The organism is Candidatus Nomurabacteria bacterium, from assembly GCA_023898565.1.
GTDB lineage: Bacteria > Patescibacteriota > Minisyncoccia > Phycocordibacterales > UBA918 > OLB19.
In genome coordinates this window covers 569,790-627,460 of sequence record CP060228.1, presented here as the reverse complement: position 1 = coordinate 627,460, position 57,671 = coordinate 569,790, and the positions used below count along the sequence as shown (strand labels likewise).

At 48.0% G+C, this 57,671-nt stretch carries 58 protein-coding genes and 4 tRNA genes (2 of these 62 cut by a window edge); 26 read left to right on the top strand and 36 right to left on the bottom strand.

Annotation, left to right across the window (positions count from 1 at the left end; translation table 11 throughout):
• The 6 genes from ftsZ to H6780_03300 form a co-directional block, all read left to right on the top strand.
• Positions 1 to 144, top strand: partial view of a cell division protein FtsZ gene (gene ftsZ / locus H6780_03325; GenBank protein ID USN88498.1) — the final stretch only. 1,107 nt of this gene lie to the left of the window's left edge; the window shows 144 of its 1,251 coding nt (coding positions 1,108–1,251); its start codon lies beyond the left edge, outside the window; its stop codon occupies positions 142 to 144.
• Between the two features lie 115 nt (positions 145 to 259).
• Entirely contained in the window at positions 260 to 1,183 is a 924-nt protein-coding gene (locus H6780_03320; GenBank protein USN88497.1) for an FAD-dependent oxidoreductase, read from the top strand.
• A 557-nt stretch (positions 1,184 to 1,740) separates the two neighbouring features.
• Positions 1,741 to 2,163 carry a hypothetical protein gene (locus H6780_03315; protein ID USN88496.1) on the top strand — a complete coding sequence of 141 codons (423 nt, stop codon included), beginning with the start codon at positions 1,741 to 1,743 and terminating at the stop codon, positions 2,161 to 2,163.
• Between the two features lie 116 nt (positions 2,164 to 2,279).
• A tRNA-Glu gene (locus tag H6780_03310) sits at positions 2,280 to 2,351 on the top strand.
• Between the two features lie 278 nt (positions 2,352 to 2,629).
• Positions 2,630 to 3,889 (top strand): Nramp family divalent metal transporter, encoded by a 1,260-nt coding sequence (locus H6780_03305; protein ID USN88495.1) that lies wholly within the window; start codon positions 2,630 to 2,632, stop codon positions 3,887 to 3,889.
• Between the two features lie 112 nt (positions 3,890 to 4,001).
• Complete coding sequence (locus H6780_03300; protein USN88494.1) at positions 4,002 to 4,550, top strand: DUF1697 domain-containing protein; 549 nt, start codon at positions 4,002 to 4,004, stop codon at positions 4,548 to 4,550.
• 32 nt (positions 4,551 to 4,582) lie between these two features.
• Here H6780_03300 and H6780_03295 read toward each other — a convergent pair whose 3' ends face one another.
• From H6780_03295 to glmS, 4 genes are all read right to left on the bottom strand, one after another.
• The gene (locus H6780_03295) at positions 4,583 to 4,840 is read right to left on the bottom strand and encodes a hypothetical protein (GenBank protein ID USN88493.1); all 258 of its coding nucleotides are present in this window, start codon (positions 4,838 to 4,840) and stop codon (positions 4,583 to 4,585) included.
• Between the two features lie 93 nt (positions 4,841 to 4,933).
• Entirely contained in the window at positions 4,934 to 5,263 is a 330-nt protein-coding gene (locus H6780_03290; protein ID USN88492.1) for a DUF3135 domain-containing protein, read from the bottom strand.
• Between the two features lie 100 nt (positions 5,264 to 5,363).
• Positions 5,364 to 5,648 (bottom strand): hypothetical protein, encoded by a 285-nt coding sequence (locus H6780_03285; GenBank protein USN88491.1) that lies wholly within the window; start codon positions 5,646 to 5,648, stop codon positions 5,364 to 5,366.
• 70 nt (positions 5,649 to 5,718) lie between these two features.
• Complete coding sequence (gene glmS / locus H6780_03280) at positions 5,719 to 7,533, bottom strand: glutamine--fructose-6-phosphate transaminase (isomerizing) (GenBank protein USN88490.1); 1,815 nt, start codon at positions 7,531 to 7,533, stop codon at positions 5,719 to 5,721.
• A gap of 81 nt (positions 7,534 to 7,614) precedes the next feature.
• Here glmS and H6780_03275 point away from each other — a divergent pair, with 81 nt between their 5' ends.
• Complete coding sequence (locus H6780_03275; GenBank protein USN88489.1) at positions 7,615 to 8,790, top strand: hypothetical protein; 1,176 nt, start codon at positions 7,615 to 7,617, stop codon at positions 8,788 to 8,790.
• Positions 8,791 to 8,842: 52 nt separating this feature from the next.
• Here the strand turns inward: H6780_03275 and H6780_03270 are convergent, their stop codons facing one another.
• The gene (locus H6780_03270) at positions 8,843 to 10,582 is read right to left on the bottom strand and encodes an ABC transporter ATP-binding protein (GenBank protein ID USN88488.1); all 1,740 of its coding nucleotides are present in this window, start codon (positions 10,580 to 10,582) and stop codon (positions 8,843 to 8,845) included.
• 106 nt (positions 10,583 to 10,688) lie between these two features.
• On the opposite strand from H6780_03270, the gene H6780_03265 reads away from it, so the two are divergent.
• From H6780_03265 to H6780_03255, 3 genes are all read left to right on the top strand, one after another.
• Positions 10,689 to 11,540: a phosphotransferase gene (locus H6780_03265; protein USN88487.1), complete on the top strand. Its 852-nt coding sequence runs from the start codon at positions 10,689 to 10,691 to the stop codon at positions 11,538 to 11,540.
• A 40-nt stretch (positions 11,541 to 11,580) separates the two neighbouring features.
• Positions 11,581 to 11,763 (top strand): hypothetical protein, encoded by a 183-nt coding sequence (locus H6780_03260; protein ID USN88486.1) that lies wholly within the window; start codon positions 11,581 to 11,583, stop codon positions 11,761 to 11,763.
• A 71-nt stretch (positions 11,764 to 11,834) separates the two neighbouring features.
• A tRNA-Val gene (locus H6780_03255) sits at positions 11,835 to 11,907 on the top strand.
• Positions 11,908 to 12,081: 174 nt separating this feature from the next.
• Here the strand turns inward: H6780_03255 and H6780_03250 are convergent.
• The gene (locus tag H6780_03250; GenBank protein ID USN88485.1) at positions 12,082 to 12,963 is read right to left on the bottom strand and encodes an MYG1 family protein; all 882 of its coding nucleotides are present in this window, start codon (positions 12,961 to 12,963) and stop codon (positions 12,082 to 12,084) included.
• Positions 12,964 to 13,018: 55 nt separating this feature from the next.
• Between H6780_03250 and tsaD the strand changes: the two genes are divergently transcribed.
• The 5 genes from tsaD (at position 13,019) to H6780_03225 (ending at position 20,326) form a co-directional block, all read left to right on the top strand.
• Positions 13,019 to 14,215 (top strand): tRNA (adenosine(37)-N6)-threonylcarbamoyltransferase complex transferase subunit TsaD, encoded by a 1,197-nt coding sequence (gene tsaD, locus H6780_03245; GenBank protein USN88484.1) that lies wholly within the window; start codon positions 13,019 to 13,021, stop codon positions 14,213 to 14,215.
• 654 nt (positions 14,216 to 14,869) lie between these two features.
• On the top strand, positions 14,870 to 15,607 hold the full coding sequence (locus tag H6780_03240) for a hypothetical protein (GenBank protein ID USN88483.1): 738 nt from the start codon (positions 14,870 to 14,872) through the stop codon (positions 15,605 to 15,607).
• A 134-nt stretch (positions 15,608 to 15,741) separates the two neighbouring features.
• Positions 15,742 to 16,914, top strand: a complete 1,173-nt coding sequence (locus H6780_03235; protein ID USN88482.1) for a hypothetical protein — start codon at positions 15,742 to 15,744, stop codon at positions 16,912 to 16,914.
• 81 nt (positions 16,915 to 16,995) lie between these two features.
• Positions 16,996 to 17,409 (top strand): hypothetical protein, encoded by a 414-nt coding sequence (locus tag H6780_03230; protein ID USN88481.1) that lies wholly within the window; start codon positions 16,996 to 16,998, stop codon positions 17,407 to 17,409.
• Positions 17,390 to 20,326, top strand: coding sequence for a peptidoglycan-binding protein (locus tag H6780_03225; protein ID USN88480.1), 2,937 nt, complete (start codon positions 17,390 to 17,392; stop codon positions 20,324 to 20,326). Before H6780_03230 ends, H6780_03225 begins: the two co-directional genes overlap by 20 nt.
• A 10-nt stretch (positions 20,327 to 20,336) precedes the next feature.
• Here the strand turns inward: H6780_03225 and H6780_03220 are convergent, their stop codons facing one another.
• Positions 20,337 to 20,936 carry a threonylcarbamoyl-AMP synthase gene (locus tag H6780_03220; protein ID USN88479.1) on the bottom strand — a complete coding sequence of 200 codons (600 nt, stop codon included), beginning with the start codon at positions 20,934 to 20,936 and terminating at the stop codon, positions 20,337 to 20,339.
• Between the two features lie 48 nt (positions 20,937 to 20,984).
• Here H6780_03220 and H6780_03215 point away from each other — a divergent pair, with 48 nt between their 5' ends.
• The 3 genes from H6780_03215 (at position 20,985) to H6780_03205 (ending at position 24,412) form a co-directional block, all read left to right on the top strand.
• Complete coding sequence (locus H6780_03215) at positions 20,985 to 23,138, top strand: valine--tRNA ligase (protein ID USN88478.1); 2,154 nt, start codon at positions 20,985 to 20,987, stop codon at positions 23,136 to 23,138.
• Positions 23,139 to 23,201: 63 nt separating this feature from the next.
• Complete coding sequence (locus H6780_03210) at positions 23,202 to 23,903, top strand: PrsW family intramembrane metalloprotease (protein ID USN88477.1); 702 nt, start codon at positions 23,202 to 23,204, stop codon at positions 23,901 to 23,903.
• Positions 23,900 to 24,412, top strand: a complete 513-nt coding sequence (locus H6780_03205; protein USN88476.1) for an Hsp20/alpha crystallin family protein — start codon at positions 23,900 to 23,902, stop codon at positions 24,410 to 24,412. The genes H6780_03210 and H6780_03205 overlap by 4 nt, the downstream gene beginning before the upstream one ends.
• A 72-nt stretch (positions 24,413 to 24,484) precedes the next feature.
• Here H6780_03205 and H6780_03200 read toward each other — a convergent pair whose 3' ends face one another.
• The 3 genes from H6780_03200 to H6780_03190 all read right to left on the bottom strand — a co-directional run bounded on the left by H6780_03200 (position 24,485) and on the right by H6780_03190 (position 25,386).
• Positions 24,485 to 24,649, bottom strand: coding sequence for a hypothetical protein (locus tag H6780_03200; protein ID USN88475.1), 165 nt, complete (start codon positions 24,647 to 24,649; stop codon positions 24,485 to 24,487).
• A 310-nt stretch (positions 24,650 to 24,959) separates the two neighbouring features.
• Positions 24,960 to 25,032: transfer RNA gene (locus tag H6780_03195), tRNA-Phe, on the bottom strand.
• 60 nt (positions 25,033 to 25,092) lie between these two features.
• Positions 25,093 to 25,386: a hypothetical protein gene (locus H6780_03190; GenBank protein USN88474.1), complete on the bottom strand. Its 294-nt coding sequence runs from the start codon at positions 25,384 to 25,386 to the stop codon at positions 25,093 to 25,095.
• Positions 25,387 to 25,447: 61 nt separating this feature from the next.
• Here H6780_03190 and H6780_03185 point away from each other — a divergent pair.
• A tRNA-Arg gene (locus H6780_03185) sits at positions 25,448 to 25,519 on the top strand.
• A 41-nt stretch (positions 25,520 to 25,560) separates the two neighbouring features.
• On the opposite strand, the gene H6780_03180 is transcribed toward H6780_03185, so the two are convergent.
• Positions 25,561 to 25,923 (bottom strand): transcriptional repressor, encoded by a 363-nt coding sequence (locus H6780_03180; protein ID USN88473.1) that lies wholly within the window; start codon positions 25,921 to 25,923, stop codon positions 25,561 to 25,563.
• Between the two features lie 89 nt (positions 25,924 to 26,012).
• Between H6780_03180 and H6780_03175 the strand changes: the two genes are divergently transcribed.
• Genes H6780_03175 through H6780_03165 form a run of 3 tightly spaced genes read left to right on the top strand, consistent with a single transcriptional unit; the run spans position 26,013 to position 28,550 of the window.
• On the top strand, positions 26,013 to 27,014 hold the full coding sequence (locus H6780_03175; GenBank protein USN88472.1) for a zinc ABC transporter substrate-binding protein: 1,002 nt from the start codon (positions 26,013 to 26,015) through the stop codon (positions 27,012 to 27,014).
• Positions 27,007 to 27,744 (top strand): metal ABC transporter ATP-binding protein, encoded by a 738-nt coding sequence (locus tag H6780_03170; GenBank protein USN88471.1) that lies wholly within the window; start codon positions 27,007 to 27,009, stop codon positions 27,742 to 27,744. The genes H6780_03175 and H6780_03170 overlap by 8 nt, the downstream gene beginning before the upstream one ends.
• A 5-nt stretch (positions 27,745 to 27,749) precedes the next feature.
• A complete protein-coding gene (locus H6780_03165; protein USN88470.1) occupies positions 27,750 to 28,550 on the top strand; it encodes a metal ABC transporter permease in 801 nt (266 codons plus the stop codon).
• Here H6780_03165 and H6780_03160 read toward each other — a convergent pair.
• Complete coding sequence (locus H6780_03160) at positions 28,543 to 29,412, bottom strand: CPBP family intramembrane metalloprotease (protein USN88469.1); 870 nt, start codon at positions 29,410 to 29,412, stop codon at positions 28,543 to 28,545. The genes H6780_03165 and H6780_03160 overlap by 8 nt on opposite strands.
• 49 nt (positions 29,413 to 29,461) lie before the next feature.
• Here H6780_03160 and H6780_03155 point away from each other — a divergent pair, with 49 nt between their 5' ends.
• Positions 29,462 to 30,166: a hypothetical protein gene (locus H6780_03155; protein USN88468.1), complete on the top strand. Its 705-nt coding sequence runs from the start codon at positions 29,462 to 29,464 to the stop codon at positions 30,164 to 30,166.
• On the opposite strand, the gene H6780_03150 is transcribed toward H6780_03155, so the two are convergent.
• The 15 genes from H6780_03150 to H6780_03080 all read right to left on the bottom strand — a co-directional run bounded on the left by H6780_03150 (position 30,158) and on the right by H6780_03080 (position 47,687).
• Complete coding sequence (locus H6780_03150) at positions 30,158 to 30,397, bottom strand: glutaredoxin family protein (protein USN88467.1); 240 nt, start codon at positions 30,395 to 30,397, stop codon at positions 30,158 to 30,160. The two genes, H6780_03155 and H6780_03150, sit on opposite strands and share 9 nt — an antisense overlap.
• Positions 30,398 to 30,444: 47 nt before the next feature.
• Positions 30,445 to 30,834, bottom strand: a complete 390-nt coding sequence (locus tag H6780_03145) for a septum formation initiator family protein (protein USN88466.1) — start codon at positions 30,832 to 30,834, stop codon at positions 30,445 to 30,447.
• A gap of 241 nt (positions 30,835 to 31,075) precedes the next feature.
• On the bottom strand, positions 31,076 to 32,860 hold the full coding sequence (gene lepA, locus H6780_03140) for an elongation factor 4 (protein ID USN88465.1): 1,785 nt from the start codon (positions 32,858 to 32,860) through the stop codon (positions 31,076 to 31,078).
• 37 nt (positions 32,861 to 32,897) lie between these two features.
• Positions 32,898 to 34,580 carry a hypothetical protein gene (locus H6780_03135; GenBank protein ID USN88464.1) on the bottom strand — a complete coding sequence of 561 codons (1,683 nt, stop codon included), beginning with the start codon at positions 34,578 to 34,580 and terminating at the stop codon, positions 32,898 to 32,900.
• A gap of 8 nt (positions 34,581 to 34,588) precedes the next feature.
• The gene (locus H6780_03130; GenBank protein USN88463.1) at positions 34,589 to 37,150 is read right to left on the bottom strand and encodes a tetratricopeptide repeat protein; all 2,562 of its coding nucleotides are present in this window, start codon (positions 37,148 to 37,150) and stop codon (positions 34,589 to 34,591) included.
• 474 nt (positions 37,151 to 37,624) lie between these two features.
• Positions 37,625 to 38,173, bottom strand: a complete 549-nt coding sequence (locus H6780_03125) for a DUF192 domain-containing protein (GenBank protein USN88462.1) — start codon at positions 38,171 to 38,173, stop codon at positions 37,625 to 37,627.
• Positions 38,174 to 38,194: 21 nt separating this feature from the next.
• A complete protein-coding gene (locus H6780_03120) occupies positions 38,195 to 39,454 on the bottom strand; it encodes a magnesium transporter (GenBank protein ID USN88461.1) in 1,260 nt (419 codons plus the stop codon).
• Between the two features lie 89 nt (positions 39,455 to 39,543).
• The gene (locus H6780_03115; GenBank protein USN88460.1) at positions 39,544 to 40,728 is read right to left on the bottom strand and encodes a hypothetical protein; all 1,185 of its coding nucleotides are present in this window, start codon (positions 40,726 to 40,728) and stop codon (positions 39,544 to 39,546) included.
• A 5-nt stretch (positions 40,729 to 40,733) separates the two neighbouring features.
• Positions 40,734 to 40,958: a type II toxin-antitoxin system HicA family toxin gene (locus tag H6780_03110; protein ID USN88459.1), complete on the bottom strand. Its 225-nt coding sequence runs from the start codon at positions 40,956 to 40,958 to the stop codon at positions 40,734 to 40,736.
• A 3-nt stretch (positions 40,959 to 40,961) separates the two neighbouring features.
• Positions 40,962 to 41,180, bottom strand: coding sequence for a DUF1902 domain-containing protein (locus H6780_03105; GenBank protein USN88458.1), 219 nt, complete (start codon positions 41,178 to 41,180; stop codon positions 40,962 to 40,964).
• A gap of 507 nt (positions 41,181 to 41,687) precedes the next feature.
• Complete coding sequence (locus H6780_03100; GenBank protein ID USN88457.1) at positions 41,688 to 42,038, bottom strand: four helix bundle protein; 351 nt, start codon at positions 42,036 to 42,038, stop codon at positions 41,688 to 41,690.
• Positions 42,039 to 42,113: 75 nt separating this feature from the next.
• A complete protein-coding gene (locus tag H6780_03095; GenBank protein ID USN88456.1) occupies positions 42,114 to 44,264 on the bottom strand; it encodes a hypothetical protein in 2,151 nt (716 codons plus the stop codon).
• 78 nt (positions 44,265 to 44,342) lie between these two features.
• Entirely contained in the window at positions 44,343 to 45,167 is an 825-nt protein-coding gene (locus H6780_03090) for a SurA N-terminal domain-containing protein (protein ID USN88455.1), read from the bottom strand.
• 87 nt (positions 45,168 to 45,254) lie between these two features.
• Positions 45,255 to 46,004: a 23S rRNA (guanosine(2251)-2'-O)-methyltransferase RlmB gene (gene rlmB / locus H6780_03085; GenBank protein ID USN88454.1), complete on the bottom strand. Its 750-nt coding sequence runs from the start codon at positions 46,002 to 46,004 to the stop codon at positions 45,255 to 45,257.
• 297 nt (positions 46,005 to 46,301) lie between these two features.
• A complete protein-coding gene (locus H6780_03080; protein USN88453.1) occupies positions 46,302 to 47,687 on the bottom strand; it encodes a hypothetical protein in 1,386 nt (461 codons plus the stop codon).
• A gap of 544 nt (positions 47,688 to 48,231) precedes the next feature.
• On the opposite strand from H6780_03080, the gene H6780_03075 reads away from it, so the two are divergent.
• Positions 48,232 to 49,524 carry a DEAD/DEAH box helicase gene (locus H6780_03075; protein USN88452.1) on the top strand — a complete coding sequence of 431 codons (1,293 nt, stop codon included), beginning with the start codon at positions 48,232 to 48,234 and terminating at the stop codon, positions 49,522 to 49,524.
• Positions 49,525 to 49,629: 105 nt separating this feature from the next.
• Here H6780_03075 and msrA read toward each other — a convergent pair whose 3' ends face one another.
• From msrA to H6780_03035, 8 genes are all read right to left on the bottom strand, one after another.
• Positions 49,630 to 50,118, bottom strand: a complete 489-nt coding sequence (msrA, locus tag H6780_03070; GenBank protein ID USN88451.1) for a peptide-methionine (S)-S-oxide reductase MsrA — start codon at positions 50,116 to 50,118, stop codon at positions 49,630 to 49,632.
• A gap of 1 nt (position 50,119) precedes the next feature.
• Positions 50,120 to 50,398: a hypothetical protein gene (locus H6780_03065; protein ID USN88450.1), complete on the bottom strand. Its 279-nt coding sequence runs from the start codon at positions 50,396 to 50,398 to the stop codon at positions 50,120 to 50,122.
• Positions 50,399 to 50,444: 46 nt separating this feature from the next.
• Positions 50,445 to 51,419, bottom strand: coding sequence for a D-glycerate dehydrogenase (locus H6780_03060; protein ID USN88449.1), 975 nt, complete (start codon positions 51,417 to 51,419; stop codon positions 50,445 to 50,447).
• Between the two features lie 52 nt (positions 51,420 to 51,471).
• Entirely contained in the window at positions 51,472 to 52,398 is a 927-nt protein-coding gene (locus H6780_03055) for a L,D-transpeptidase family protein (protein USN88448.1), read from the bottom strand.
• 201 nt (positions 52,399 to 52,599) lie between these two features.
• Positions 52,600 to 52,800 carry a hypothetical protein gene (locus H6780_03050; GenBank protein USN88447.1) on the bottom strand — a complete coding sequence of 67 codons (201 nt, stop codon included), beginning with the start codon at positions 52,798 to 52,800 and terminating at the stop codon, positions 52,600 to 52,602.
• 67 nt (positions 52,801 to 52,867) lie between these two features.
• Positions 52,868 to 54,790, bottom strand: coding sequence for a cadmium-translocating P-type ATPase (gene cadA, locus H6780_03045; GenBank protein USN88446.1), 1,923 nt, complete (start codon positions 54,788 to 54,790; stop codon positions 52,868 to 52,870).
• Between the two features lie 79 nt (positions 54,791 to 54,869).
• Positions 54,870 to 55,262 (bottom strand): hypothetical protein, encoded by a 393-nt coding sequence (locus H6780_03040; protein ID USN88445.1) that lies wholly within the window; start codon positions 55,260 to 55,262, stop codon positions 54,870 to 54,872.
• A gap of 20 nt (positions 55,263 to 55,282) precedes the next feature.
• The gene (locus H6780_03035) at positions 55,283 to 55,738 is read right to left on the bottom strand and encodes a GtrA family protein (protein USN88444.1); all 456 of its coding nucleotides are present in this window, start codon (positions 55,736 to 55,738) and stop codon (positions 55,283 to 55,285) included.
• A 52-nt stretch (positions 55,739 to 55,790) separates the two neighbouring features.
• Between H6780_03035 and H6780_03030 the strand changes: the two genes are divergently transcribed.
• Together H6780_03030 and H6780_03025 are read left to right on the top strand one after the other, a co-directional pair.
• Positions 55,791 to 56,699 (top strand): radical SAM protein, encoded by a 909-nt coding sequence (locus H6780_03030; GenBank protein USN88443.1) that lies wholly within the window; start codon positions 55,791 to 55,793, stop codon positions 56,697 to 56,699.
• 158 nt (positions 56,700 to 56,857) lie between these two features.
• Positions 56,858 to 57,076 (top strand): hypothetical protein, encoded by a 219-nt coding sequence (locus H6780_03025; GenBank protein ID USN88442.1) that lies wholly within the window; start codon positions 56,858 to 56,860, stop codon positions 57,074 to 57,076.
• 20 nt (positions 57,077 to 57,096) lie between these two features.
• Here H6780_03025 and H6780_03020 read toward each other — a convergent pair whose 3' ends face one another.
• Positions 57,097 to 57,671 carry the 3' portion of a hypothetical protein gene (locus H6780_03020; protein USN88441.1) on the bottom strand. The gene runs 22 nt beyond the window's last position, so 575 of the gene's 597 nt are visible here — the last part of the coding sequence; its start codon lies off the right edge, out of view; the stop codon is at positions 57,097 to 57,099.

The following is a 57,671-nucleotide window of genomic DNA, read 5'->3' as shown; positions in this document are numbered from 1 at the left end:
GACGTTGCTCCTACACCCGCAACCAAAGCAGAGCCTACTCCTGCTCCAAAACGAGATCCAAAGCCAATTGATGCAGCAGACGATGACGATGACGATGACTGGGGTGCAGTACCAGCTTTCCTTCGCCGTTCAAAACTTAAATAAGCGAGTTTATTCACGAAACCACCCTACTCTCGAAAAAGCGCCTACGGCGCTTTTTCGTTTTGCCATCACTTCGTGGTATCCTACGTGAGCAATTTGTAAATTGATTAATCTGAATATGTACGACTTACTCATCATTGGTGGAGGACCAGCTGGAACCGCAGCCGGTGTCTATGCTTCTCGTAAGCAACTTAAGACGCTTTTTGTTACTAAAGAATGGGGTGGCCAAAGCACCGTCTCAACTGATATCCAAAACTGGATTGGTACGCCCTCTATAAGCGGTAACGACCTCGCTAAAAATCTAAAGACTCACCTTGAAACCTACGCGGGCGAACACGTGAGCATTATTGGTGATCAAACAGTAAGTGGGCTCACCAAAACAGACGGTGGTTATGAAGCAACCCTCAGCGACGGCAGCACACATCACACGAAAGCAGTTTTGATTTGTGCCGGTTCACAACGGCGCAAACTTGGAGTGCCTGGTGCCGACACCTTTGAGCATAAAGGACTCACCTACTGTGCCAGCTGTGACGGCCCAGTATTTGCCGGACAAGATGTGGTAGTCATTGGTGGTGGCAACGCTGGCTTTGAAACAGCCGCACAACTCCTTGCCTACACCAAAAGTGTCACGCTCCTGCAGTACAGCGACGCGTTCAAGGCTGATCCGGTTACGGTAGAAAAAGTACTGGCACATGAGAACATGACAGGAATTCTTAACGCAGAAACAGTATCAGTAGACGGTGATACGTTTGTGAACGGCATCACTTACAAAAACACCAAGACCGGCGAAGAAAAAACTATTCCAGTCACGGGTATTTTTGTTGAAATCGGCATGGTACCAAACACAGCCTTCGCTTCTGGACTTGTTGAACTCGACAACTACAAACGCATCGTGATTGATCCGTGGACACAGAAAACATCAGCTCCAAATATCTGGGCGGCTGGCGACTGCACTAATGTGCATTATCACCAAAACAACATCGCGGCTGGCGATGCTGTACGTGCTCTCGAAGACATCTACGTGACACTGAAAGCTAAATAGAAATGAACAAACGAGCGTAAGCGACTATTGTGAATTTCCCCCAGCAATTTTTTCCTTTCCTAGAAAAAATTGTCGGCGCACAACCACACATAAAACACCGGCGGCCCTTCGGGCCGCCGGTGTTTTATATCAATACGTAAAAGCGCCCCCTCCAGGGCGCTTTTACTTTGTACAACGTAGAGCTTCGGCTTGCGGGCTTTGCTCGTAGCCTCGAGCATAAGTATTAAGATACTTCACCACCCCGCAAACCTACATATAGGTTCTCACACCAGGGAAATTAGTCAATACTACACAAAAAACCTTATTTCAAGGTACTTCTGTGTATAAACTGTGCACAAGTGTGTATATAAGTCGTGCAAAACTGGGTGTAAAAACCAGTGCAAAACAGCGTTTTCTATCTCTTGACAACTTTTGCAGTCGGTATAGCATAAAACTAGTCGTATAGCGAACCGTCACCAGACTGCACGCAGTAGCTTCCCCAGAATTTCACGATTCTTCATACGCAAGACAACGTTGAGCGAATTATCAGCGTTAATCGCGCACAGCGCCCAATGCCTATGATTCGTTTCTATTCTCTTTTCGTCACTGACGATAACCTCCTCGCGAGCCCCTACGTTCGCCGCTTCAACTTCTTCCACGATTTAACTCTACATCGCGGAACGAGCGAAACTGTAAACTTCCTCCTGCAGTATCCGCTCACCGAAAATCAAATTAAACATCTCAACATTATCTACGATCCCCACACACTAAACATCGAACACATCGATGTAAAGTCATACAGCCATCAAAGTCTCTTGACGATTACCTTAACCCCAAAAGAGCTTGGCTCAATCAGAATTGGCTTCGCCATGCCACAAGACGAGTTCCTACATCGCACTGCCGTGCGACACATCAAATCTCCAATGATGGCCGTCCCATTCAGTGAGTTGGTCGAAAAGGAACGCGCCAGGCCAAACCAAACCGTAAAGCTCAATGCGTAGATTCTTGTTTAAGAAACGGCCGGCCCCTTCGGGGCCGGCCGTTTCTTTCGTACAACCACCACCCAAGGACTAGCATTTTTTCAATAGTTTGGTATTATGTGCGGCACATAGATTTTGGTCCCATCGTCTAACGGCTAGGACACCAGGTTTTCATTCTGGTAATCGGAGTTCGATTCTCCGTGGGATCACAGTATAAAAAGTCCGAGTTTATCTCGGACTTTTTTGTACCGACTTGTTTGTTTAATCGTACATAACATAACAGCTGTGACAAACATCCCTTGACGCAACCGATACAATCTGACAACATGGGCGTGTTGTTTTCGGCTCACCGAGCCATCTCCTACCAAAACAAAAGTCCTGACAGTTTTGTGTGTCATCTTTTAACACTTTCGACAAGACACTCGGACACTTTTCTTACAGAAACAAATTGGATACCAACTTATTAACTTATTAACTTTACTATTACATGAAACGTCTACTTCATTCTTGGAATTTTCTTACTAATCGGCAACTCTGGATGTTTGCCGGCTCTGGTCTCATAGTGAGCGTTGCCTACATTGACCCAGGCAATTGGGGGACCAATATCGGCGCTGGCTCCACATTTAACTACGACCTGCTTTGGGTAATCTGGATGGCTAGCGGCATGGCCATGCTCTTTCAATACCTCTCTGGTAAACTTGGCATCGCTGGACACTCGCTTCCCGACCTAGTACGAAACAAGCTACAGAAAAAATGGCAAATCATCAGCTACTGGATACTGGCAGAACTAGCTATCTTGGCAACAGACCTAGCTGAATTCCTCGGCATTGTAGTTGCACTACAGTTACTTTTTGATATTCCAATGATTTACGGCACATTCATCGCGATTGCGGATGTGCTAATCTTCTTTTTCTTTTTCGGAGAAAATCTGCGACGATTCGAGCGAGCATTTGTATTCTTTGTTGGGCTGATTGGCTTCTCTTTCCTGTATGAAGTAATCGTAGCCGCGCCAGACATGACTGAGATCATAAAGCACTCGGTACAACCAATTCTGAATAAGGAGACTATTATTCTAATAGTGGGGATTATTGGTGCTACAGTTATGCCACATGCTTTGTTTGTACATTCATGGCTCATCAAAAAGAAGATGGAGCGCTTCCTGCACTTAAGCATCAGACAAGCTTCACGGTATCACCTTTTTGACAACATACTGTTCCTGTTCTTGGCTGGCATTATCAACGCGGCCATGCTTATTATGGCAGCCGCAGCTTTCTTTGGCCTTGACACCCCAGTAGCTACGCTAGAAGGAGCTTACGCAACCCTTACTCCACTATTTGGCCCAATGGCATCCACCGTTTTCGGAGCAGCACTTCTTTCTGCGGGCATTGCCTCATCGATTACTGGAACATTGGCAGGTCAGGCAATCATGGATAGTCTCACAGACTTTAAGCTTAGCCTCTTCGTACGACGAGTCATCACCCGAGTCATCAATGTTATTCCACTCACCGTGGCGATTCTACTTGGCTGGGATCCATTAAACCTTCTGGTATATAGTCAGGTTGTACTCAGCTTGCTCATTCCACTACCTCTGATACCAATCATCTACTTTTCATCAAAGCGAGACGTCTTGGGTGAAATTACTAACAAAAAAGTCACGACCAACATTGCCTGGCTGTGCGGACTGGCCATTATTTGTCTAAATATCTACCTACTATACGCTTTCTTTATCCTAGGAGAATCACTCTAGTAAAGTACGTGCGAATAAGATGAAGTGCAGCCAACTCAATCACAAATGACCTCTCGCTGTGAAGTTGGTTTTTGATATATACTAACTAGCGCATGAGTAAACTGCACACACGATGAAATATCTTGCACTACTACGAGGCATAAATGTCGGCGGGAACAATATAATAAAAATGACGGATCTTAAACTATGTTTTGAACAGTCAGGCTACGATAATGTTCTAACGTATATTCAAAGCGGAAATGTGCTATTCACAACTCCTCGCACGAACATCGTAGAACTTGAGAATACTATAGAAGCAATGCTCAAGCGCCGTTTTGGATACTCCGGTGTCGTCGTAATTATGAGCACATCTGAATTGGCAACCATTGTCAGAGAAGCACCATCTGGTTTTGGAGATAACGTAGATATGTTTCGATACGATGTGTACTTTCTGAAGCGACCGCTTGCTCCACAAGCAGCCGCCGCCAACTTCCCGCTCCACCCTGAAGTAGACACGCTATATGTCGGCACCAAAGCGCTCTACACCTCCAGACTTATAGCCAGAAGTGGTAGCAGTAAATTATCAAAAATAATAGCACTGCCTCAATACAAACACATAACCATTCGCAACTGGAATACCACCACTACACTAGCCACACTTGCCAACGCCACGCTAAAGTAAAATTCACCCAGCCAAAAAGCTGGGTGAATATTTTAACGAGGAAATCTAACGATTCCATAGCTGTGACCGGCACAAAAACCAACTACTCCGCAGATTAGAGCGATGCCGAAAATGGGAAGCTTGGCTGTTGAAAAAACAGCTACCACCAAGATGAAACCGATTGCGAGCAGCACCAGAAGCGTGGTTAGTCTCTGAAATGAAAAATGATACGAGAGCCCGGCCAACATTCCTAAAAATAACTCGATTGTAAAGATCCACCACGATGTAGCAAGAAAAGTCTCGAGTTCCATTGCAAGCTCCTCACTTTTACACATCTATGTAGTAAAGTACTGCAAACAAAAAATATGTCAAAGCAAAGGCCGCGTGCTACGCACGCGGCCTATTTACTTCACCGAACGAAGTCCCTCTGGACTTGAAGACAAAAGCCCTTCCAGCTCACGCAACTCACCACCAAGACAGCGTAGTGAGGCAAACATCTCGTCTTGCAACACCTGCGCCGAAGCCAGCGGACACTTTCCATACTTGGCACGAAGACCATTCACACGAAACTGCAGCTGCTCAAGTCGAAGACGATACTGCTCTGGCACTGAAGCGATGTACTCGGCAGTCACCTCCAAGCGTTTCAGCGCAAACAAATCTGGACTAGACTTTGCGAGTTTCGCCCACTCATCAAACGTGAGGCCACCAAACTCAGGATTGAGTTTTTCTGACATGATGTTCTCCTGTGCATGTACCTACACAAACCGTACGCCGACCGCATCAGAAAGTCAATATAAAAACACCCGGCCGAAGCAGGGTGTTTAAAGATGAGAATCACTCGTGGTCAGGATGCCCTACATCAAACTTTTCGACCAGAAGGTAAGCCCCCATCCCGAGCAAAAAGCTCACGAACGAAATGCCAACCACCTGGAGAAAGCTGAAATGTTGCAGAGTGATGATGGCCACGAACACGGCAGCGCCGAGCCAGAAGCGACCATAGTTAACATTGTTTTCTTCACTCGTAAACTTTGCAGCCATGAATCCGAGCGCACCTTGCACCGCAACGAGTACAAAGCCCATCAACAATGCCGTGAAGGTATAGCCAACAGCGTAATCCATTTTTGTCTCCTCTCGGAAATTACTAACTTTTTTTATGATAGCATAAAAAGTATGTATTGTCAATTTATACTTACTCCACCGTCACGCTCTTTGCCAAATTGCGCGGTCGATCAACATTAAGTCCCTTCTCTACCCCAACATAATACGCAAGTAACTGTAACGGTATAGTGGACACTATCGGCTGCAAAATTGGGTGGACTTTGGGCACGAAAAGCACATCGTCTGCCAGCGCATCAATCTGTCGGTCGCCCTCGGTGGCAATGGCCAAGACCGGCGCTTTTCGTGCCCGCACCTCTTCAATATTAGAAATCATTTTTTCATACACATCATCTTCTGGCACAAGAGCAACCACAGGGAAATGTTCATCAAGAAGCGCAATCGAGCCATGCTTCAACTCGCCGCCAGCATATGCTTCAGCATGAGTGTATGTTACCTCCTTCAGCTTAAGCGCCCCCTCGTACGCAATGGGAGTATGCAACTTGCGACCGATAAACATAGCATTCGAATACCTTGCATACCGTGTTGCCACCGCTTTAATATGACTTGTATCAGCCAACATGTCACGTAAGACGCCAGGCAGCTCAATGAGTCCACGCGCAATTTTTTGACCTTCTGCCAGACTAAGTCCACGCTCTCGCCCAAGGAGTAAGGTCATGAGAGTCAAGACAGTAAGCTGAGAAATAAACGCTTTTGTGGATGCGACTGCGATTTCTGGACCAGCGTGATTATACACTCCCACATCAGTTTCGCGCGCGATTGTCGAACCAACGGTATTCACCACACCAATCGTCAGAAGACCCAGTCTCTTCGCTTCGCGCACAGACGCCAAAGTGTCTGCTGTCTCGCCAGACTGAGTAATCGCAAGCACCGCATTCCTTTTATCGGGCAGATTCTTCTTATACCGATACTCACTCCCCAACTCTACCTCTGTTGGCAAATTGGCATACTCTTCAAAAAGATAGCGGCCAATCTGGCCAGCATAATACGCTGACCCACAACCAACAATCGTTACACGATTAAGGCCAACCAATGTATTCAGTTTACTTTCAAGACCACCTAGTTTTGCTCGTCCTTTCTCAACCAACAGTCGACCTCTAATGGTGTTCTCAATCACTTCGGGGGCTTCATAAATTTCCTTGAGCATGAAGTGTTCATATCCTTGCTTCTGCACTGACTCTACATCCCACTCGACTTTTTCGGGTAGCTTGTTCAGCTTCTTGCCTTCAATGGTCAGCACTTGATACGAGCCTTTCCTTACTACCGCACACTCCCCGTCATTCAGAAAAATAACATCTTTGGTGTGTGCAAGGAGCGCAGAAGGGTCAGACGCAACTAGGTTTTCGTCAATACCAAGGCCAAGCACAATCGGACTGCCCATGCGTGCGACAATAATCTCGTCTGGATTCTTAGCATGCATAACGGCTATTCCGTATGTGCCACGCACCACCCTAAGCGCTTCACGCACTGCCTGAAGTAAATCTCCTCTATACATCGTGCCAATTAGCTTCGCCAGAACCTCAGAATCAGTATCGGAATTAAAGATAATGCCCTGTGTTACCAACCCCTCTCGTAGCTCACGATAGTTTTCGATGATGCCATTGTGCACCAGCGCAATGGCATCAGACATGTCGAGGTGTGGATGTGCATTTGCTTCAGTCGGAGCACCGTGTGTCGCCCAGCGAGTGTGGGCGATTCCAGAGGTGCCAGAAATTGCAGCAGGGACTTTTTTAGCGAGATTATCAATCGGACCAACCGACCGCACAGGCTCATTCCCCGGCACAAATATTCCGGCTGAGTCATACCCTCTGTACTCGAGCGTACGCAAGCCATCCAGAAGCACTGGTGCAGCAGTCTTACTTCCCACATACCCAAAGATTCCACACATGATACTTTTTACTTATAGCGTATATGCTATATAGTACTACTTTTATTTCATTGAAGTTATGCGGGTGTATACTACTGGCGTATGAAACTGTTACGAATGAAGTTCCAAGAGCGAGTTCGACTTATTGATAACAACACCCGATTACACCTCATCTTTACTATCGCAATTATTGGCGCACTCGCGAGCCTGATTATGACTGTGGACGCATGGTCGAGTCTACGCAACTATGCATTAAGTCCGATCATTCCCTTCACTACTTCCGCAGCAACACAACATATTCTATATGCCACCCTTGTCTGTGGACTAGCAGCGAGTTTATGTACTAAAAAATACCGCGGGCATTTAGTATCAGCTGCACTCATCGCGTTGCTTCTGCTTGTCGCGCAAGACATTACCCGCCTGCAACCATGGATTATTCACTACACGGCTATCTTGCTGCTTTTTAGTTTTGCAATTCCCAAAAAATATGCACAAGGCGTATACATGCTTGATGCTGCCCGCCTCGTTGTTGGCGGCATGTATTTCTGGGCGGGAGTGCAAAAGTTTAATATTCGGTTTTTTACTGAGGTCTTTCCGTGGTTTACTGAATCACTCTGGCGGCCCTTTGGCGAAACCGGCGCAACCATTGCCATTATAATCGGACTCTGTATTCCCGTGATTGAGGCTGGTTTTGCGCTTGGCTTTTTTACACGACGCTTTCGACATCTCTCGCTTCTGGGCGCTACCAGCATGATTATCGTGGTGCTCACCTGTCTTGGACCACTTGGTCACAGCTGGAACAGCTCCGTCTGGCCATGGAACTTCGGCATCTACGGCATGGCTGTCGCACTCTTTCTTGGTCTCCAAACCTCTCTACCTGAGTTTATAAAGCGACAACGACACAATGCACTAGCTTGGATTGCGTTTGCCTTCTTCTGGATTATGCCTATCGGCAACTACTTTGGCGTCACCGACCACTACTTGTCTTGGTCATTATATTCCGGCCACGTACCTGAGGCTACTCTAATTGGCAATCAAGCCACACTCTTTACCCTTTCTGAAAAAGCTGCCGCTGGTCACTTAAAATTTGCTCATTGGTCGCAAACCGAGCTCAACATGGTACCGTATCCGGAAATTCGCGTCTTCGAAGACGTGTTTCAAGGACTCTGTGCAGACAAGCAATACCAAAATATTCACATGGAAATTATGGTGCCAAGATTATTTGCTAGTCAAAAGCACGAAACACTACAGTACCGCTGTGATGCGGTTGGGCGGTAGACGCAGAATACAAAACGGCCGGAAGCGAAGCTTCCGGCCGTTTTGTATCAACCTACTCCTTCAAAAAACCACCTGCCTGATGCTTCCAGAGTCGCTCATATACACCACCTGCCTGGCTCAACTCTACATGAGTACCATCTTCAACTATCACCCCTGCTTTGAGCACAATAATTCTATCCATCTTACGAAGCGTCGACAGGCGATGTGCGATAGCAATCACCGTGCGCCCTTCCATCAGTGTTTCAAGTGCTTTTTGAATCGCTACTTCGCTCTCACTATCAAGCGCTGAAGTAGCTTCATCGAGCACGAGAATTGGCGCATCCTTAAGCATGGCGCGCGCGATCGCAACCCGCTGCTTCTGTCCACCTGAAAGCTTTACACCACGCTCACCCACCAACGTATTGTAGCCATCTGGCAGCGCCATGATGAAATCATGCGCTTGCGCTCGCTTTGCAGCCTCAATAACCTCAGCTTCAGACGCATCTGGCTTGCCGTAGAGAATATTGTCACGAATTGACCGATGAAACAGCGCCGGCTCCTGCGGCACGAGCGCTATCGCTTGACGCAAGGAATCTTGAGTAACCTTGGCAATACTTTGTCCATCAATTGAAATTTCACCACCACCAATTTCATGCTGACGCAAAAGCAAAGAAACGAAAGTGGATTTTCCGGCTCCCGAATGGCCGACTAAGCCCAGTCGCTGCCCGGGCGCAATATCAAGGCTAAAGTCTTTGAAGATGGTTTGGTTTTCGAAATCAAAACGCACTTGCTGCCATGAAATACCAGCTCCCGATACGGCAAGCGCTTCTGCGTCAGGAGTATCCACAATCTCGTGTGGCACCAAGAGTTCAGAAAGACCTTCACGCATTTCACCGACAGTTCTGGCGGTCGCATTGAATGCTCGACCAATAAATATCAACAAGCCAGTAATCTGGGCATAGAGCGCGATGACCAACACCATGTCTCCCGTAGAAATCTCACCCGCCTGCCAGCCGTGAACAAGCACCCAAAACATGGCCAATGAAAAAACAAAAAGAATCATTCCATTCCAGAAAAGCATCATTTCGGTATACATCCAACTTTTAAGGTTTGCGGCACGATAACGATCAATTAAATCAAATGTTCTCCGCTTCTCCTCACTGTGTTGCACGTACTGGCGCACTGCTTGTACATTGCTAAAAGTATCAACAATGCTCCCTCGCAAATCTGTTCCTGCCTGCGAAGACGCCTCTGCGATAGCGGCTTTCGTTTTCGCGAGTGAGCGATTGTACGAAATAAGCACAATCAAAAGCATAACAAAAATGCCGCCTGCAACTGGATCGACTAAAAACAAGAAAGACATAGTTACAATCAGTGATACAGATGCGTTGATATGCGTCCACAATACTTCAGGAATCAGCCTATCTATCGCGCCTGCCACATTGCTAATTTTACTGAGGAGTGAACCAGAAAAGCGATTGGTGAAATATCCATGACTATGGCCGAGCGCGTAGTTTGATAGAACTTCATATGTGTATGAAGATGAGCTCGTTGCCCACCGAGCACCAGCGTAACCACTCACCCGAAAGAATAGCTGAATACTCAAAACCAAAACAGGATAGAACAGCGCGTATTGCAAAGTAGCATGATAATCTCCTTGTTCAACTGAATCTACGATAAGCTTAAAGATATAGGCCGAGCCTTGCTCAAGCGCCGACCCGCAAACCACTGCCAAAGCAGCAATAATAGCCCACTTACGGTATGGTTTTGAAACGTAGAAGAAGAAGCCAGATGGAGTATTGGGTATCTCCATAGCTGTATTCGAATGCTTTGTTTCTTTTGGCATTTGAATTATGACGAAAAATAGACGTATTTCTTACAAATTTTGGAAATATGGCAGAGGATGCTAAAGTTTTCACATGGAATCATCTGAGACCAATCCGGAAATTCTTGAAACAGATTTCTACAGACAAGTAGAATCTCTACCTGAACAAATCGCCAGTGTTTGGATCACTCGATATGAAGAACTAGATGAACCCGATGATGATCTTACTATTTTTTACCAAGAGTTTAAGGATTTTTTACTAAAACGAAAAATGGCACTCTCAGGTTCGCTTGAAGTACACACTGAAGTCAATGAGGAAATTCGTAAAGAAATCCTTTCCGTGCATGAAGCCATTAAAAACGGCTTTGGTAATCCTGAACTATTCCTTGGCAATGGATGGACTGCCGAAACCTACACCCTTTCGATCGCTCCACATCTATGCGTAAAATACATCACCGACCAAAATGCATACAACGAAAACAATCATATGCGCACTGAATATGAATACCTTGATGAACTACATCATTTTGAAGTAAATAATATCAGAACCCCACATCCGTACTTCTTAAGGATTCACCCAAGCGAGGGACATTCTTATGGCATGGAACGAATCATGGGAGAAAACCTGTCCAGAATTCTAGAGTGGCCTAAAAAAAATCTTGAACTCATTAAGCTTGCAAAAACCCTCGATCGAGTTGCAGTTGAGCAAAACTTACTGTTATACATCACACAAATGCATGAACAGTTTGGCATTACACACAATGATTTGTTTAGAAGAAACATCATGCTCTCTGAAGACGGATTGTTTTACATTATTGATTTTGGAAAAGCGAAACACGAGCAAGTCGGAGAAGACCACGAGCAATTTAGAAAATCAGACCTTGCATTAATTAGCTCTGAAATTAAAAAGTTTTTCAGAGATATTGACAATTTAGATATAGAATGATATAGTTAAAAAAGACCCTCAACAGAAACTGAGTAAACTTATGAAAATCTCAAGGCACATCATTGAGAATGCAAAAGAAATTTTGAAAACGGGCAGCACTTTGCCGACTCGAATCGATAAAGCTCCGCATTTCTACATTGCAAAAGCGGATGACACTTCAGTTCGTGCATTCTCAACCATCGAACACGAGGGGGTGACGTATAAAATCGGCACCAAAATGTAACCCAACAGCCCACTTTCCAAAAGATGGGCTGTTTTAATTTTTTAAAATTTGTTATAGTGCTCAACATTCACGACCGATTAGCTCAGCTGGTAGAGCGCTACATTGACATTGTAGAGGCCACAAGTTCAAGTCTTGTATCGGTCACCGAAATTTTTATACCCGCCGTCTTCATTGTAGAGGCCACAAGTTGACCTAGAAATTAGGGAGAATTTTATTCGACCATAATTTCGGAAATACTCTTGTGGTGCAAGTCTTGTATCGGTCACTAGCAAAACAGCGGGCGGGCCCTTTGGGCCCGCCCGCTGTTTTACACCCTCCCTAGTCTCTTTCAAGCGCAATCTTGGCTGCCGTAATCGCCGACTCCTTACTCGCTGCAACAAAAAGAAATACGCCCTTATGACAAAAGATTGCATCAGCTATACCTGTCTTCTCAGCAAGCTCATCGTCTCGTAAACCGCTCCAGTCTTTAGGAAAATCAACGCGCGACTCAAATGCTTTCTCACCGGTTGGCACCGTGGAGGCTTTCCATTTTTGCTTACTCACATCAGATGGGTACACGACCATTTTCACATCTGGATACCGCACAAACATATGCCGGTCAACCGGATCATCAAACACCAACAATTCTTTATCATCGGCAGCTTGATATCCAGCTTCTGCCACCTGCCGCACAGCCTGAGCACGTTGCGCATGAGCGATAATCTTTTCGAGAAGCATCTTGGCGAAATCAACTGCTTCAACAAATGCCGTGTCGTTTTCGTGTTCATTTCCCCACACCGGACGAAAAGCACTAAATACACTGAATAGCTCATACGGCTTAACTTCGTACTCATTTACGTCATAGAGACCTACCCCATTGTCGCCAGCATCGATGGGCTGCACGATAAGCTGGTCGATATCGGCCGCAATTTCTGCTGAGCCGCAAATTTGCGCACCAAATTCTTTCCAGACCAAGCCAAATGCGGCGTACGGAATCTTGTTCTCACGCACTTCTAGACCATTTTGATGATGATCAAACCGCTGTGTAGCTGAGTCATACACATTACCTACATCTACTACCCAATCAGCACTGGCAATAACCTCATCTTCACGAGTTCGAATAATAGTAGTCGGTTCATCACCGAGCAAAATCTTAATAGTAGCGACAGCTAAGATGTCGTCGGGATGGAAGCTTCCATCATGCGTTACGATTGTCTGCATGGGAAATACTATACCGCACATAGACTAATTTGTATCTTTTTCGTATAGTTTGGCCATGTTGATACTATCAATTGAAACTTCGTGTGATGAAACCGCCGTCAGCCTCGTACAGGCCACTGGCACTTTCCCGCACGCCACGTATGAAGTACTCGGAAACGGCCTCTGGTCACAGATTGATATTCATCGCGAATACGGCGGTGTCTTTCCGGCACTCGCCAAGCGCGAGCACGCAGCGACAATTGTAGCCATGCTCGAAAAAGCTTGGACCGAAAGCGGCTTAGAAAAACCTGATTTCACCCCACACATTGAGCAAGAAACTGAAGCTGCTGTTCGAGAAATCTTAAACCGCGAACACGGACTCGCTGACCAACTCCTCACCTTCCACCAAGAACACGGCGCGCTGCCAGTGGATTTGATTGCAGTGACGAGCGGTCCTGGCCTCGAACCTGCACTGTGGGTGGGGGTAAATTTTGCACGAGCATTAGCGCTCTTGTGGGATGCACCAGTAGTACCAACCAACCACATGGAAGGTCATATCCTCGCTAGCATTTTTGATGCCGACCGCGACAACCAACTCTCTGATATTTCATTCCCTGCCATTTCACTACTCATTTCTGGTGGCCACACTGAGCTGATTCTCATGCGTGACTGGGGAACGTATGAAAAAATTGGCCAAACTAGAGACGATGCCGTCGGAGAAGCGTTTGATAAGGTCGCACGCTTAATGGGCATTCCGTATCCAGGTGGACCGGAGATTTCCAAGCGAGCGGCAGAGGCCCGAAAACGAAAACTACCAACTTTTACTGAGCTGCCGACGCCAATGCTGCACTCAGGCGATTTAGACTTTTCGTTTTCGGGCCTGAAGACCGCCGTCCGTTACGCCGTCCAAAACAACATAAACAGCTCTAAGCAAGACACCCTTTCGGACGATGAAATCGCTGCCGTTGCGCGCGACTTCGAAGACGCCGTCACTACCGTACTGGTCAAGAAAACCATCGATGCCATTGAAACCCATGGCGCCACCACATTGATTGTAGGCGGCGGTGTTAGTGCCAACCGCCACATCAAACAAGTCATGGAAGCCAAGCTGCTCACCGAGCACCCTGAAGTAACAGCGTACTTCCCACCACCGGGACTCTCCACCGACAACAGCATCATGATCGCGCTCGCTGGTCATGCTCGCAAAGATGGCGCACTCGCACCCGCAGGCACAAGCGTGATGCGTGCCGACGGCAATAAAAGCCTGGCCTGAACCTAGCAACACAAGACCACTTGCAGCGCCCTTGAAACGAGTATATAACAAGACAGAACTGTACTACAGTGTTTTTCTGTCTGCTCTCTTCAACGGACTGCCCAGAGTGGATCAGCGAACCTTCACCCGGACAATACAATACCGGGTGCTTTTCCCAGGTTCGCTGATCCACTCTGGGCGGTAATACAACCAACACTCAACCACGTACTTTTCTGTACGCAAAACAGGTAAAAGTTTTCCACATCTACTACTTGACTATGGTAGATAAGTGTACTTGATTACCGAAATACGATTGACAGTTTCAGAGGCAGGTTTATCATTGATTGATACTTGGAGGGGAAACCGAGTTGATTGGTTTCGTATGACTTACCTCAACGTAACAACTCAACAGACCTCCACCGCTAGCTTGCTTATACTGTAGCTACTTATTCCTGCGTATTCACGCAGGTTTTTACATTCTTACCGCACCGCTACGACCGACTTCCCTCTTTAAAAGTCTCCGTAGTACCGCCCACGGACCAGGACGGACCTCCACCTGTCCCCGTCTGTGAACAGTACAGCCTGTACCGTTCACCGATCGACCTATTTCCTCACTCTATTTTTACTATCGAAGAAATTGGCCGAGTTATTTATCGGGCATAACAACATATTTTTATGACGACTACATATACACGAGTGGTGAGCGGCGCACTTGCTGCCGCAGCACTCATGGTTGCAGCTTTCTTTGCAACCCAAGTTGCGTACGCGAATGAAGAAGGCTATCACAATTTTCATTCTGGCGTAGAAATCTCTATCGCTAGCCACGCCATGGTCATGAACCACGTCGAGGCAAAAGCCGACACTGGAGACAACTCGGCTGATGGTAGTTACGCCGGTGACGGCGGTAACGGTGGTGATATTGAGAATGAGTATGGTGAGCAAGATGTTGAAGGGGCTACCACTGGTAACGGTGGTACCGGTGGTAACAGTGGCTTTGGTGGTGCGGTGCAGACGGGTGATGCGACTGCTGAAAGCACCGTCGGCAACGACGTAAATTCGGCTACGGTTACTGTAGATAACTGTGGCTGCGACGCCACTTCGAGCCTCAATCGAATTCGCGTCCATCTTCGCGACTCCGCCTTCCTCATGAACAGTATCCGCACCAAGGCCGACACTGGCGACAACTACGCTGATGGTAGCTACGCCGGAAGCGGTGGTAACGGTGGTGATATTGAGAATGAAGGAGGTGACGGCGATGATAACGCCGATCAAGAGGTAGATGACGCTACCACTGGTAGTGGTGGTAACGGTGGTACGAGTTCGGATGGTGGCTCAGTGCTCACTGGAGCTGCTACCTCACGCACCAATCTCGTCAACTTGGTAAACAGCCGACTCGTTCGCGTTCGCGGCTAATTGATTAGTGCTAAGTAGGGTGTGAAGAGACACTTCTCTTCCCCTTACTTAAGATCTGGTCACCACAGTCGATGACAAGGTCTTAATAAAGGGTTCTATATATCTTTATTAACCAGTTTAAATCATCATTACATATGACGTACGCATCAATTTTACAACGAATTAGCTTGCTCGCACTGATCCTCTCTTTGTTCTTTGTGAGCGCAACCCTTGCGTTTGCTGCTACCGATAACGCGAGTAGCAATGAGTCCTTCAGCCAAGGACTTCAAAAAAACGGGGCTGTGGTTGCCCCCGCTCGCTCTGATCCAAGCGCCGCTCTTGGCGTCGCTGACGGATCGTTTGTGTCGCTCGGCTACGGCGGTGAACTCGTCGTCGGCTTTGCACAGAACATGAGCGGGAATCTCCTTCTCACCGTGCAGGAAGTGACCGGCGGTGTCTATCCACTCGAAACTGCTGACGTCTATGTCAGCACCAACCCGGCTGGACCGTGGACCTTCGTTGGTGAGGCCACCAACGAAGAAGGTGACGGTGACGGCGCGTCAGAGCTCCGTGTTGAAGAGTGCTATCAGTATGTGCGTGTTGTAGACACCACAGACTCTAGCTTACACAACGATACCTCTGACGGTTTCGATGTTGACTCCTTTACCGCTGATTACGATGAGACCTGCCCAGAACCAAAACCACAAAAACCGACTAGTGTCCACATCTCACTCCACGGTGACGCCATGGTCATGAACCACGTCGAGACCAAAGCCGACACTGGAGACAACTCGGCTGATGGTAGTTACGCCGGTGACGGCGGTAACGGTGGTGATATTGAGAATGAGTATGGTGAGCAAGATGTTGAAGGGGCTACCACTGGTAACGGTGGTACCGGTGGTAACAGTGGCTTTGGTGGTGCGGTGCAGACGGGTGATGCGACTGCTGAAAGCACCGTCGGCAACGACGTAAATTCGGCTACGGTTACTGTAGATAACTGTGGCTGCGACGCCACTTCGAGCCTCAATCGAATTCGCGTCCATCTTCGCGACTCCGCCTTCCTCATGAACAGTATCCGCACCAAGGCCGACACTGGTGATAACTACGCTGATGGTAGCTACGCCGGAAGCGGTGGTAACGGTGGTGATATTGAGAATGAAGGAGGTGACGGCGATGATAACGCCGATCAAGAGGTAGATGACGCTACCACTGGTAGTGGTGGTAACGGTGGTACGAGTTCGGATGGTGGCTCAGTGCTCACTGGCGCTGCTGACACTCGCTCAGAACTAACCAACATCGTTAATCGTGTGCGCGTGCTTGTGCGCTAAGCACACGCCCTAACGCAAAGGGAGCCTCGCTCCTTTTGCCCAGACTTTGAGCTCTCATATCGAAGTTTGGGCATGAAGGATATGAAACCATTCCACACCAATACCCGACTCGGGTACACACTATTACTCGGTATCATACTCTGCTTCCCAGAGCCGCTGTTTGCAGCATCTCAAAGCAGCAGTGTTACTGAGATTATAACCAGCGCGCATGTCGACACCGGCGGCGTGAGCAGTGTGGAGATGTCACAGACGACGGTTATTAACGGGGAGAGATCGTCGTACCATTTCGCTACCACCACTGGTGGCACAGTAACCACGCAGACCAGTATCGTGCGCTCCACGTCTGGTACCACCTCCAGCAGCACGTTTTCATTAGACCAGACATCCACAAAGCTCCCCTCCGCCTTTGCAACCTCAACCACACCAGCTGAGCTCTGGTCACAGCTTGAGGCTCTGCTTAATTATTTACATGCGTATGTGGAACAACTTTTTTAAGCCATCCAAGCACTTTACTCGTGCAGTCAGCGGTCTGCTGATTTGTGGCATGATTCTAACTCTCTCGCCAGGAGCGACCGCCCTAGCGCAAACGGCCGAACCAGTCGAACTAACACCAGATGCGATTGTGGACACCGGCGACGCCGTAGCGATTAGTGACACAGTCATCACCAGTAACACCAACAAGATTGATACTGAAGGTACTGCCACCAGCACTGAACAAGCCGCTGGCCAAGCTGCTAACACCGCAAGTAGCACCAGCAGCGAAGGTGACACCGAAATAGCTTCTTCCACTGAAGACAGCCTCGTACCAACCGCTAGTTCAACTCCTACCACCACTCCCCTTCATGCCCTTGACGCCAGCTCCACCGCCACATCGACCGATGCAGTAGCGAGCTCAACCATCGCCATAGATAACCATGCCACCACCACAAACAACGCCACCACCAGTGCCAACACTGGCGGCAACACGGCAGCGGGTGATGGCCCGAGCGCTATCGTGACTGGCGATGCCTATGCCTACGCCAATGTCGTTAACCTCACCAACACAAACATCATCAACTCCACTGGCTTCATTGCCTTTATCAATCAGCTATTTGGCGCAGGTACCGTCGACATTCGAGATATGTTTGATGTGTTCTCCGACACCAGCACCGGCCGCTGTAGCTCTGATGGTTGCGATGGAGCAAGTCTTGAGCAGTATCTCCTCAACAACTACAGCACCACCTCCAGCACCGTCACTGTGAGCGCCAACACTGGTGGGAATCACGCCAGCGGCAGTGGCGCAGCGATCATCACTGGCGACGCCTACGCCGGCGCCAACGTGACCAACGTGACCAACACCAATATTATTGATGCCAACTACCTTGTGCTTTCGTTCAGTAACTTCGGTGACCTACTTGGCGACATCGTCCTGCCAAACAAATCATTGCTCGAAAAACTCTTTCAATACACGAGCGGCGTCAGCGCGCTCGCCTATCAGGCAGACAATCAAGCCACGATTGAAAATCACGTAACCACCACCGCCAACACCGGAGGCAACGCCGCGTCTTCGACTGCCTCCACCAGCGGTGGCTACATTGACACCGGCGACGCCACCACCTACACCAACGTATACAATCAAGTGAATACTAACGTGGTTAATGACGATTCGTTTGTCATGCTCTTCCGTATCCATGGCGACTGGAACGGTTCGGTCTTCGGATTGCCAGACAACCTCAGCTGGTTTGCGACTCCCGGGGGCATCGCGATCACTAATACTGGTGGCCAAACCACCCCCGCCACCCGTGGCATATCGGCCGACATTGTGAACATTGCCGATATTGAAAACAACGTTTCGGTCAGCGCATCCACCGGTGGCAACAGCACTTCTGGTGATAGTCTCAGCCACATCGAAACTGGTGACGCCTACGCCACTACCAACATCACCAACATCGCAAACACCAACATCCTTGGTCGCAACTGGTCGCTCCTTATCTTTGATATTTTTGGCGATTGGATGGGCAATCTTTCATTTGGCCAACCTGATCTTTGGATTGGCGGAACAGCCAGTGCCATCGGCGGCAACACTGGGTCTGGCGCCGCGATTGAATACACCTTCACTGTCAGCAATCTTGGCGACAGCGCTGCCAACAATGTGGTTTTAAACGGCGTCCTAGACAGTAGCCTGATTCAACTTAATACTCCGCTACAAAATATTTCCCTCGGCACCATTGAACCAGGTGAGATGGTCGAACTCACCTACGCTGCGCGTGTGACAGACACACTCCCAAACGGTTCGTTCCCTATTAATCTAACCGCCTCTATTACCAGCGCTGAGCCTGACGAAAATCACGCCAATAATGAAGAAGTGGTAACCGTTATTGCTGAAAATATCACTCGGGGGCACTCTAATAGCAACGGTTTTGGCGCCAATGATATTACTCGAAATGCCGATATTGAAATCACCAAAACTGCTAACAAAGAAATCATTCTCCCTGGTGATACTGTCGAGTACGAAGTAGCCATTACGAACCACGGAGGACCGGTCTTTAACGGCATTTTGTACGACACACTTTACGATGAAGCAGATGGTATTGTGCTGGACCAAAACTGGCCACTCTACACGATTGATGCTGACGAGACTATCACGGTTACCTATGAAATTACCTTCGACAGCGAAATTGGTCCCGGTACGTACACCAACAGCGCGCAAGTGCTTGGGTACCATAAAAATAGAAAGGCGCAATTTATGCAGGAGTACGATTCTGAAATTGCTACGACACCTATCAAAATCACTGGAGCGCAGCCACAAGTACTCGGTATCTCTACTAGCGCCAGCTGTGAACCATATCTACAAGACTACCTTCGCGCCGGAGCAAACAATGACCCGACCGAGGTACTGAAGCTGCAACGATTTTTGCAAGAGCAGATTGACACAAGCCTCGTTCCTACTGGCCACTTTGATCAAGCGACCGAACGAGCCGTACGCGATTTTCAGCGAAGACATCGTGCCACCATACTCATACCATGGGGAATCACTGATCCGACGGGATACGTGTACTACACCACCCAGAAACAAATCAATGAGATATACTGTGCCAACACCATCACCTTTCCGCTCAGTACTGAACAAATTGCAGAAATAGCCCACTATCGAGATAGCACAGCCTCATCAGCAAAACCAGTTGCGAATACTGCCGTACCTAATAGCTCACCATTGCCAGCTGGAGATGTAAGGGTGAACAATACTGTAGCGACAAAAAAGCCAACTGTTGTTACACAACGTAAAATGATTCTTCTTGGCGACAAAATAAATTGGTCAACACAAACCACCACCATTCAATACCGCAGTGCGTCGCTCTTGCCAGCGAACATGTTGGGACGCTTCACTAATTGGCTGCGCAACTTTGGCGGAAGTTTGTCATTCTGGCAGTAGCCATTTTGAACTACACCGCAATCACGCCTTGTCGCAGTATAGAGACATCCTCTCCCACGCAACGCACTACGGTTGAAGCCTGGCCACTTCGTTTTCCGCCATCAATTACCTGCGTAATCATTGTTGCTCGATCACCAAATTGCAACAAGATTTCCGTTGGGGTGGTTTGTGGCGGCAGCCCGTGCACGTTGGCGCTGGTGCACGTAAGCGGCACCCCACCACTCCTTTCCATATAGTCCGCGATGAGGGCTGCCGCCACACCATCCGACGAAATCCGAAAACTCACCGTACCATCTGCTGCCACGCAGTGTGCCGGCACCGTATCTTTTGCCTGAAGCACTAAGGTAAGTGGGCCGGGCAAATACTGCTGTGCAAGCTCACGCGCAGCAGGCGCTACCACTGCCAACCGCTCAATGTCCGACATGTCACGCACGAGCCAGCTCGCACGCTGTGCTTCCGAGCGCCCTTTGAGCACGCATAAATCACGCCATGCTTCAGCATCAAAAGCGTGCACTCCAAGTCCATAGACCGTCTCAGTCGGATAGAGAATAATTTCACTCACCCTTCTACGATGCACTACTTGCAGAGCTTTTTCAAGGCAGTGTTTCATGCTACTATCCCCTATGTATAAGGCTATTTTAGGCGTTTATTTTTATTTATGGAGGAAAAGAACACACCACAAATTCCGGAGATTTTTTTGTCTCCGTACGATCATACTAAACACGAGAAGGAGACCTATGCGCAGTGGGAGTCTTCAGGCTATTTCAATCCTGACAACTGCGTGAAAGACGGGATTGCGACCGCCGACGCAGACACCTACAGCATCATCATGCCACCACCAAACGCCAACGGCCGCCTCCATGCCGGTCACGGTACCGACATGACATTGAAGGATATTCTCATCCGCTTCAATCGCATGCGTGGCAAGCGTACCCTCCTCCTCCCCGGCTCAGACCACGCCGGTTTTGAAACCCAAGGGGTATTTGAAAAGAAGCTCCAAAAAGAAGGTCGCTCACGCTTCGGTATGGAGCGCGACGAGCTCTATAACGAAATCTACGATTTCGTTATGCAAAACAAAGGTGTCATGGAAGAAGACCTACGCTCACTTGGTGTGTCATGCGACTGGTCTCGCAACACCTTTACCCTCCAGCCTGATGTCGTTGAGCGCGTGCAGAAGACCTTCGTCAAAATGTATGAGGATGGACTCATTTACCGCGGCAAGCGCTGTATTCATTGGAATCCAAAATTCAAAACTTCCCTCTCAGATATTGAGACCATGTTTGAAGACCGTAAGGATAAATTCTACTACTTCCAGTACGGACCGTTCGTCATTGGTACCGCTCGCCCTGAAACAAAGTTTAGCGATAAATACATTGTGGTACACCCTGACGACCCTCGCTACGCACAGTATGAACACCTTCAAGAATTCGAACTTGAGTGGATTAACGGACCAACCAAAGCCACTCTCCTTAAAGATGAAGTAGCCGACATGGAAAAGGGCTCAGGTGCCATGACTATCACCCCATGGCACAGCCAAGTCGACTTTGAACTTGCGCAAAAGTACAATCTCCCGCTTGAACAAATCATCGACTGGGATGGCAAACTGCTCCCGGTAGCTGGTGAATTTGCCGGCATGAAGATTGAAGCTGCTCGCCCACTGATTGTTGAGAAACTCAAAGAAAAAGGTCTCCTAGTCGAAATCGACGAAAACTACACGCACGCCGTACGCCTCTGTGAGCGCACTGGTGTGGTGGTAGAACCACAAGTGAAAGACCAGTGGTTTGTGAAAATGGATACTCTGGCTAAGATGACTCTCGACGCGCTTGATGCCAAGAAATTCAATATTCTTACGGAACGTCACGAAAAGATTTTCCGTCACTGGATGAGCAACCCACAAGACTGGAACATTTCTCGTCAGATTGTATGGGGCATGCGTATTCCAGCTTGGTTTAAGGGCGAAGAAGTAAAAGTACAAATGGACTCCCCGGGCGAAGGATGGGAACAAGATCCAGATACCTTTGATACGTGGTTTAGTAGTGGCCAGTGGCCACTCGTGACTCTTGGATACCCAGAAAAAGACGACTTCAAAACCTACTACCCAACTAATGTCATGGAAACTGGTGCTGACTTGGTATTTAAGTGGGTACCACGCATGCTGATGTTCGGCCTCTATCTCACCGAAGAGACTCCATTTAAAGACGTCTACTTCCACGGCATGGTGCTCGACAAGCACGGCAAGAAGATGAGCAAGAGCAAAGGTAACGTCCTCTCACCAATTGACCTTGGCGACCAGTTTGGTACCGACGCCACCCGCATGGCGTTTGTGGTAGCCAATCCACCAGGCAGCGACATGCCTCTCTCAGAAGACAAGGTACGCGCGTATAAAAAATTCTCTAATAAGGTTTGGAATATCACCCGCTTCATTCTCACCAGCTGTAGCGACTACGACGCGAGCCAAGAGCCTGCCTTGAGCGAGCGTGATTCAGAAATCTTAGCTAACCTAGATGAAGTAGTTGCTGGTGTAACCGCCGATATTGAAGGATATAAAATGTACCTGGCAGCTGAAAACATCTACCACTACATCTGGCACGAACTCGCCGACAAAGTGCTCGAAGAATCAAAAGAAATTATTAACGGCGATGACGCCGCCGCGAAGCAGGCGCGACAGTACGTCCTCATGACAGCGCTCACCTCTTCACTCAAAATGCTGCATCCATTTATGCCGTTTGTGACAGAAGCAATCTGGCAGAACCTTCCAGAGACTGCAAAAGACCGCGACTTGCTCATGGTGGCAAAGTGGCCAGGCAAGTAGCAATCCCCCGCAAAAACGCGGCGCCCACGAAGTGGGCGCCGCGTTTTGCTACAATAATCACAAATGGAATCCACGTACTTTGCCATTGCCTTTCTCTCAGGACTCATTCCGGCTCTCTTTTGGGTCTGGTTTTGGTTGCGTGAAGACAGCAAAAAACCAGAACCGTACTTCCTGATTGCAATTTCTTTTATCGCCGGCATGGCAGTCGTTCCTATGGCGCTCCCCCTGCAAAAACTCGCCATCGATCTTTACTCAGGCACCCACATCATCGTGGTATGGGTCATCGTGGAAGAGCTGCTCAAATATGCAGTGGCCCTCGCAATTATTTTTTGGAATAAAGAAGTCGACGAGCCAATCGACATGGTCATTTACATGATTGTGCTGGCCTTAGGCTTTGCCGCCCTGGAAAACGCACTCTTCATTTTCAATCCACTCGTACTGGGTGAGTACATGGATTCAGTTATTACCGGTGGCTTTCGTTTTTTAGGTGCCACCCTGCTCCATGTGCTCGCTTCTGGCACTGTTGGGATTGCGCTTGCACTCGCATACTATAAGTCTCGTGGTATTCAAGTAGTCGCTGGCACCGTAGGGTTGTTCATTGCTATTGTATTGCATGCCTTATTTAACTTTTTTATAATGGATGCAAGCGGAGAGACTATTCTTACCGTCTTTCTCTTTGTCTGGATGGGCATCATCCTCCTGTTTCTTCTTTTTGAAAAAATCAAAATCCTTGAACAAAAGCATAATCTTCAACAAGCATCATGAAAAAACCTTCATTTCTAGAACGTCTCACCGGTGGTCAACCGGACGAATACGACCGCATTCTCGACGAGGAGCATGAATTTGGTGAAGATGACGATCTTGCTGTAGAGGAAGACTATCAAGAAGAGGAAGAGGCTTGGGATGACCACAACGAATCAGGGAGCCCGCAAGAAGGTGAGCTTCCAGTGGATATGTACCAGACCGATGATGCAATCGTCATTCGTGCACTTGTCGCAGGAGTAAGCCCGGCAGAACTCGACATCTCTATTACACGTGACATGGTAACTATTCGTGGTCTTCGAGAAGAATACCAAGAAGCCCACGACGACAACTACTTCCACCGCGAACTTTTCTGGGGCAGCTTCTCTCGCACTCTTCTCTTACCGGAAGAAGTAGCTATCGACGAAGCTGAAGCACAGGAAAAGCATGGATTGCTTGAGATTAAGCTACCAAAGCTCGATAAGCACCGCAGTACGCAACTCAAAGTACGCACCAACGCTGGACATAAATAACAAGGTCAGCCGCGCCCACAGGGCGCGGCTGAATTGTAAAAAATAAAACCCGCACATGCGGGTTTTTGGGTTTTATGCTTCTTGAGCAACACCTTCAAGCAGCGTGCTGCTTCCGTCTTCACCGGACGGCACCTCAGCGCCAGCCAGCCAGAACAACGTCTTGACCATGAAGTCACTCAAGTGGCTCGGGTGCAGATCGCGTGTCTGATGAGTGACACTATTACTTTCTTCCGACATAAACCAACCTCCAAAAAAGAACTGTTTATTGTGAATTTTGTGCCATCCAAAGTGAATGACCGGGAGAGAATACCAGCCAATATGATTTTCGTCAAATGTGGATAGCCCACCTCCGAAGCAAAGCTTCAGGGTGTGCTTGGGAGCAGGCTCGGTCACAAGTCGCTCCCTCCGGTCGCGCTCGCAACCCCACCTCGCCGACAAGCACTCCTCGCAGGCTCGTCGTCTTGTATACCGACTCCGGTTTTCGAGCCTGCTCCCAAGCTACATATAGCAACGACCCCGACACTTTCGTGTCGGGGTCGGCGATATGTGCTTGGGAGCAGGCTCGAACTGCTGACCCTTCGCTCTTCAGGCGAATGCTCTACCAACTGAGCTACCCAAGCAAATCAGTGCATACCACTGAATGTGACCGCTATTGTACCTATTTCTCTAATAATTTCAATCTATTCATCCCCGCCAATTGCTTGGTAAAACTGTTTCCAGCCCGGCACCTCCTGCAAGCCTTGCTGAAATGTCTCAAACGAGGATCCTAGCTTGTCAAAATAGGGTTCAACTACATAAAAGTACAGCACAAACGGTGCACCAATGAGGATTAAAAACGACGCAATCCGCCACCAAAACAGAAGCATCGTACGCTTATACAGCTTCCGCATCAGCTGGTTGTTTTCAGTTAATAGGCGCTGATTTTCGAGCATCAGTGTCCGCAGCTGCTCATGAGCGTCGTAATCTGGCAACATACCTACAGTATAGCAGCAAGACTCAAAGAAACGACACTTTTGTGCTACAGTAGCTAGCACCGCCCTGGTAGTTCAATGGATAGAACAACTCCGTCCTAAGGAGGAAATGTGGGTTCGATTCCTGCTCAGGGCACAAATTCTCTGCTTCAAAAGCCAATGTCACGCCTAGTGCGGCTATGTAACTACGTGATTACAGATTCCCCGCACCGTTACCTCCAGTTCATCAACCTTAAAGTCCTTCACTCCGAGTAGTTTTTTAATTTTCTCATCTGGAGCAGTGAAATGAATCACCCGTTGACATTCTGTACACACAGCATGATGGTGTGGCTCATGCTGAAACTCGAAGCGTGTTTCTTGCGATCCAAGCTGCAGTTTTTTGATGACCTTCACACTCGCAAAATAATCGAGGCTCCTATATACAGTAGCCAAATCAATATCCGGGACCAGCGCGTGGATTTCTGCAGCAGAAAGTGCCGTGTGTTGTTCTTTTAATACGTCGAGAATGACTTGACGTTTTTTAGTTAGTCGAATTTTCATATGCGAATCATTTGCATATTAGCACTAATCTGCTATACTCGCAATTGCGAATCATTTGCATAAATTAATTAACACATACTTACCATCTTATGAAGTACTTATTCGGAATCATTATTATCTTTCTTTTCTTTGCTGGAATCTGGTACGCAACTTCAAACACCAAAATGCCCGAAGGCGAATCTGCCCGTACTGATGTAATGCACGCTGAGGACATTTCAATTGTCACCTCCTTCTACCCGCTCGAATTTGCACTTACGCGTATTGTAGGTGATGTAGGGACCGTCACCAATATTGGCGCTGGTAGCGACCCTCACAATTTTGAACCAACTACCAAAGACATGGTCGCTATGCAGCGAGCAGATGTTGTAGTGCTACAAGGTGCGGAATTTGAACCCTGGAGTGACAGCACCATCGACCGACTAGAAGCCGACGGCGTACCAGTCATTATCGCGACAGACACAATCGAACTCCACGAGGGCGGCCATAATCACGAGGACGAAGGTCACGAAGAAGCGGAAACGGAGCATGAAAATGAACACGAGGAGGAAGTACACGAGGACGAGCACCACCATGGTGCGTATGATCCACACACCTGGCTTGATCCCATTCTTTTCAGCCAGACTGTTACCTATCTTACAGAAAGAATATCTGTTATTGATCCCGGCAATGCAGCCACCTACCAAGAAAACGCAGCAATCCTGCAGTCAGAACTAGCCGCACTTAACAACGAATATGAAAACAGACTTGCCGATTGTGCACTGACTGAAGTAATCACCTCTCATGACGCTTTTGGCTACCTAGCTGAGCGATATCATTTTGAAGTACATTCAATTGCGGGGCTCTCTACTCAAGACACCCCATCAGTCACTACCATGGCTGAGCTTAAAGAAGAAGCAGCAGAAGGAATCGACGCTATTCTCCTAGAAGAAAACAGCGTAGCAGCATACGGAGAAACACTGGCTCGAGAAACTGGTTTACAGACACTTACCATAAATCCGATTGCGTATATTGTTCCCACAGGGCACAATTACCTAACGCTCATGCGAAGCAATCTTACCGCCTTCGCAACAGCGCTTCAGTGTCATGACTAACGCCATCATCAGCCTCAAGAATGTCAACAAAACAATTGGCGGCAAGCAGCTTTTGGTTGATATTACCTTTGATATCAGAGAGCAATCGCTTGTCTCTTTAATTGGACCTAACGGAGCCGGTAAAACCACTTTGGTTAAAATCATCCTTGGTCTTGACCCGCATTACACTGGCACCGTGCACATTCGGAAAAACACCCAAATTCAATACATTCCACAACTCTCAGCAACAGACCAATACCAGCTGCCCCTATCGGTATACGAATACCTTCGGATTGGCACCACCCCACTCTACAGCCAGCGCAAATCGTTCACAGCAACCGACTACGAGGAAGCACTTACCCACGTAGGCGTATCACTTGGTACGTTACACCAGTCTTACCTAGGTTTATCTGGCGGTGAACGTCAGCGTGTCGCAATCGCTAGAGCGTTACTCAGTAATCCAAACATTCTCGTTTTGGACGAGCCGCTGGCTGCGGTAGATTATGTTTCCCGTGGTGGCTTATACGAACTTATTAGACACCTGCAACAAGACCATCACATGACAGTCCTCTTGGTCTCGCATGACATTGAGAGCGTGTTGCCACTCAGTGATCGCGTTTTATGCCTCAACAAAACCCTACGCACTGACTGCCACCAAACGACCCTTTCCCCAATAGAAGAACCACCACAGGTCATTCATCATCACTGCTCGTCCAGCAACCCACCCAAGCCTCGTAATTCACTCCACTAACAACCATGGAACTACTCACATACACATTTGTACAATATGCATTCCTTGGCGGTATTGGTATGGCCATCTTAGCCGGTATCCTCGGTCCATTTGTCGTGCAAAGTAGACAATCAATCGCCTCAGATATGTTTGCTCATGTCGCTTTGGCGGGTATTGGGGGTGCACTACTCGTGGGAGTAAGTCCGTGGTGGGGAGCCCTTCCAACACTTATTTTAGTCAGCACGCTAATCTGGTGGTTGCTTGACTCAGACTCATACAGTCCCGACGCGCTTGCCATGTTTTTCTTAAGCGGTGGTCTGGCTCTTGCATTAGCCTTTGTGCACATTGCTAAAGATACAGCCTTTTCTTTTGAAAATTACCTGTTTGGAAGTATTCTAACACTCACGACGAGCGACCTCATAGCTATTCTTTGTGCTACCATATTTGTCGTTGGTGCTGTGTGGCACTTTTGGTACCCGCTCCTTGGCGCAACCCAAAGCCCGCGGTACGTTATCCCGTTTAAGCGCACTCCCCAACTCGTCTCGTTGCTATACTTTTGGATTTTAGCAATTGCTGTCTGGGTAGGAATCAAAACGATTGGAGGTCTGCTGATCGGCGCACTGCTCGTTATTCCAGTACTCAGCGCACGAAACTGGGTGACCTCATTTAAAGGATTGGTGTTCACATCAATCGGAGTCTCAGTAGTATCTGTGACAATTGGCCTTGCAACGGCGCTCTATGTTGACGTACCTACGAGCAGTCTTATTATTGCTGTATTAATTGCTGTCTTTATTCTTCAGTCAATTGTGTACACAAAGACTAGGTAGTTCGCGCTGTAACAGCACCAAAACGCATTACTGCGTAGGTAATAAGAAAAGCCATTATACCACTCAGTCCCGTTACCGGACCAAGTAGCCCATCAGGCTGACCTGCAAAGAAGAGTATTTGTGCACCAGCAGCATTTATGAAACCGTGCCCCATTGCACTCAACACGACAGACCCAGAACTGCGCCTCATCGCATTAAATACAAACGATACTACCGTTGTAAAAATAACCATAAGTATAACTCCTTCCAAACGATTGTCTGGATAATTGAGGCCAAGCAGCATAATCGCTGGAGCATGCCACAAGCCCCACAATACTCCAATTATCATATCTTGTTTAAAGTAGCTGAGCTCAGCAGTTTTTTGATATACATACCCTCTCCACGCATACTCTTCTAAAAAAGCAAAAGCACCACTAATCGTAGCGCCCAAAATAATTGCCATGAGCACGCTGCCAAACGCGGCTTGAACGAGCGACATCGTCTGGCTATAGCCAAAGCCAACCTGCGCATTCAACTGCTGAAATGCAACATCGCTCGTAACCAAAGTCCCGAATGCTGGTGAGACAAAGGACAGCAACATAATGCACATGATTTGTATACACAAAAAGAGTACGGCAAAAAATGCGTATGATTTTACTATTTTTACCCAACGGACAGTCGTAAACTGACTGAGAATATTTTTTGCGACCGAAACACCATCAATTTTTTCACATACAATTGCTGAAAAGAAAACTGATCCCATAACTAGCACTAACGCCTCGGCAGGTAATTCAAACGCATACATTGCAATCGTTACGGCCGTTGCAAAGAAAAACGAAATAGAAAAAAAGCGAATCAATTCTTTTGTAGCGGTGCCACTCATACGTACCTAAGCTTACCTGTAGTAATGCTAACTATTGTATACTGCATGCATGCAAACGCATACAGAACATCTGCGCAGTGGGATTGTTTGGATTGCTACAGGTGTATTTCTACTCATCTACGGTATTTTGGGATTGTTCCAGACAAATATTCCTGGCATTGCAGACTTGATTGCATTTATCGAATCAGCTAAAGGCGGTTGGTTGTTTTTGGCTGCGTTTCTCTCCATTTTTTTTGAAGGACTCTATATTATTGGTAGTTTTTTCCCGGGAACAACAGTAGTCTTAGTTATCGCAATCCTAGGACAAATTGCTGGCTGGGCTCACTTCATTGGAATAATAGCAGCGGTGTATATAGGCTGGATTGCAGCTGGCAGTGTGAATATTTTGGGTGCAAAAGCCGGATCATCAATGCTACACAAAAAAACACAGCACAGTGACCCGGAAACAAACGCCGGCCTTACTTGGTTCCCAGCCTTTCGAGCCAATCAAGAAGTCGCACAAGTAATCGCGGGATACTCAGCCAGACGCGTATTTATTTCAACGTTACGGATAAAAACAATCACTTGTGCAGGTTTGATCGTGTACGCACTCATCATTCCTTTTATTATCGACCTGGCAACTGTCAGCAACGAAGAAGGTTTTAGAACTATCAGCATACTAGCGTTTATCAATCTTTTGGTTGGCAGCTACAAAGTGCATAAGTACTACAAACTAAAAAAGCGGCCTAAGCCGCTTTTAAGCACCCTAGAGTGAGAGCAGTTCTTTTAGCTTTGGCTCATCAAAGCCAATAATTACGTCATCACCGATGCGGATTACTGGCACGCCCATTTGGCCAGTCATGTCGATCATTTCTTGACGCTTTTCTGCGTCACCGGCCACATCATGCTCAGTATATGTGACATTGTTTTCGGCAAAAAACTCTTTAGCAGCATGACAAAAGTGACATACTGGCGTGCTGTAGATTGTTACTGCTGGCTTATCCATAGTGAAAATTTAATTTAATACGTTCTTAAGTATACCAAAACCGTGACTTACCGCCAAAACTGGTACCAGTGCCGCACAGACGATTCTTCTGGAGTTGAAGTAGAAAGCGGCAACACCTCAGACCCGCTATCTTGCTCTTCGACAATAACCACCACCTGCTCACCAGGCAAAGCCACATCAAACTGTCGGCGCATTTCCGCTTCAATACCACGCTCGCTCGAAAGATACTTTACCTGTTTTTCGAGCTCTGTTTTACGTGCCTCAAGCGCTGCAGCTTGCAACTCCGCCTGTACTCGGCGATCACGCATTTCCATCGCGATATCAAATCGTACATACGCGCTCCAAGCGATCATGAACACCAATGCCAAAAGTACAGCTTGGGTGAAGGGTGAATTTATTACCGCCCGAAGTTTACGCTTTTGGTGAAAATCAAACATGAGAGTATTGTATCGTAATTTGATGACTTTGCCTCTTTACGGACTTCAGGTACAATAGTCGCCATGAGTATCTTATTTCATCGACGCACTAAGGCTGCTATAAAATGGATTTGGGGTGTCATTGCAGTGATTATTATCATCGGCATGATTCTCACCTACTCTGGCGGCGCTGGATTATTTTAAAACATAAAAGCGGGCGACCCTTCGGGTCGCCCGCTTTTATGTTTTAATCTCACCCAAATTAGTTGTCTCCCTTCATCATTTTCATAAAAACTTCTGGCGGAATATGCACCTTCCCACGCGCGAGCGCCTTTGCTTTCCCTTTTTTCTGCTTTTCACGCAACTTCATTTTTCGAGTGATATCTCCACCGTAGAGATGGCCAGTCACATCTTTGCGGAGTGCTGAAATCTTCTTGGTGGCAATAATCTTTCCCATCACTTTTGCTTGAATTTTTACCACAAATTGTTGCTTTGGTAGTGTCGTATATAATTTCTCAGTCACTGCCTTAGCGTCAGTCTCAGCTCGCACGATACCCACGACACGAGAAAAGGCAGGAACTTCTTCTTCGGCTACAAGCACATCAAGTTTGGTTACCGTCGCCGGACGAAGCTCAGCAATCTCATACGACAGTGATGCGTATCCGCTACTCGCATTCTTCAGCCGATCAAAGAAACCGCGCATGAGCTCACGTAGCGGCATTTCAATTGCGAGTAGCGTACGCCCGTCACTGAACAGCTCCGTATCAATCACACTTGCCTCATGTTCATACAAAAGTGTCATCACGTTGCCAATATAATCACCCGGAAGGATAATCTGACCAAGAATCCAAGGCTCTCGAACTGACACCTTTTCACCCCACTCTGGAAAACGGTTGGCAGCATAGATATTTTCAATCTTACCATCTGCCCACGTCACTTCATATGAAATCGATGGCGAGGTAATAATAATATCAATATTAAATTCTCGCTGGAGCCGTTCAGTAATTATCTCCATGTGCAGCATCCCCAGAAAACCGCAGCGAAAACCGCGGCCCAAGACACCGGAAGATTCTTCTTCGTATGAGAGCGAAGAATCTGAGAGCTGGAGTCTATCAAGTGCCTGGCGAAGCTGTGTGAATTCATCTTGGTTCTCTGGAAAAATTGAAGACCACACTACCGGGTGTGCTTGTTGATATCCTGAGAGCGCTGGCACAGCGGCCTTCTCTTTCATGAGAGTATCACCAACGCCGGCCACACCTGGCTCTTTAATACCAGTGACGATATAGCCAATCTCGCCCGCATTGAGACTATCCACCGGCACCTCTTCTGGTGTGACGATTCCCACCTCAAGCGCTGTAAAACTTCGCTTGCTCGCAGCAAACTTGAGCACATCGCCCTTCTTCACCTCGCCATCAAACACGCGCATATAGACAATAATCCCGCGATGATTTGAGTACGCAAAATCGAAAATAAGTCCTCGATAGTCATCGAGCTTGCTGGGTGCCGGCGGCGGAATCCGTAGACAAATAGCCTCAAGGAGCGCCGGCACCCCATCTCCCGTCTTACCTGACACCAAAAGAATATCGTCGCGCTCACACCCAAGTAGTCGCATCACTTCATCACCCACCTCTTCGGGATTGGAGTGAGGGACGTCAGTTTTAGTGAGCACAGGAATGATTGTGAGCCCTTGATCCTTTGCCATCTGAAGTGTTGTCAGTGTCTGAGCTTGCACACCCTGTGTACTATCTACCAAGAGAAGCACCCCTTCCACTGCCTTTAGCGCACGTGATACCTCGTAGGAAAAGTCGATATGCCCCGGCGTATCGATGAGGTTGAATTCATATTCGGTGCCCTCGTGCTGGTACCGCATCCGCACTGGCTGCATCTTGATGGTAATTCCACGCTCGCGCTCAAGATCCATAGAGTCAAGCACCTGTTCTTTCATTTTACGTGCCTCCACTGTGTTGGTTACTTCAAGCATACGGTCAGCCAAGGTAGATTTACCGTGGTCGATGTGCGCAATAATACTAAAATTTCGAATCTGCATAAAAGTGGCTCTACTCTACCGCACTTTTCAAAAAAGACTAGTCATGCAACGCTTCTTCTTGCGGTGCGATGATATCAGTCTTAAGAATCTTGGTCTGGAATGAGCGGTAAATCTCACGAAGCTCTGGAGCGCCAGTGGCAATATACGCCAAAATAACTGCAACAAGTCCCATAATTCCTGCGACACCACCTTGAATCAAAATCCCTAAAAACGTCTCTTGGTTTACCCCATCAACAATAAATGCCAGCGTAACATACGCCGCAATAGCACCAGAGAGTGCAGCAATCACTGATTCGGTCATGAGCCACCAGAGCGGTCGGTAGCTGATTCTGAACGTGCGTACTGAAACCAAAAGCAACACCACCAGCTGCACAAACTGCCCACCAATAAATGCTAATGCCAGGACCAAAACCTCAGCACCGTGTACATCCTTCAAACGAAGTGCTTCTGTGAGAAATGTCTGGACTCCTTCATGATTTGCGTACAGCGCCCGAAAACAATACGCCAACACAATTGATACTGCTGAGCTGCCAAGCGCAACCCACAACGGAAGCATCGTTTTACCTCCTGCATAAAATGCCCGAACCAAAAGAAGCAACACGGCTTGAGCTATAAGTGAGAGTACAAAAATGGCAAGCATTGCTGCGGTAAGTCTGGTGTCGCTCCAGTCAAATGCACCGCTCCCGAGCAGCACTCGAATAATCTGTGCTCGAAGCACCACAACGAGACCGATAATTGGCACTGACCAAAAAATAATATGTCTCAGTGCCGTGAGCAATTGCACATTAAATCCGTCATGATCTTTTTTTGCAAAAAGATTAGAAAGTGTTGGAAAGGCGGCTACCGAATAGCTCATACCAATAATCGCTAATGGTACTGACTGCAAATTAAACGCAAATTGAAATACCGATACAGACCCCGCTGCCATCAGTGACGCCATGCTAACCAGCACCAGAAGTACAATTTGATTGATTGAGAGTGTGAGCGCCCGCGGCACTGATACGACTAAGATTCGCCTGATAAGCGAGAAGTCAATATGTCTGACAAGAGCAAATGAATACGAGCTACGCACGACAAACGGCACCTGAATAAGCACATGTCCAAACGCACCCACCACTACACCGAGAGCCAATCCACCAAGACCATACAACGGATAAAACACCGCAATCCCAAGAATAATGCCTATATTGTACAGAAGCGGACTAAGTGCATACAAAATAAATCGATGATTCATCTGTGTTACAACACCACAAAGACTGGACAATCCCAGCAATAACGGCTGGAGCAACAAAACTTGCAACAACAGAACAAACGTATCGTACTCACCTGCAAAGCCGGGGAATAATCTTGGTACGTACCAAGGTGCACAAAATGCCAACGTTCCAGCAACAGTTACATACACATACAAAAAGAGTGTAAACACTTGGGAAAGCACCCCAGCACCTGCCTGATCACCGTCTTTCAGAGTTGCCTGATTAACGAATGGCAGCAACACATAAATGGACAAAACTGAAGCAAACAACACAAATAACAAATCTGGAATTCGAAATGCTGCATAGTACAAATCGAGCTCTGCTCCAGCACCAAAAGTATGTGCTAAGAGACGATCACGGACCACAGCAAGTATTTGAGAACCAAGCGCGAAAAGCGCAAGAATATATGCCGCCTGATGCAAACCACGCACCTCCTTATACACTAAATTAAATACCCGCGTAACCATGTTCTCTACTACTCAGTGTCTACAGATTCGGTTACATCAGTAGTAGCGTCTGATTCAGCAGAAGCAGATTCATCCGCACGAGCATCAGTTTCAATGGCAGTACTCATTGTATTCAGCGGCGTCAAAAGACCAGAGGCTATATCGGACGGAGTAAGCAGCTCGCCGTCTCCATCAGTTGCGACCACATCTGATAATGGTGGGGTAATCTCAGCTTCTGTCGGCGGAACATATGTACCACTTTCAACCTGCTCAATCAGACCAAGAAGCTCCTGATTCTCTCCATTGGTTTCCTTAATCACATACAGCTGACTGAGCGCTTCGTCTGTGCGATTGGAGTTGAGATACGCAAGGGCAAGTAAGTAACGCGCATTTGCGTATTGTGTATCAAGTGCGATGGCAGCACGGTACGCAGCAATTGCCTGATCAAGATCATTATTTGCGGCCAGCAACACACCAAGCTGGAAGTATCGCGTTGGATTCTGTGGTTCTAACGTAATAATTGATCGAGTTGTCTCGATGGCAGAAGCCACATCACCGGCGGCAATATCCAGCTGTGCAGCAAGATAGAGTGCTTCAGTATAATTTCGTTTTAATTTCAGAGAAGCATCAATTTCACTCTGCGCTTTCTCCACATCACCAATGCGTGCAGCGAGTTGTGCCGCCATCAAGTGATATCCAGGATTTGTTGGATCAAAATGCTGCGCATCTGCAAGTGAACTCTCTGCACGAGCTAAGGCTGGTCCGACTTTTAGACTCGCTAGATTTGCGTATACTGCCGCCAAGACTGCATGATTACGTGGGTTTGACTGATCAAGCTGCACCGCTCGCTCAGACTGATCAAGAGCTCGTTCAGCGACGGCCAGCAATGCTTGCTGTTCCTCTTCCTTAGAGAGATCACGTGTTTGCATCATTGCGTTCATTTCAGCTACGTACGCTTGTGCATTCGCCGCCAAAAATCGGTCGTCTTTATACAGGCCAATAGCCTTTGTGAGCAAATCATCAAAAGCATCGAGCGTAGTAGCTTCTGTGCTTGCTTCCACATACAACAGGTGCGCCTGATACTGATGCACCACGGAATAGAGAGTCGCTGCCGTTCCAACAATAGCCAAAATTGCTACTGTCATGAGCGCAAATCCGCGCGACTGATTGCTCGCTAGTGAAATAGTCCTTACGGACTTTGGCAGCAACGCTGCCGAAGCAGCAAACATCAACCCGGTAAAAAATGCAGCCAAGAGCAACATCGCAACGCCTGGCACATATACATACGCAAACCCCCACAAGAAACAGGCTGCAGTAAAAGAAAGTGACGCGACATAATACCAGTATGAATCACGCTGCTGGTGACGAAGCAGCATTCGATATCCGGCATATAAAAGTCCGAGGTGGAATAGCACAAACAACGCACCACCAAGCACTCCAGTAGTAGCAAAGATAGTAGCGACTAAACTGCCACCGGCGGTAAACTCAGTATCCCAAAAAAGGGTATTGTTGATTGCTGGATCCTTGTACAATCGCCAAGCATCAGCGAAACGATTAGGTCCAACACCAAGCATCGCATCTCCGTTATCATATACGGCCCTAGTGATATTAATTGTTGCCTCAAGTGATGGGCGAACCTCGACGTAGTTTACCTGCACCACTTCTCCAATCTTTGCACCAAGATAATCACCCGCAACCAAAAATGCCAAACTTACGCTTGCAGTTACCGCGGTTGCAACAATAACGCTTCGCGAGGCGTTAGACGGTGCATCGTTTTTAAATATTGTGTCCTTTGAAACTTGAAACACAAACATTAAAAGTGCAAAAAATCCAACAGCTAGCCATACCATAAAAAAATTGACAATTGCCAGCTGGACCAATGCCAGTCCTGTCACTCCCAAGAGAGCATACTGCGCCAATGGCTTCAGCGGGAGCTGTGCCAATGTAACCAACGCCATAATAATGGTGACTCCTGAAAACATCGCCAAGTCATTGAATCCACCAATTGGAGTCGCCGTAAGAGACGAGAATGCACCGAACGACATAAACTCAGCGCCAAATACACTGCGTAGTAACATGTACACCAGTAACACACTCGCACTAAGTGCATAGAGAATAATCGACTTTATGGTTAACAGCTTGGAAGACTGGAGTGACAGCGGGAGCAGCATAACCAACAGCGTGAGCAGCCAGAATCCGGCCGATTGTGGCTCAAAAAAACTACCACGAACTGCATCCTGAACATCACCGCTAATAGTGCTGGAAGCAAACGTAACAAGTACAAAGGTTCCGAATAACAAAAGCGAAAGCGGAGTAACTGTGCGCATTTTGTGTTGTCGCAACATCAACAAGCTCGCGAGCACCACCACCACACCAAGAGCAACAAATACGGTCATAACTTTGGTATACCCAGCCGACATAAAAAGCTTTGGCATGAACACGACTGGCAGTAATCCCAAAAGAGCTACCGTGATGTACTGTATGGCCGAAAGTATGTTTTTACCAGCAACATCAACTGAGGACCGAATTTCACCTGGCTCCTTTTCTTCTTCCTTGTGCTTCATCTTAGGAATAAAGACATTTTCTGACATAACAAATAAAACTATAGCTACCCGCTTACTAATTCTGTAAATTCTATCACATACAAAAAACACCCCGAGGGGTGTTTTTGTGCACGTAAGCCGGATTCTGTCGAACAAATGCTCGGATGGTCATATACCTAGGCTCTGTATTACTACAAAGCTCATGCGGCTCTCCTGTAAACAGGCACGGCCTTGCACGCAAGTAAGGATTTAGCCGTTTCACTCGCTTGGTTTCCCAAGCGACTATTCCCTAAGGAACCCCTGCACTTTCGATTCGGGCGTCTCTGCTCGCACCTCTCGGTCGGATGGCGGGCCACATTTTGAAAGCTTTCAAAATGTGGCCCGCCATCCGCCGCGACGGGTATTACCCGCTACCCTGCTCCACATCAAAGATGTGGGCGTGTCCGGACTTTCCTCCCCGTTCATTCAAACGAGGCGACCATCGTGCGTCAATATTATGCAATAATTACAAATTTATGCAAGCTACTCAACCAATCTGACTCGCTCGCCGAGCGCAATGTTGTGCTGCGCCACAAAACCGGCGTTTGTTTCAATAACATACCAGGCTGGTGTAGGTGAGGAAAATGACTCCGGATAGGTTTCTGGCGCAACGTTCTCTTCAATGTGCACAATATATCCATCTTGCGACATCCATAGAATATCAATTGAATACCGCATGTCCTTCATCCAAATTGACTGTTCACCACCCGCTCCAAACACAAATAGTTTTACTACATTTTCTGGTAAAAATGGTGTATCAGAAAGACCTTTAATCCGCTTCGGCAATGTGTCAGCCACTGATGCGAGCACTGTTGTCGAACCAATTTGTACGGGAATGGTGTTTGGATACAAAATACGCCAATCGTCCTTTGCAACCTCGTTCAAATCAACCTCCCTTTTTTCATATTCACCTCGCGCCACCGCGTCGCGCACTGATTGTTGCTCTTGCTTTACCGACACATATATCCATCCGGCGCCGCCAAGCAGGCAGCCGAGCAAAAGGAGCATCACAATCCGTTCGGCGATTTTCATAGATGCATAGAGTATAGCATCTTAGAGTAAGAAGGCCGTAGCTAAGCCGAGCAAAAACAAAAGACCTCCCACGTCAGTCGCAGTGGTAATAAAGATAGTAGAAGTAGCAGCTGGATCCTTTCCAAGATGCTTCATTAAAAGCGGTACGATTGAACCTGCAATTGCAGCAACTATATGAGCTCCAATCAGTGCCACACCAACCATTACTCCAAGCAATGGTTCACCATTCCACAAAGCTGACACCAGAGCCACCAAAGAACCGATAATGACTCCGTTAATGATGCCTGCCAAAAACTCTTTCCAAATAGCTGGCCCAGCGTTCTGAAGTGATATGGTCCCAAGCGTAAGACCACGAACCATAATGGCAAATGACTGCGTAGCAGCGTTACCACCCATACCAGCCACGATTGGAATATACACCGACAGAATAGTGAGCTCATTGAGCGTGTCCTGGAATGCAAGCACGACAGAACCAGCCAAGAAACAAGTAGCCAAATTGAGAATCAACCATCGATAGCGATTATTTACCTTACGCCATACCCCATCAAATGGACGCTCACTATTATCGACGCCAGCAAATTCATAAAGCGACTCAGCGGGTAAATTGCCAAAGAGTTGGCGCGCGGCCTCGGCATAAATGATACCCAGCACACTTGTGTCACGATCAAGCACAACTACCTTCTTGCTGTTTGTAGTCACGAGTATTTCCACCACCTCATGTACCTCTGCCTGGTACGTGATGGTCTGCACTGGCTGTGTATGCTTCTTGAGTAAACTCGTATTTCGCTCCTTCACAATTGCCGAAAGCGGGAGCTCCCCGATGAGCGCTCCTGTTTCATCGTGAATCAACACTTCTGGGTAACGCGCCGTTTCTTCGTAGTGATCGGAGACAATATCTGCTGCCTCCTTTATGGTAAGTGCACCATCCAGAAAAAGATAATTAAAATTAATCAGTGAAAGTGTTGCTTTTGGATGAAAACGTAGAAAATACTCTACTTTCTCCTTTACGTCGCCCTTAAGCCGCTGCACAATTTTTTCACGCAGCTTTTCGTTTGAGATACGCGTGAGCACCCGCTGCGCGTGCTGCATATCCATATGATCAAGCATGTCGACAATCTCATGAATACGCAGTTGCTTTAAGATAGTCTGTTGTACATACGGCGAAAGCTTCTCAAAGGCAGCGGCTCGCTCAGGAACGGTCAGTGCACGAATCGTTTTCATGCGATCATCTGGGTGATACGTCAATTCCTTTACATAGTCAATCTTTTCTTTCTTGGACATAATGACTTCAGTATACAACCTCACTATCTACTGATTTTTATGTGCTGTGAAAAGAAGCGGCCGGAAGCTTCGCTTCCGGCCGCTTCTTTTCACCACATCCTCGCAAGCGTTCGAAATGATTTATCACACTGAACATGCCGCAAGAAAGCAGGCATACATCTCGCCAACAAACACTGACGCAGTCGTCTCGTCTGAAAAAACGCTAGGTGACCTAGCGAAGCATTTATAGATGCCAGCAATTTCTGCACCTCGGCTTCGGTTAGCACATCATTCACTTGCAACACTTCATTCCACTGCATGATTGTCCGCTCCACGTTTGTCACGATCGGCCGACGTGGATACATCCGGCCACGAAACATCCGCGCTCCTAAAAAATCAATTCCCTGCTCATAGTGAGTCAGTTTAATCTTGCGCGGGTGCAGCGTAAGCGCTAATTTTTCAGAAAGAAAATATTGCACTTTGAGAATTATTTGCCTCAGCACTTCTTTATCTTGATGTACAAAAATCATATCATCGACATACCGACCACAGCGCACCCCTGGCACCAGTCGCATCGCAAAATGATCAAAGTCATTGAGATACACGTTTCCAAATAACTGTGAAGTGAGGTTACCGATCGGTAACCCGCAGCCAGGTGCCGCGTGGAATAGACTTTTCGATGATGGCAACTCGGTCCAATTACTCGTGTCCCCACACTGGATACACGCCTTGATGTGGTCGTGAAAGATTATTTTCTCCAAAAGCCACAACACTAGCTCTGTATCAAACGTTATTTCATCACGATATCGTTCGATGATGCGCGTCACTTTCTCGTACAAGATTGTGCGGTTGATTGACATAAAATACCCACTTATATCGAGCTGTAGTACGTAGCAGTCGCGCGTGTAATTGTGAGAAACAGAGCGAATAAAGTGGTCGGCGCGCTTAATACCATAACTCGTCCCCTTCCCCTTTCGACACGCATAGCTGTCGTTGGTAAACAGTCGTTCACAGAGCGGGTTGAGATAATTAAAAATGAGGTGATGTACGATACGGTCGCGGAAATCACCCGCAAATATTTCGCGCCGAACTGGCTTGGTCACAATAAAGCAGGTTGCAGGGGCAATTTTGTAACGCCGACACACAAGGTCTTCGTAAAGTTCAAACAGTCGCTCTTCGTAATTGAGTGAAAACTCCAGCGTACCTTTTGTTTTTCGCTTATGTCGCCGCGCGTCTTCGTAGGCCTTAAAAAGATCAGTAAGTAAGGGAGATGAGCTACTTAATATACGACTCAATGTTTTTACAATTTTAAAAAGTCATCAACTTCAATACTAGCCTGTTTCAATATTGCCCGCACGGTACCCTCCGCCATATCGCCAGTATGCCGAGGGATAGTAGTAAAAATATCCTGTGCTTCGTTGTACCAAATCTCATGACTTCCCTTAGCGCTCCGCCAAAATACAAAACCAAAAGAACGCAACTTTTTTGAAAGTGCACGATACGTAATACCAGAAAGCCGCCCCATACACTAGGCAGTAATAGTCATCGGATACAAGATACGCTCAGGTGATGTATGTTTTCCTTTCTGCGCCAAGAGAAGTTGTCGAGCAACATCTTCTGCAATCTCTATGGTCTTTTCAAAAGTTTTTGCTTGCACAACAAGCCCTTGCACATCTTTGCTCGTCGCTAGATAACACCCCTCTGGAAGGCGTTCGATATCAAGCATAATGTGAACTTGCTTTTTCATATTTTCAGTGTAGCAGAAATGAAAATCATTTCAAATTACCTTACTAAACACACAAAGCAAGCGCTATGCTTGCTTTGTATTACCGATGAATCCTTCACGCAGCGCACGGATAACCCGTTAGACTTGTCGTTCGCGTTCCGGTTCACTTGGGCAGTACCTGAGTTCACGTTGCGGTTCCAAGCACTGGCACCAGACTCCGAAGACGACCAGACGTTACCGTTCGTGCCGCGATTGTTGAACGACCCCGAGAAACCGTTGCCGGCGAGCTATCGTTAGGAAGCCATCACTTATCTTTCACCACTGACGGACTTATGATTGCCGCCAGCAGCAAGGGAGGGACACTCCGCAACCCTTGGCGACACCCACTTCGTGAGTGTTGCCAAGGAGGATGACTGGATTCATCATGCACTCCTGAGTGTGTCGTAACAGCACTCAGCTCTGGCTCACCTAGTATACCCTACCAGCTACCAGTGCCCGAGGACAGTCCTCGGGCGTAGGCCTTCAATACTACTTGGCCTGACTCTTTTTGAGCCAGCCGGTGAGTTGCCGACTCACTGATTCAATCTTCACATTGAGTGACACAAACTTCTCGAGCGGAAGCTGTCGCAGATCGCGGAGCAGACGCAAGAGCAAGCGAATCACTTCCACCCGCTCCCGAGCCGACTTGATATGCTCACCACGCTTTTCGATTGAACTATTTGCACGATAGATATCTATTACAAGCGCAATCATTTCAGTTTTGACACGTTCGCCAAGCGTGTACTTATATTCCCGATTGAATTCCTTGACGTATCGAAACAGCTCTTCAATGAGATCGTAGCTTTCCTTGTATACGGGCAAATTATTGGTAGTGGTCATACAAAGAGGGTGACTAAAGTTGGTATGTTAGTGACATAAGAAAATTGCGTGAAAAGAGGAAAAGAGTCCAAGAGATTAGTCCTTCACGCAGCGCACGGATAACCCGTTAGACTTGCCGTACGCGTACCGGACCACTTGGGCAGTACCTGAGAGCACGTAGCGGGACCAAGCAAAGGCACCAGACTCCGAAGACGACCAGACGTAACCGTACGTGCCGCGATTGCTGAACGACCCCGAGAAACCGAGGCCGGCGAGGTTGAAATTGAGGCCGGCGGTGCCATTTGGCTTGAGCTTCGTACCTTCGGTAGTACCGCGGTAGCCAGCAGTGGTGGTGTCATACGGGAAGTCGGTGGCGCAGGTGCTGGAGGTGCAGAGGGCTCTTTCTAGAGTAGTGAACTCATCGTGGGTGGGAATGTGCCAACCAGCCGGGCAGATGCCCTGCGCGCCTTGGGTCGAGCTGTACTGCATGGCTTCGTTCCATTGGTAGAGACCGCCATCGGGTTCGTTGGGGTTATTACTGGTGCAGTTGGCGTCAGAGTTTGAGTAGCACCATTTCTCAATAGTGGCGTTGTTGGTTTGAGCGGTGGAGGCACTAATGCGCGTACCTACCCGCATATTTTGCGCCAGCCAGCACTGGGTGCCTATTACGAGCGTGCTGTAGAGATTGCCGTCCGCGTCGGTCACGCTACCACAGGTGCGCAGGTACGCCGAGCCGCTGCTGTAAGTACGGTACACTTCAGCGGTGGACAGCGCGCGGTTGTATACTTTTACATCGTCTACCTTGCCGGCAAAGGGATTGTCGCCATCGCTTTCAGCACCAATGCGAAACGCGAGCGCCGTGGAGAGATCACCAATATTCCCAATTGTACCCGTCTTCACGGTAGTTTCGTAGGTGCCGTCAATGAACAGATTGGTGTTGTTGGCGTTATCATCATCCCATGTCACCATGAAATGATGCCAGTCGTTGTCGGTGAAGGTGCGAGTGGAAACTAAGCTATATTCATCGGTGCCGCTATTTTCTGACACTTCAAAGTAGAATTTATCGTCAGCATCGTCGATGTAGGCAATGTAGCCATCATCGGTGTTGGCGAGGCCATTACGCTTGGCGATGAGCGTGTCGTCGGTGGTATAACTCTCGCGACGAAACCAGCCCGAGAGCGTAAAGTCGGCGCTCGCGCCGAAGTCGAGCGCGGCGGTGTCGGCGACCGTCACAAAATCATCACTGCCATCAAGCGCAATACCCTGCCCAATCGCGCCGCCAGCCACCGCCGCGCCGCTCGTGAGCGTGCCCGTAGCGTAGCTGCTCGTGAGATCGTAGGCGGTGGTGCCGCTTATGTCTACGCCATCGAAGGTCCAGTGGCCAACCAGGCCATCATCGAGCGTGCTAGCTGCAGATACGATAGTGGTGGCGACTTTAACACCCTCGCCCATGGCGTAGAGCTGGGCGATTTCGTCTGGAGAGAGAATGCGGTTATACACACGAACATCGTCTATGCCGCCATTAAAGGTTACCGAAGTTCCAAGCCAGCCGCCAATATGTGCAGTATTTGCAGCATTTGAAACATAACTTCCTGACGGACCAAGCACTTCAGATACCATCACTGACTCGCCATTAATGTACATTACTGGATCATTAGTAGTAGAACTTCTGTCGTATGTTACTGCAACTTGCTGCCACACATCGTTTTGGGGTGAAACCTCCGAAATCCACCAACCATCCATAGTTGAAAAACTTGCACGCACCATCAACGAACCGCCCGACATTGACAACAACGGTGAGGAAAAGTCTTTAGTAAATAAGGTTCCAACACTCTGCGTACCGGTTGGTCTAATCCACATTACAACTGTTCTTTGTGTCAAATCATCCAAGGCAGCAGCAGAACCAACACTGACCGCCTGTCCTGAAATACCCTTATCAAACAAGACCGCCTGTCCCAAAGCGCCTGATGTTACATTGGCAGCAGCCAAATTAAGAGCATTGCCTTCGTTAGTGCTGACCACATCCTTAATCTCAGCAGTGGTCGCCGACCAATCCACATCCGGTCCATCAAAGGTCCAGTGACCGACTAAGCCATCATCGAGAGTGTTTGACACTAACGTATCAGTGGTACGAGCAAACTCAAAAGAAGCGTTGGCGGCAAAAAAAGAAAAGTAGACCAGAGCAGAGATGCCGAAGATTAAGAAGAGGAGTTTGGTTGGGGTAAGAGTTCGCACCATAATGTACATCCAAGTATACCAGATAGAAACAAACCAGCAGAAAGGCCGGCCCCGAAGGGGCCGGCCTTTCTGCTGGTTTTTCACTGATTATTCACCTGCTTCAGCGTCACCAGACATTTCTGCTCCGCCTTCAACAGAAATGTCAGCTTCCGCTTTGAGTTCAGCCAGATATTCATCAATTGCAGCTTGTTCCTTGCCAGACTGAATCTGCTGTTCTACTTGCGCCTGCACTTCTTCTAATGCCGGGAAATCAGCTGCTTCGGCACCACCAGCCTGCTCTTTTGCATTATCGTACAGCTCCTGCACTTCTTCTGCGGTCACCTCCACTGCAGCATCAGCAAAAACAGTTTCAAGCAGTGCCTGAATCATGAGTTCATCCTTGATATCATCCTGCATCTGACCCGCCTCAAGTTGCAGCTCTTGCATACGAGCAGTAAGTGCCTCGGCACCACCGATATCAGCAGTAATAGCTTCTATGCGAGCCGCCACATCTTCATCGGTTACTTCAATTCCCTTTTCGGCAGCTGCCTGACGGAGCAATGTTGTATTGATTAGTACTTCGAGTGCTTGCGCACGAACTTCAGCTTGCATCTCTGGGCTCGTGGTATCAATTCCTTGCGCCGCAGCTAGTTGTTCAAACTGATTGATGCTCACATCAAGATCAGCATTAGTGATGTCTTCACCGTTTACCGTTGCCACTACTTCAGCCGCTCGTTGCTTTTCAATCATTGAAGAAAAGATAGTGGTTGAAGAACGGCCCTCTTTTTCTAACACATACAAAACACCGAGTAATAGCACGGCTACCACGACCACCGCCGCGATGATTTTACCCATGCCAGATTTTGCTGCTGGCGCAGCTGAAGTAGCAGATTCGGTCGCTGCTACAGTTTCTGTAGTTTCGTTTTCGCTCATGTTTTCAATATTTAAATCTAAATTACCGCAGCCACACAGAGACTGAGTGAACAACGTCGTACCCAGAATAGTACACCAGGAAAAAGCCTATGACAAAGCCTCAGGGTGTTGGGATGACCAACTCGAGAGCACAATGGCCGTTGCTGCGGCAGCATTTAGTGATTCACACTGGGGATGAATCGGAATTGAAATGAGCTCATCGCACTCCTCTTTCGTCTTTTCCCGCAACCCCGACCCTTCATTACCGAGCACAAAGACTGTTGGTTTAGTAAATTTTTCAGTCGTAGTAGAAGTGGCACCATCGCCTTCGAGACCATACGTCCAAAAGCCGCTTTGCTTGAGGTCACGCAGTGCAGTATTTACATTTGGAATAGTCACGAGCGGAATCCGAAACGCCATACCAACCGATACCTTCACCACCGTGCCAGTAATTGGCGCTTGATTGTGTGGCGGGATCAGCACACCCTTTAGACCAAACGCAGCAGCGGAGCGAATCACTGCGCCAACATTATGTGGATCTTGCACCTCACCAAGCACCAAAAGCGCCGTACCTGGAGTTGCTTCCAAGGTAGACTTAAACGTCTTAAATGGAATGGTGAGCTTGCTCGGCAAAATGCCTGCCACAATCCCCTGATGCGCAGCTTTAGACGAGACGCCACGCGGCGGATTTTTTAGGTTGAGCACCCGAAGCGGTAGCTTATATTTGTCAGCCAACGCCAAAATTGACTCATCAGAAAAATCCGCCGCCGCATGAATCTCGGCAACTACATCTGGCCGCTCTCTAAGCACCTCGCGCACAGCATGCTTCCCAAAAATAAATTCCACTTCTGCTTTCATATATGTATCGCATCGTAGCAGAAGGCTCTGATAAAAGGAAGTGAGCAATGTGGCTGAAGAGGACATTGCGGAAGCCGTCTCCTAAACGGCTGAGCATAGGACTTGATCCGTGTCTGATGATGCCATATTGCTCGCTCCCTAAAATTCCAAGCAAAATGCTTCCACGCGAAATAGCTATGGTCGGCGCAACAACGAAAAAGCCAAAACTCGCAAGCTCAAACATTGGCTTTTTCTGTTTCGCCTTCCTAGCTAATCATCGCCTGTTCGCAATCCTTGAAATTTCAGCAAGCTCGGCAATTACTCGACTTTCGCCACGCTCTTCACAAACTTCACCAAGTCCTTCTGCATTTTTACCGCCAAAGACTTTTTCTTCGATTCAAACATAAGCTTCAGTGCATACTCAGTCACACTCGGCTTGACCATCCCCCACACCTCACCAAAATCCACGATGTACCCATCCGCTTTCTTAAGCTTCTTCGGCTGCAAGCTTTCGAGGTACACGCGGGTTTTTTCGAGCGCTACTTCTTTATTTTTTACCATCACCACCACATCCTCAGTTTGTTCATATTCTAGGTGTGGCGCCATCATTTCACTAAACGTCTTCCCTTCAGCTTTTACTAGCGCATACGCGTCGCACACCGCCAAAAGCGTGAGTGTCACTGAGTCGGTGAAGAAATAATCCTTGAAGTAAAAATGGCCTGAGTGCTCGGCGGCAAAAAGCACATCTTGCTTACGCATACTTTCCTTAATAAAGGCATGACCGACTTTCATCAGAACAGGCTTTCCGCCAGCGCGCTTAATCGCTTCTTCAAACGAGCGACTGGTGAGTCCGGTGTAGCCAATCTTTGCTCCTGGATTGGTTGCCAAATAGTACTCAGCGATTAGCGCACCGATAACCGCGCTATTGATATACTGGCCATTTTCATCTAAGAACGCAATGCGATCAGAGTCGCCATCAAAGGCCACACCGAAGTCATACTTTTTCTTAGCCAACTGTTCACGCAGTGGCTCCTGATGAGCCCGCAGCGTTGGGTCAGAACCGCGATTTGGAAACGCGCCATCAAGCTTTGGAAATAGCACATCAAACTTCGCCGGAAGTTTTTCCTGAAGAAGCGGCAAAAGCACCGACGACATACCATTGCCCGCATCGGTGGCAATCTTCATCCCTGCAAGCTTCTTGGCTTTGTAGCCCTTCAGCACAAACCGCTGGTAGCCCTTCAGCACATCCTTGGCGGTCACCTTACCCACCTTCTTCGCATCCACAAATTTCCCACGTTCAATGCGTTTGCGAATTTTGCCAAGCCCAGACTTTTCGGTGAGCGGAATCGCCTGCGCATGTACGAGCTTAAGTCCATTGTATTCCTTTGGACTGTGTGAGGCAGTAATCATCACTCCTGGGAGATTCATCGTCGCTGAGGCAAAGTACAGCGCTGGTGTGAACACCTGGCCAATATCTACGACCGCTGCGCCTGAGTCGGTTGCACCTTTGAGAAAGGCAGCATGAAGCTGCGGTGTCGAGAGGCGCATGTCACGCGCGACAAGCACTTTCGTATAGCCAAACTCTTCCACAAACGCTCGCGCTACAAAGTACACTAGCTCTTCATCAATTTCAGTCGGATAAATCGCTCGGATGTCAGCGTCTTTAAAGGCGCGCTTGTAGTCTGCCTGCAATTCAATACTCATATGCCTTGTAGTATAACGCAAAGCCAGTCGCACAAGCATCCTTGTACAAGCAAGATTAATTTGTTATGCTCTACAAACCACTGCTCCATTCGGAGACGAGTGGCCCGTTCCTACAAGGAGATTCAGATGAAGAAGAGCACGCACAGTCCGCCCGCTTTCGCCCCCCAAGCCGTCGAGAAGGACGACACGGCCGTCGCCAACGTGAACACCTGAACTCAACCCGGCAACCCCCGCTTCGGCGGGGGTCTTTTTTATCCCATGCATAAGTCCTGACTTTATTTTTCGCACGCTCCGATGTTTGCCGAGTTCAATCTGCACTCAGTCCCCACGGACGCTTAAAATAAAGCCAGGACTTCTGTGCCCAAAATACATTGACAAATAGCCAAAATGTATTATCATATAGATGCTTATGTAACTCGTGTGGGGCACATTAGCTACAGATGTCTGTCTAAGCGTAGCTGTCAGGTTTCTGAAAATATTATCTACCTGCACGCCCCGGAGATTAAGACACTCTCTCACTCCAACTTAACTACACAAAATTTAGATGCCAACGCAAACTTCGCGCCGTCCGTCAGGTCGACGCTCGTATTCTGGTTCAGGAAAATCTGACCGCCCCTTTAATAGTAATAACCGCCGCCCTGGCGGTGGTCGTCGTGGTGGCAGCGGCGGCGGACGCTTTTCAGATCGTCGCGGCGGAAGCCGTGGTCGTTCTGGTGGTGGCCGCAAGCAGCCAACCTTCGACCCATCTCAATTCATCAATACCAACCCGGTAGAAATGAAGGAAGAAGTATATGTGCCAAAGCACACTTTTGCTGACTTTGGACTCAATAAGAAAATCGTCGACAGCCTTACAGCACTCGGCCTCACTACCCCATCACCGATTCAAGACCAAGCGATTCCGGTCGCCCTCAAAGGCCTTGATGTAATTGGTCTGGCAGAAACCGGTACCGGTAAAACCGCTGCGTTTCTCCTCCCGCTCATTGAGCACTTGGCCAATCATAAGTCTGAACAAGCGCTGATTCTTACCCCTACTCGCGAGCTTGCGCTCCAAGTAGAGGCGGAATTTAAGAAGTTTGGTATTAGTCTCGGACTCTGGGCGACTACCTGTGTTGGCGGGACCAATATCAACCCACAGATTCGTGCCCTCCGTCGTCACAACCAATTCATCATTGGTACCCCGGGTCGTATTATCGACCTCATCGAACGCCGCGCACTTAAGATGGATAAAATCCGCAGCGTCGTTCTCGATGAAGCTGACCGCATGCTCGACATGGGATTCATCCATGACATGCGCAAGATTTTGAGCCATGTCACCGAAGACCGTCAGACACTCTTCTTCTCTGCTACGATGAATAAAGAAGCCGAAGCACTGGTAAACGACTTCATGCGTGACCCGATCACGATTTCGGTAAAGAAGAAGGATGTGACAAACAGCATCAAGCAGGATGTCGTACCATTTGAGCACGCGCATAAATTTGATACGCTCCTTGCACTTCTTGCAAAAGACGAACTTCAACGTGTGATTATCTTTGGTTCAATGAAGCACAGCGTGGAGAAGCTCTCAAAGGAGCTCACCGCCAACGGTGTCAAAGCTGAATCAATTCACGGCAACAAGAGCCATGGCCAGCGCCAGCAAGCACTCCGCACCTTCAAGAGCGGTAATGCACGTGTGCTTGTTGCTACCGATGTCGCCGCCCGCGGTATCCACGTCGACAATGTGACGCACGTGATCAACTACGACTTGCCAAACACCTTTGAAGACTACGTACACCGTATTGGTCGTACTGGTCGCGGCACCAAGCGTGGTGAAGCCCTTACCTTCGTGCCAAAGCACTAGACAAACAATTTCAAGCTTGTCATAATAATTAGACAACAGCACGCCCACCCGCGTGCTGTTGTCCTTTTAGAAAAGCGGGCGGGCCCATAGGGCCCGCCCGCTTTTCTAATCTAGATAACTCTCGAAATAAATCGCATGACACGTGTACCCACCCGGATTCTTTATTAAATAATCCTGGTGATATTCTTCTGCCGGCCAAAAACGCGTCAGTGGTTCAAGCGTTGTAACTACCGAGTCATCCCAGCGACCAGACTCATTCACCACCGCAATCATCTCTTCAGCCACTCGCTTCTCTTCTTCATTACTGTAGAAGATTGCCGAACGGTAGGAAGTTCCTTTATCGTTCCCTTGCTGATTGAGCGTAGTGGGATTATGAATCTGAAAAAAGAAATCCAGGATGTGACGATAATCCACTACCTCTGGGTCATACTCAATCTCTACCGCTTCCGCATGTCCTGGGTGCTGCTCATAGGTTGGATTTTCATTTTCTCCACCTGTGTATCCCGCTTCAGTACGCACTACACCCTTTAGGTCGCGAATCAAATCCTCGAGCCCCCAAAAACACCCACCTGCTACTACTGCTTTTTTCGTCATATTAATCCTTCAAGTGTTCTTCAAAATACTTTGTAATGAGTTCAATATCAGTTTCCTCAAGAATATGCTTCCGTGGATTATTTTTAAGCCAGGTAATTCCAGCACCAAACTCTTCTTGTGTAATACCAGCCTCACGCCCAGACTCATACAAGTCTGCCCGGAATAACTTCTCTACCTCTACTCGTTCATTCTCATCAAGCTTGCCATAGAGGCGACTCATAATTTCTTTAAATTCTACTTCCGTGACCCGTTTCGGGAGGTCGTTTCCAAATAATCCCATATCTTCCTATAGTACCAAACAAAAGCACCCCAAGGGGTGCTTTGTATTACTTCACTTCTACTATATTAGGTGGGGTATGACCGAGGAAAAATTCATTGATGTTGTAGCCAACGAGCTCTGACATCTTGCCTCGTGTTTCTTCACTAGCTGAGGCAATGTGTGGTGTCAGAACGACATTATCAAGACTCTTTAGTCCAGTAGCAAGCTTTGGTTCAAGCTCAAACACATCTAGCGCAGCGGCGCGGATGATCTTTTTCTTCAGGGCTGCTACAAGCGCCTTTTCATCAATCACCGGGCCGCGTGAAGTATTTACGAGATAGGCAGTCGGTTTCATGAGTGCGAGACGCTCGGCATTGATGAGGTGCTCAGTTTGCGGCAACAACGGCACATGGATAGACACGATATCAGACACTTTAAGAAGCTCCTCTAGGGATTCGTAATACTCGCACGCAACCTCCGCCTCGAGCGCTTCAGAACGAGCGATATCGTAGTACTTCACCTGCATTCCAAAGCCAGCTGCCATACGCCGCGCCACCCCAGAACCAATGCGACCCGCTCCGACAATACCGAGTGTTTTGCCAGCCAAGTCGCTACCGAGAAGCAGCTCTGGCGCCCAGCCCTTATACTTCCCTGCACGAGTAAAGCGATCGCCTTCCGGAATACGCTTCGTCACTGCCATAATAAAGGCAGCCGTGAATTCTGCGACGGTGTCAGTGAGCACACCAGGAGTATTAGTGACCACAATTCCAGCCTCCTGCAGACCTTTCACGTCAATATTATTAAAACCAACTGCGTAGTTAGCGACCACTTTCACCGTTGGTGCTCCTTTGAGAACATCCATAGTAATAGTGTCAGTCAGCAGACTGACTACGCCGTCGTATGGGCGCGCTGCGAGCGCTTTTTTAAGCTCCGCTTCAGTGAGCACGCCATCCTTCTCGCTCACCACCACCTCATGTCCTCCTTCGCGCATGTAGCGAAGTCCAATCTCAGGAATCCTACGAGTAACAAAGATCAATGCCATGGAACATTTCGATTACGAATATGCACCTATGATACCACGCTTGAAAAAGTTGCTAGTCTTGCACGACAACTTCTGTGCCTAAGTCTGCCCACTCGTATAATTTTTCTGCCTCTGCAGGCGAAAGATTCACACAACCGTGTGAATATGGTTTACCAAACTTATCATGCCAGTAGGCTCCATGAATTACCGCCCCCTGTTCAGTAAAATACAAATTCCATGGCACACCTGGCAAATCATATACTTGCTGGTCAACGAGCCAAGGAAGTGGACCTTGCATGTATCGACTAGGAGTCTTTTTAAAAACCGTGAAGACACCGCGGGGAGTCGGTGTTAATTCAAGTCCCGTTGAAATAGTCGTTTTCATAAACAACTCCTCTCCATCATACGCGTACAGTTTTTGCTCAGACCGATCAACAACAATGTGCTTCTTCGATATGCTCATCTGTTTGCTTATATCAATGGTCTTGTCACCTTCATCGTACAATACGCGCACAAAGTCAGCAGCAACATACCAATCACCCCGCAAACGTTCTGGGTAACGCAGCCACTCATCAAATACAATCTTGTACCACACACGCCCTTCACGCTCGACCTGTCCGCTCACTTTCAGCACCATGCCATTACGCAAACTGTGTGTCACTCCAAAATCCGTTCCTGGGCCAGATCGCACTGCCAAACAGTCTCCATCAAAATACGGACCACAACCATCAATCACTTCCACATACTGAAACCAACCTTCTTCGATTGGCACAATTGAAGTCTCGGTCGTCGTGCCGACCGGAGGCTCTAGAACCTCCCCTGCAGCGGAGGGCAGCGGTCGACGACCCTCACTGGTGCCATCTAAACGTACAATTTCACCATTTGTTTCAAAACTAACCAACGTCTGATTGGACTGGAAAAGACCAAATAACGCCAATACCACACAACCAGCCGACAATGTGACGATGATTTTATTGGCAGTTTTTTGGGAAATGGACATGTTCTACAAAAACGTACTTCTACTATACCAGGACACTGCTGTTTATAATATACTGAGCAAACCTGTGGAAAAAATGTGAATTACCGCTGCTATTACTTGTGGATATGAACACCGACTGATTGACGTATTGCTCTACCTGTCTTTTAATATTAGCAGAACTTCTCTGAGGAAGTCGGTATAAAGGAGACAACCATGAGTTCCCTACACCTGCCGGTCTCGGTCAGCCAAAAAAGTTACAATGCTTGGCAAATTCGACTTGCCAACAGCTGGCTGTTTCGATTTGTACATCTGATTGCCACACACCACACCAATCGTACCAAAGACGAGCAAATGACCTGGTGGACAACCAGCGGCCTCGCCAAATGGTTCAGCCGTGTTTTCACTACCAAATAAAACTGACACATTCTACAGACTTGCCTGTGCAAGTCTGTTTTATTAAAACAAGCGGCCACAAAGTGGCCGCTTGTTTTTACACCTTCTGAAACAGCAACCGAAGCCCATTAGCAACCACTAACAAAGTTCCTCCTTCATGCCCAATCACACCAAGCGGCAACGGCAATCCTACCGAAGCATTTACCACCACCATCAAAGCCATGATACCCACTGCAAAGTAGAGGTTTTGTTTGATGATACGATTTGCTTTCTTTGACAAAGCGTGAGTGTGTGCCAGCTTCTCAAGATCATCTGAAAGCAACGCCACGTCAGCCGCTTCAATCGCCACATCGCTACCACCCACTCCCATGGCGATACCAACGTGTGCAGTGGTAAGTGCAGCCGCATCATTAACCCCATCACCCACAAACGCCACTTGCTTCTCTTTAGCCAATTCTTCCACCAATCGCACTTTATCTTCCGGTAGAAGGCCGCCCTTCATCACCTCTTTTGACAGCCCGAGCCTTTCCGCCACAGAGTCTGCTACACGTTGTGTATCACCGGTCAGTACCACAAAATCTTCTATGCCATGACGCTTTAACTCTGCAAGCGCAACTTTCGCACTTTCACGGACCGCGTCAGCAATCGCAAAGGCGCCAATAATTTCCTTGTCTGTTCCCACGAGCACAGTAGTATTCCCCGCTTCTTCAAGCGAAGCTAACTTCTCTTCCGTCTTTTCGTCCATCTTCGCACCACGCATTTCTGCCAATGGACGGTTGCCAGCCCAGTATGACACGCCGTCTACCATTGCCACAATACCGCGTCCAGGAACCGCTTCAGTATTTGACGCATGCGGAATGCTGAGCTTATGTTCCTTGGCGTACACCACGACACTCTTTGCGAGCGGATGGTCTGAGTGTGCTTCAAGAGCAGCGCCAATTAGCACCACTTCCTCTTCAGTCTTACCTGCAAACGGAATCACTTCGGTTACCCTCATCTTTCCTTCAGTCAAGGTACCCGTCTTATCAAACGCAACTGTCTTGATTCCACCAAAACTCTCCAGCGCAGCGCCACCCTTAAAGAGAACACCCGCTCGCGCTGAGGCCGCGATTGCAGACAAGACCGCTGCCGGCACACTAATTACAATTGCACAAGGACTCGCAACCACGAGCATAGTTGCCGCGCGATAGAGCGCCTCGTCCATACCTAATCCAAAGAGGAGAAACAGACCAAATGCCGACACGCTACCAATCAGTACAAAAACGGTGTACTTTTCACCAAACCACTCACTAAAGCGCTCGCTTGGTGAACGTTTTTCTTGGGCTTCGGTAACCATTTCAATCATACGTGAAATAGTTGACTGTTCGGCGGTCTTGGTAACTTCAATAGTCAGTACTGCATTTTGATTGACCGTACCACCAAACACTTCATCGTCTGGCTGCTTATCAACTGGCACCGATTCACCCGTCACTGAAGACTGATCTACTGCACCAACTCCAGACACCACCACACCATCAATCGGCATACGTTCACCAGGACGCACCACTACCTTCTGCCCAATTGAAAGCTCTTCCACACGCACACGTGTAGTCGAACCGTCTTCATTCAGCACATTGGCTTCGTCCGGTCGCAGCTGCATAAGTGCAGCCACTGCGCGCTTAGTATTGCCCATCGCGTACCCTTCGAGAGTACCTGCTAAGCTAAAAAGAAAAAGTAAAATTGCGCCATCACGCGCCTCACCGACTCCAGCCGCCGCGAGTGCCGCCAGCACCATCAATAAATCAATGTCAATTGATTTATTGAACAACTCTTCAATTGCCCCTTTAGCAGCTGGTAAACCACCTGCTAAAAAAGCAATAACATACGCTCCACCCCACCACACCGTTGATGCGCCTGTGAGCTCAAAATACACTCCTGCCAGCAAACCAACTAGAGTCACTGTGGTTAAAATGACCCCTAGCCGTAATTCTTTTCGTTCTTCTTCGATTTCAGCGAAGACTTTTTCAGCTACTGTACTCATAACTTCATGATAACGCAAAATAAGGTGTAAAACAAAGGCCGGCGCGCTTTGCGCGCCGGCCTTTGTTTTACACCTATACCTACTGAAGACAACTCCGAGCCTTAAAGAGATCAGTCGCTGTCGGAGCTGCACCTGCCTTAATCTCCGCGACTCGCGACACTCCAAGCGCTGCCTCAAAGCAAGCTTCCTGCTCTGACGAAATGTTGCTTGGCACAGTGGCCGGATTAATACCAAAACTCTCCAGCGCAGCCTCCTGGCTTGGTGAGAGTGCCGGGTTTTTATCAACCACAGCACTTGAAGTGGCCACCAAATTAGTGGTGGCTTCAGCGGCAATTGGTGCTACCGATGCTCCGTCCGTAAAAAGCGGTTTAAGATTAAACGGGTCAACGACATAAAGGTACACCGAGAACAAAATCAGTACAAAGAAAATGACACCCAATGCCATAAAAAAGATTGAGAAAAGCTTTTTCATATGTACAGTATTACGATTGTCTACTTAAGATGCAAACCAACCACCTTGAAATTCACAAATAGATTCATCAGATAATTCCAGAAACCTGTCACTGCTGCAATCAATATCCTTGCAACGAGATACGAAACGCCAAGCTTCTCCACGACCACAAACATGCCGCCAACCACCAAACCCAGCCCCAAGAGAGCTATGCCAATAAAGTTGAAATACCCCTGTTTAAGGGTTCGCGTTGTTCCAGGAAAAACAAACGTTCGACTCACGACATAATTTATTGAAACGGCTACCAGAAACGCAACTCCAGCAGCTCGTAAATAATCAATCTGTAGGCAGTCAATCAGCAAGAACAACAAAGCAAGATCAAGCAAAAAGGTCGATCCGCCAACAAGAGAATATCGAAAAAAACGCCTAAACCGCAGACTCACTCGCCCATCATACCGCATTGAAGCAGTGCTTGAAATGATAAAAATGTGTGTCATAGTCTCAGAGCCTACATAGGCGTGTTCTTTTTACATTCTCTGAGGAATTACCATGACGATTATCAGCACTGAACCGAACGCTCCGAAAGTGGACTTTCTCTGGCTGGAACTCACCAATCGCTGCAACATGCAGTGTGCGCATTGCTGTGTTGATTCGGGACCCTACTCGGGCAACACCGACATCATGACCACGGCAGACTGGAAACGCATGTTGGACGAGTCATACAACCTCGGTTGCCGCCTGGTGCAATTCATCGGCGGCGAGCCGACGCTCAATCCTGACCTGCCGAAACTGATCGCCTACGCTGCCACCCGCGGCTATACTGAGATCCAGCTCTACACCAACCTCTACCATCTCAGCCGCGAAGTCGTCGATGCGATTGTTGCGCACAACGTGAACGTTAAGACGTCGGTCTACGGGCCTGACGCCAAAATTCACGACGCTGTCACCAAGCATCCGGGAAGCTTCAATCGTACGATCGGCAACATTCTCGGCCTTATTGGCAACCACGTGCCGGTGAAGGCCGCGGTGATTGAAATGGCAGAAAACGAAGGAGCCGCACTGACCACCATCGCCATGCTGGAAGACATGGGTGTGGAAGTGCACGGCTACGAAACCGCTCGCAAGGTCGGTCGCGCCAATGACGGTTCTGGTGACATGGGCGAACTCTGTGGTCACTGTGCTGGCGATACTGTCTTCGTCGGCGCCGACGGACGCATCTCTCCCTGCACGATGTCAACCAGCTGGTCGATTGGTTCGGTGAGCGACGGAAAATCCCTCACTACGGTCCTGGATTCACCGACAAGTGGCATCATTCGTCGCCAGATTGGCGAGGCTACTATCGGCAAGCAAGCAGTTTGCACGCCGAAAGTCTGCTCTCCGTACGATACCTGTTCACCCAAGCACGGCCCCGGCCCCTGCGCTCCGACTGGCTGCATTCCCTGTTTCCCGAAAGGGTAACTCCTCACTTCAACACCCCTTCGGGGGTGTTTTTATAAGAACACACGATATTCGTAAGTAAACCGACACTTTGTCGTCATCGCCTAATGTAGCCACAATTACTAGAACTAAAACAAAAACACCATGTACAACGATCACTTCACTTGTACGCGGCGGGAATGTTTCTATCGTTACTAGCATTTGTTTCGATTGCTGCACTGCCAGCACAAGCCGCGACTATTACTGACGAACAAATTACCGAACAAAAACGCACCGTTATGATTGAGCTAGTCAACGTGCTGAGGGAGGATGTAAAACTACTGCAATTAATCTACATCCAAAAACTTCAAGCACAGGTAGCGTATCTGCAAGCACTCGCTGATGAACAGTCTAAATAAAACCAACTAGTCTTCAATACTTAAGAATTCAATGGGACAAACTGCAATGATTCAGCAAACACCTCAAAATCATGATGAATTATCGAATCAAACTCGAGATACGCGCCAGTCAATACGTATATGAATTCTCCATTTGCGACCACGATGGTGTCAACGAGGTAGAGACCATCTACGGTATATCGTACTGCATGTACCCCTGCCACCGTCACGTCACGATTGACTGCGCCGGCTATAAGCTGGCTATTTGAAAATTCGGGGTGAGCGTCGACCCAAGTACTTGTCGTCTCGTGGTTACTATTTTTATACACAGTAATACCAATTGATGGCGGCCATTCACTTGCATCCAGTTGCCCTTGCATGAATTCATAGTCTGTCGCCAACATGAGCGTGTAGAGACGTTCAAAGTCTGGGTCAGTTTGCTCATTTTTTTCGAGCGTATGCAGAACATAACCGTTTGGTGCCGTGCGGTACTGAAAAGCCAGACCCAAATCAGGCGCCGAAACAGCGGCATATGTCTCCGGTTCAGAATCCGTAACCAATGTAGCATCGTCATGGGTACGCTGCCACGCCAACAAAACCACGGCCACAACAACCC

Bases quoted from the DNA above. Each gene is read 5' to 3' on its own strand.
- H6780_03320 (USN88497.1), top strand. From the start codon at position 260: ATGTACGACTTACTCATCATTGGTGGAGGACCAGCTGGAACCGCAGCC.
- H6780_03315 (USN88496.1), top strand. From the start codon at position 1,741: ATGATTCGTTTCTATTCTCTTTTCGTCACTGACGATAACCTCCTCGCG.
- H6780_03305 (USN88495.1), top strand. From the start codon at position 2,630: ATGAAACGTCTACTTCATTCTTGGAATTTTCTTACTAATCGGCAACTC.
- H6780_03300 (USN88494.1), top strand. From the start codon at position 4,002: ATGAAATATCTTGCACTACTACGAGGCATAAATGTCGGCGGGAACAAT.
- H6780_03295 (USN88493.1), bottom strand. From the start codon at position 4,840: ATGGAACTCGAGACTTTTCTTGCTACATCGTGGTGGATCTTTACAATC.
- H6780_03290 (USN88492.1), bottom strand. From the start codon at position 5,263: ATGTCAGAAAAACTCAATCCTGAGTTTGGTGGCCTCACGTTTGATGAG.
- H6780_03285 (USN88491.1), bottom strand. From the start codon at position 5,648: ATGGATTACGCTGTTGGCTATACCTTCACGGCATTGTTGATGGGCTTT.
- glmS (USN88490.1), bottom strand. From the start codon at position 7,533: ATGTGTGGAATCTTTGGGTATGTGGGAAGTAAGACTGCTGCACCAGTG.
- H6780_03275 (USN88489.1), top strand. From the start codon at position 7,615: ATGAAACTGTTACGAATGAAGTTCCAAGAGCGAGTTCGACTTATTGAT.
- H6780_03270 (USN88488.1), bottom strand. From the start codon at position 10,582: ATGGAGATACCCAATACTCCATCTGGCTTCTTCTTCTACGTTTCAAAA.
- H6780_03265 (USN88487.1), top strand. From the start codon at position 10,689: ATGGAATCATCTGAGACCAATCCGGAAATTCTTGAAACAGATTTCTAC.
- H6780_03260 (USN88486.1), top strand. From the start codon at position 11,581: ATGAAAATCTCAAGGCACATCATTGAGAATGCAAAAGAAATTTTGAAA.
- H6780_03250 (USN88485.1), bottom strand. From the start codon at position 12,963: ATGCAGACAATCGTAACGCATGATGGAAGCTTCCATCCCGACGACATC.
- tsaD (USN88484.1), top strand. From the start codon at position 13,019: ATGTTGATACTATCAATTGAAACTTCGTGTGATGAAACCGCCGTCAGC.
- H6780_03240 (USN88483.1), top strand. From the start codon at position 14,870: ATGACGACTACATATACACGAGTGGTGAGCGGCGCACTTGCTGCCGCA.
- H6780_03235 (USN88482.1), top strand. From the start codon at position 15,742: ATGACGTACGCATCAATTTTACAACGAATTAGCTTGCTCGCACTGATC.
- H6780_03230 (USN88481.1), top strand. From the start codon at position 16,996: ATGAAACCATTCCACACCAATACCCGACTCGGGTACACACTATTACTC.
- H6780_03225 (USN88480.1), top strand. From the start codon at position 17,390: ATGTGGAACAACTTTTTTAAGCCATCCAAGCACTTTACTCGTGCAGTC.
- H6780_03220 (USN88479.1), bottom strand. From the start codon at position 20,936: ATGAAACACTGCCTTGAAAAAGCTCTGCAAGTAGTGCATCGTAGAAGG.
- H6780_03215 (USN88478.1), top strand. From the start codon at position 20,985: ATGGAGGAAAAGAACACACCACAAATTCCGGAGATTTTTTTGTCTCCG.
- H6780_03210 (USN88477.1), top strand. From the start codon at position 23,202: ATGGAATCCACGTACTTTGCCATTGCCTTTCTCTCAGGACTCATTCCG.
- H6780_03205 (USN88476.1), top strand. From the start codon at position 23,900: ATGAAAAAACCTTCATTTCTAGAACGTCTCACCGGTGGTCAACCGGAC.
- H6780_03200 (USN88475.1), bottom strand. From the start codon at position 24,649: ATGTCGGAAGAAAGTAATAGTGTCACTCATCAGACACGCGATCTGCAC.
- H6780_03190 (USN88474.1), bottom strand. From the start codon at position 25,386: ATGTTGCCAGATTACGACGCTCATGAGCAGCTGCGGACACTGATGCTC.
- H6780_03180 (USN88473.1), bottom strand. From the start codon at position 25,923: ATGAAAATTCGACTAACTAAAAAACGTCAAGTCATTCTCGACGTATTA.
- H6780_03175 (USN88472.1), top strand. From the start codon at position 26,013: ATGAAGTACTTATTCGGAATCATTATTATCTTTCTTTTCTTTGCTGGA.
- H6780_03170 (USN88471.1), top strand. From the start codon at position 27,007: ATGACTAACGCCATCATCAGCCTCAAGAATGTCAACAAAACAATTGGC.
- H6780_03165 (USN88470.1), top strand. From the start codon at position 27,750: ATGGAACTACTCACATACACATTTGTACAATATGCATTCCTTGGCGGT.
- H6780_03160 (USN88469.1), bottom strand. From the start codon at position 29,412: ATGAGTGGCACCGCTACAAAAGAATTGATTCGCTTTTTTTCTATTTCG.
- H6780_03155 (USN88468.1), top strand. From the start codon at position 29,462: ATGCAAACGCATACAGAACATCTGCGCAGTGGGATTGTTTGGATTGCT.
- H6780_03150 (USN88467.1), bottom strand. From the start codon at position 30,397: ATGGATAAGCCAGCAGTAACAATCTACAGCACGCCAGTATGTCACTTT.
- H6780_03145 (USN88466.1), bottom strand. From the start codon at position 30,834: ATGTTTGATTTTCACCAAAAGCGTAAACTTCGGGCGGTAATAAATTCA.
- lepA (USN88465.1), bottom strand. From the start codon at position 32,860: ATGCAGATTCGAAATTTTAGTATTATTGCGCACATCGACCACGGTAAA.
- H6780_03135 (USN88464.1), bottom strand. From the start codon at position 34,580: ATGGTTACGCGGGTATTTAATTTAGTGTATAAGGAGGTGCGTGGTTTG.
- H6780_03130 (USN88463.1), bottom strand. From the start codon at position 37,150: ATGTCAGAAAATGTCTTTATTCCTAAGATGAAGCACAAGGAAGAAGAA.
- H6780_03125 (USN88462.1), bottom strand. From the start codon at position 38,173: ATGAAAATCGCCGAACGGATTGTGATGCTCCTTTTGCTCGGCTGCCTG.
- H6780_03120 (USN88461.1), bottom strand. From the start codon at position 39,454: ATGTCCAAGAAAGAAAAGATTGACTATGTAAAGGAATTGACGTATCAC.
- H6780_03110 (USN88459.1), bottom strand. From the start codon at position 40,958: ATGGGGCGGCTTTCTGGTATTACGTATCGTGCACTTTCAAAAAAGTTG.
- H6780_03105 (USN88458.1), bottom strand. From the start codon at position 41,180: ATGAAAAAGCAAGTTCACATTATGCTTGATATCGAACGCCTTCCAGAG.
- H6780_03100 (USN88457.1), bottom strand. From the start codon at position 42,038: ATGACCACTACCAATAATTTGCCCGTATACAAGGAAAGCTACGATCTC.
- H6780_03095 (USN88456.1), bottom strand. From the start codon at position 44,264: ATGTACATTATGGTGCGAACTCTTACCCCAACCAAACTCCTCTTCTTA.
- H6780_03090 (USN88455.1), bottom strand. From the start codon at position 45,167: ATGAGCGAAAACGAAACTACAGAAACTGTAGCAGCGACCGAATCTGCT.
- rlmB (USN88454.1), bottom strand. From the start codon at position 46,004: ATGAAAGCAGAAGTGGAATTTATTTTTGGGAAGCATGCTGTGCGCGAG.
- H6780_03080 (USN88453.1), bottom strand. From the start codon at position 47,687: ATGAGTATTGAATTGCAGGCAGACTACAAGCGCGCCTTTAAAGACGCT.
- H6780_03075 (USN88452.1), top strand. From the start codon at position 48,232: ATGCCAACGCAAACTTCGCGCCGTCCGTCAGGTCGACGCTCGTATTCT.
- msrA (USN88451.1), bottom strand. From the start codon at position 50,118: ATGACGAAAAAAGCAGTAGTAGCAGGTGGGTGTTTTTGGGGGCTCGAG.
- H6780_03065 (USN88450.1), bottom strand. From the start codon at position 50,398: ATGGGATTATTTGGAAACGACCTCCCGAAACGGGTCACGGAAGTAGAA.
- H6780_03060 (USN88449.1), bottom strand. From the start codon at position 51,419: ATGGCATTGATCTTTGTTACTCGTAGGATTCCTGAGATTGGACTTCGC.
- H6780_03055 (USN88448.1), bottom strand. From the start codon at position 52,398: ATGTCCATTTCCCAAAAAACTGCCAATAAAATCATCGTCACATTGTCG.
- cadA (USN88446.1), bottom strand. From the start codon at position 54,790: ATGAGTACAGTAGCTGAAAAAGTCTTCGCTGAAATCGAAGAAGAACGA.
- H6780_03040 (USN88445.1), bottom strand. From the start codon at position 55,262: ATGAAAAAGCTTTTCTCAATCTTTTTTATGGCATTGGGTGTCATTTTC.
- H6780_03035 (USN88444.1), bottom strand. From the start codon at position 55,738: ATGACACACATTTTTATCATTTCAAGCACTGCTTCAATGCGGTATGAT.
- H6780_03030 (USN88443.1), top strand. From the start codon at position 55,791: ATGACGATTATCAGCACTGAACCGAACGCTCCGAAAGTGGACTTTCTC.
- H6780_03025 (USN88442.1), top strand. From the start codon at position 56,858: ATGTTTCTATCGTTACTAGCATTTGTTTCGATTGCTGCACTGCCAGCA.